Here is a 57,671-nt window from a genome sequence, read left to right as displayed (position 1 = left end):
CCGCTCCAGGTCCTCCATCGTCGCGAACTCCACGACGATCTTGCCCTTCTTCCGGCCGATGTCCACCTTCACGGTGGTGTCGAGCCGGTCCCCCATCCGGGTGGCCCACTCCTCGATCTGCGGAGGGTTGTCGATCCGCCCGGCGGAGGCCCTGCGGGGCTTGTCCTCCTCTGGAATCTCCCGGAGGGCGACGATCTCCTCCAAGGACCGGACGGACAGTCCCTCGTCGTTGACCCGCTTGGCGAGGCGCTCCTGCGCCTCCGGGTCGTCGATCGACAGCAGGGCCCGCGCGTGTCCGGCGCTCAGCACCCCCGCCGCCACCCGAGTCTGCACCCTCCCCGGGAGGTTGAGCAGACGCAGCGTGTTGGCGATGTGCGAACGAGACTTGCCGACCTGCTGGGCCAGCTCCCCCTGGGTGGTGCCGAAGTCGTCCAGCATCTGCTGGTACGCGGCCGCCTCCTCCAACGGGTTGAGCTGCTGCCGGTGCAGGTTCTCCAGGAGCGCCTCCCGGAGCAGTTCGTCGTCGTCCGTCCGGCGCACGATCGCGGGGATGCGTTCGAGCTCCGCGAGCTTGCTCGCCCGGAACCGCCGCTCCCCCATGATCAGCTCGTAGCGGGGTTCGCCCTCGCCCTCGAGCTTGCGAACCACGACGGGCTGGAGCAGGCCGACCTCGATGATCGAGTCCCGCAGCTCGTCCAGGGCCTCGTCGTCGAAGTAGGTCCTGGGCTGCCGCGGGTTGGGGGTGATCGAGGTGAGCTCGACCTCCTCCATGTACGTCCCGTCCGGCATCTCCGTCGGGCCCTGGACCGCAGGGGGTTCAGGGACGGACACCATCGTGTCGCGAACGCTCTCCACCGGTGCGGGGGCCGTCGGCCCCTGCGGGATGAGCGCCCCCAGCCCCTTGCCCAGTCCGCGCCGCTGCTGGCTCACCGGCAACTCCCTCCACACTCCTTGTGAGTTTCCGCCCGTCCGGTCGACCGCGCCGACCGGACGGGGTGTTTCACGTGAAACAACCGCCGCCGTCAGCCGGGGTTGAGCGCCTCGGCCCGGAAGGCGATCTCTCGGGCCGCCTCCAGGTAGGCCACGGCCCCGGTCGACCCGGGGTCGTAGGTCATGACGGACTGCCCATAGCTGGGCGCCTCGGAGACTCGGACGCTCCTCGGCACCAACGACTTCAGGACGAGCTCTCCGAAGTGCGAGCGCACCTCGTCGGCAACCTGCTGGGCGAGCCGGGTCCGACCGTCGTACATCGTCAGCAGGATCGTGCTGACGGACAGTCCCGTGTTCAGATGCGACTTGACCAGATCCACGTTGCGCAGCAGTTGGCCGAGCCCCTCCAGCGCGTAGTACTCGCACTGGATCGGGATCATGACCTCGTCGCACGCCACCATCGCGTTGACCGTCAGCAGGCCGAGCGAGGGCGGGCAGTCGATGAGGATGTAGTCGAGGTCCGAGGTGTCATAGGCCGCGAAGGCCCGCTTGAGCCGGGCCTCCCGCGCCACGAGGGAGACCAGTTCGATCTCCGCGCCCGCGAGGTCGATGGTGGCCGGGGCGCACCACAGGTTGGGGATGTCCGGAACCGGCTGGGCCAGCTTGCGGATCTCCTCGTCCTCGACGAGGCAGTGGTAGATGGACCGGGTCTGGTTGTCGCGTTCCATACCGAGAGCGGTGGACGCGTTCCCCTGGGGGTCGAGGTCGACCACGAGGACGCGCTGACCGTTCATGGCGAGGGCGGCGGCGATGTTCACCGTCGTGGTGGTCTTGCCGACCCCGCCCTTCTGGTTGGCGACGCTGATGATCCGGCAGGACCGGGGGCGAGGCCAGGGGTCCTCGTGTCCACGGCCCGTCATCGCGGCACGGGCCGCTCGGGCGAGAGGTGTGTCGGGGACGCTGTCGGGGGCCGCCTCGCCACTCCATGTTTCACGTGAAACAGGGGGCTGGCCCACCGTGGAGTCCATCGATGTTTCACGTGAAACATCGAGCAGGTCTCCATAGGCGCCCGCCGGTGTTTCACGTGAAACACCGGCGTCGTCGGCTGGGTTCTGGGGCACGAATGAGTTCACCTCTTCCGTCCGCGCTTCTTCTTGCCGTTCCGCGCCTTCTTCTGGGAGCCTCCCGACGCGAGCGGACCACCGTCGGATGTCACCGTGACGCGAACGACCGTGGTAGCGGGATCGACTTTACCCCGACCCACCCTGATCACATCGCTCACACCAGGGCGCAGTTTCGAAACGTCTTCCTTCGCCTCCGCCAGCTCGGCCTCCGCCTGCTCCCCCTTGAGGGCCAACAGGCTTCCGTCCTTGCGCAGCAGGGGAAGTGACCAACCGGCCAGTCGGGCCAGCGGGGCCACCGCGCGAGCGGTGACGAAGTCGGTGTACAGATCGCCGTGCGCCTCCTCGGCTCGCCCTCGGCGCACCTCCACGTTGGTCAGTCCCAGGGTCCTGACCGCCTCATCGAGGAAGACCGTCCTCCGCAGCAGGGGCTCGAGGAGGATCATCCTGATGTCCGGGCGCAGCAGACCCAGCACCAGACCGGGCAGCCCGGCACCGGAACCGATGTCCACCACCTCGGCGCCCTCGGGGATCAGCTCCTCGACGACGGCGCAGTTGATGAGGTGCCGCTCCCAGAGGCGGGGCACCTCGCGCGGGCCGATCAGCCCGCGACGCACCCCGTCGTCGGCGAGAAGCTCGGCGTAGCGGGTCGCCACGGGCAGGGTGTCGCCGAAGACCGTCACGGCCTGCGGGGGCGGGGCGGGGAGCGTAGCGCCGGGCTCCTCAGTGCCCGAGGTCATCGGTCACCACCTGTCGGAACTCGTCCATCGTCACTTCCATGAACCGTTGGGTCGTCATGTCGACCTGTCCACAAGGGGACAGGGACCGAACGACGCGGGAAGCGCGCGGCGGATCGCGGCCGACCGCGCGCACGGGGGTGGTCCCCTCCCCCACACGGATCGTGCGGTTCGCGACTCCACTCGCGGAGCCACCCCGGAGGTCCCGAAGGTGGGACGACTCGTGGTGGGAAGGTCCCCGGAGACGATCCTACGCGGGGGCCGCACCCGTGTTTCACGTGAAACACCCCTTGCGTCCGACTCTCCCATCGGACCTCCGGGACGCCCCGGACCCACCACCGGGGTCGTCCCACTCCCGTGGGCATGACGAAGGGGCGGTGTTTCACGTGAAACACCGCCCCCGGTCTGTCCGTTTGTCGACTAGTCGGCGGGGTGGACCACCACGTAGCGGTTGGGCTCCTCGCCCTCGGACTCGCTGCGCAGCCCGGCCGCGGCGACCGCGTCGTGCACCACCTTGCGCTCGAACGGGGTCATCGGCTCCAGCGGGTGGACCTCACCGGCCTCCTTGACCTTCGTGGCGGCCTCGGCGCCGATCTGGAAGAGCACCTTGCGGCGACCGTCACGGTAACCACCGATGTCCAGCATCAGGCGGCTGCGCTCACCGGTGGCCCGGTGCACCGCCAGGCGGGTCAGCTCCTGGAGCGCCTCCAGGACCTCGCCCTCCTGACCGATCAGCTCGTCCAGGGTCGCCCCGACGACGGAGACCATCGCGCGGTCGCCCTCGACGTCCATGTCGATGTCGCCGTCGAAGTCGGCGATGTCGAGCAGACCCTCGATGTAGTCCGCGGCGATGTCACCCTCGTTCTCCAGGGCCTCGACGTCGATTCCGCCCTCAGGTGCGTCAGCCACCGCCACGCCACCGCTCTCTTCCTCGCTACTTCCCACAGCGATCCCGTCTCCTCAATCCGTCAGTCCCTGGCCGCCGTACGCCTCAGGGGCATTCTCGCCTGCGCACTCGAAAGTCGTGGACGCCGACACGAAGCCGGGAGACCCTACTTGGGCCCGCCGCCGCGCTTGGAACGCGCCTGCTTCTTCGGCTGTTTGCGTTCGATCTTAGGCTGTTCCTGCGGCTCCGGAGCGGTTTCCGGAGCCTTCTTGCGGCCGAGCATGCCCTTGGCCGAACCCTTGGCGGAGGAGCCCTTGGCGGTCTCGGCCTCCGTGCCGGGCGCGGGCTGGTTCCGGTACAGGAAGTGCTGCTGCACCATCGTCCACACGTTGGAGGTGACCCAGTAGACGAGGACACCGATCGGCATCATGAGGCCGAAGAGCCCGAAGGCGGGCGCCATGTACATCATGATCTTCTGGGTCTGCATCATCGGGTTGTCAGGCTGCTGCGCGATGCTGCGCTTGATGCTCTGACGCATGGTGAGGAAGGTCGTGACGCCCATGACCACACACGCGATGGCGATGACGACCTTGGCCATGATGGGGTCGGTCGCGCCCAGGGCCCGCAGCTCGTCCGGCGGGGTGTTGAACTGGGCGGCGATCGGGGCGTGGAAGATCAGCGCCTCACGGGCGCTGTCGGCGAGTTCCTGGGTGAAGCCGAACTGCACCTTGCCCTCAGCGACGCTGCGCAGCACGCTGAACAGGGCGAAGAAGACCGGCATCTGGAGAAGCAGCGGGAGGCAGCCCATGATCGGGTTGGTGCCGCTCTCCTGGTAGAGCTTCATCGACTCCCGCTGGAGCCGCTCCTTGTCGTGCTTGTAGCGCTCCCGAAGCTTCATGATCTTCGGCTGCACTTCCTGCATCTTGCGCTGCGTGTTCATCTGCTTGACGAACAGCGGCACCATCAGCAGACGCATCAGGCAGGTCAGCAGCACGATGGACAGGCCCCACGCCCACCCGCTGTCGGGGTTCAGGCCAACGATGGTCAGACCCGAGTGGATCCAGACCAACACGTGGCCGATGATGTTGTAAAGCCAGTCCAGCACCGGCCAACTCCTCGGTGATTCGGTTCAGCTACTGGTCCCCGGAAGCGGTGCCGGTGTGCCCGGTTCCGCCCGTAGACTCCTCGGACTCCTCGTTCCGGCGCCCCTTGGGCGGCGGAACCGGATCAAGACCCCCCGGGTTGAAGGGGTGGCAGCGGGCGATACGCCTGACCGTCAACCACAACCCGCGAAGTCCCCCGTGGACGCGCAGCGCCTCGACGCCGTACGCACTGCACGAGGGGTAGAAACGACAGACCGGGGGGAAGAGCGGGCTGATGAAGCGCTGATAGCCACGGATGGGCAGGATCAACAACCGCGCGAACGACGTCGGTCTGTGCTCGGTCATTGCTTCGCCCACCGTTCTGCGCCCTGTTCAGGGCGACGGTCACCGTCTGCTTCACTCTTCGCCGACCCGACCGGTTCGGGGCGTTGACCCCCGCGGCCGCGTCGGCGCTTGTCGGCCCCACCGGGACGCTGCGCCGCGGCGATCGCGCTGTCGAGTTGTACCGCCAGGTCCTCCTGCCGCAGGGTCGCGGCCGAGGGCTTGGCCCGCACTACCAGCAGGCTACCGTTTGGCAGAACAGCCAACCGTGAGCGCATCAGGTGGCGCAGACGCCGCTGTACGCGCTTGCGGACGACGGCTCCCCCGACGGCCTTGCTCACGACGAAACCGACGCGCGGCGGTGCCGCTGCGTCGGTCTGGTCGGGGTCGCCGGACGGTTTCCGGGGGGCGAGGTAGATGACGCCCAGGGCGTCACGCGAGGAGCGCCGACCGGAACGCATGACCGTCCCGAACTCGGCGCTGTGGCGCATCCGGTTCTCCGGCGACAACATCGGGGTTCCTCCGGGAGAGGGGTGCGGCACGGCCCCCGGCTACCGGTTCCGTGCCCCACGACAAAGGGACCGACCGGCGAGAAGGCCGGACCGGTCCCAGTGAAGACTTGAGGCTTGACGTGGCCTAGTGGCTCACGGTCAGCGCGGCGCGTCCCTTACGACGTCGCGAGGCGATGATGGCGCGACCGGCGCGCGTACGCATGCGCAGCCGGAAACCGTGGACCTTCGCGCGACGCCGGTTGTTCGGCTGAAACGTACGCTTGCTCACTACTGGCTCCAGGGGCGTGTCAGGAAAGTACTACGACAGACCCCCAGGATATGCGGGGCCTTACAGTGCGTGCGACGAGGCCGCGACTCCGTGGCGTACACGAGCGCAGGCAGGATCGTCGGCATAAGCATATAGAACATACGACCTGGTCGGGTCGTGGTCAAATCAGCCCTGCTGACCGTCCCGCGAGCGACGTCGTGGTCGGGCTCCGGCCCGTGGCGGACGCCACCGGCCACAGTCTACCCGCCTCCCTGTGGACAACCGGTTGTCCACAGCGTGTGAGACTTCCACAGGGACCGGGGTCTGTGGATAACCTCAACCTGTGGATAACTCTCCCCCGGCGCCGTCCACAGCCCCGAAGAAGTTGTGGAAAACCGCTGTACACACCTTTTGAACTGGGGATTGTGGATAACTTCCCGAAACCCACAGGCGACTGTCATCCTGTGGATAAACCTGTGGACAAGGTGTGGACAACCTCCTGAAGCTGTGGATACCCAGAGGTAGTCGAACACCTGACCGCCAACGGCCGCTCCCGTTGTCCACAGGCAGCGAACGACCGGAAAGACCGCCCTCGAACCGGAACCCCGGCCCGGCACCTCCCTCGGGGGAGGACAATGGGAGGCACGGGACCCTCGTGGTGCCCGCTTCCCGGAAACACGCCGACCCGAAGCCCCCCGTCCCCTCACCGCCTCCAACCCGCACCGAACAGATCCGCACCGAAGGGACAGCAACCATGGCAGGTCACCTTGGCTGAAGCACAGGTCAACCTCGCAATGGTCTGGTCGAGCGTGCTGGACGGGATCGACCACGACTCGCTCCCCGCACACCAGCGTGCCTGGCTGCCGCAGACCCGCCCGCTGGGTCTGATCGAGGACACGGCGCTGATCGCGGCGCCCAACGAGTTCACCAAGAAGGTCCTGGAGACACGCCTCTACCCGGCGATCAGCAAGGCCCTCTCCGCCCACCTGGGACGGGAGATCCGGGTCGCGGTGACCGTGGACCCCACCGCCGTTCCCACGCCGCCCCCGACCCCCTCTCCCTACGGTGTGAGCAGGGACACGGGCGGGCACACGTCGCTCTCCGCCCCGCCGGAGCAGCCCCCGTTCCCCGGCCGCGCCGAGCAGCCCTCCGTCCACGAGCCCCGGGGGCAGCACGCCCGGCCGGCCGCACCGCACCCCCACGAGGCCCACCAGCGGTCCGAGCCCCCGCATCCCTCAGAGGCGCTGGGGGCCCACCCCGGGCACGCGCGCGCACAGGAGGCCCAGGCCGACCTGCTCGGCCCCGCGCCCTCCGTCCAGGGCCCCCGGCCCGACGAACGCGGCCAGGCGCCCCGCCAGCACGGCCACGCGTACACCGGTGACCAGGGCTCCCCCGCCTCGCAGCGGCCCGCCCAGGGGCCGCACTCCGCTCCCTCCGCACCGGTTCCGCACGCCACGGAGACCTCCGCGCCCCAGCAGCCGCTGCCCGCCCCCCCTGCGCAGTCCCACACGGGGCAGCAGGGGGCGTTCCATGGCACCGCGTCCGGCTGGGAGCAGCCCGCCCAGCAGCCGCTGTGGCAGCAGCAGAGCTGGGCCGACGCCTCCTGGGACGAGCCCAACCGCTGGGAGAGCCCGGCCGCGCGGGAGCCCCGCCCCGCGCCGAGGTCCGCGCCTGGGCCCGCGCACGCCAACGAGCGGCCCCCGGGCGAGCCCGAGTCCGTCCCGGCCCCCGGGGAGCGGGCAGCGGAACCCGCGCCGGTCCAGGAGACCGAGCCGGAGGCGCCCGCTCCCTCGACGGCGCCCGCGGCCCCGGCCTCTCCCCCGGGCCGGTCGCAGGAGATCCCTCCCGGTGAGCACGCACGGCTGAACCCGAAGTACACCTTCGACACGTTCGTCATCGGGTCCAGCAACCGGTTCGCGCACGCGGCCTCGGTCGCGGCCGCGGAGGCTCCCGCGAAGGCGTACAACCCGCTGTTCATCCACGGCGGCTCCGGGCTGGGCAAGACCCACCTGCTGCACGCCATCGGCCACTACACGCACCGGCTGTACGAGGGATCCCGGGTGCGGTACGTGAGCTCGGAGGAGTTCACCAACGAGTTCATCAACTCGATCCGGGACGGCAAGGCGGACGGGTTCCGGCGCCGCTACCGGGACATCGACGTGCTCCTGGTGGACGACATCCAGTTCCTGGAGAACAAGGAGCAGACGCAGGAGGAGTTCTTCCACACCTTCAACACGCTCCACAACTCCGACAAGCAGATCGTCATCTCCAGCGACCGGCCGCCCAAGCAGCTGACCACGCTGGAGGACCGGATGCGTAGCCGGTTCGAGTGGGGTCTCCTGACGGACGTCCAGCCGCCCGAGCTGGAGACCCGGATCGCCATCCTTCGCAAGAAGGCCGCTCAGGAGGGTCTGGCCGCGCCGCCCGAGGTCCTGGAGTTCATCGCCAGCAAGATCTCCACCAACATCCGGGAGCTGGAGGGCGCGCTCATCCGCGTGACCGCCTTCGCCAGCCTCAACCGGCAGTCGGTGGACCTGGACCTGACCGGCCAGGTTCTGCGGGACCTGGTCCCCAACGCCGAGGTCCCCGAGGTCACGGCCAGCGCGATCATGTCCCAGACCGCGGCCTACTTCGGGCTGAGCCTGGAGGACCTGTGCGGTACCTCCCGTTCCAGGGTGCTGGTGACGGCCCGGCAGATCGCCATGTACCTGTGCCGGGAGCTGACCGACCTCTCCCTGCCCAAGATCGGCCAGCAGTTCGGCCGCGACCACACCACCGTCATGCACGCCGACCGCAAGGTCCGGGCGCTCATGGCGGAGCGCCGCTCCATCTACAACCAGGTGCACGAGCTGACCAGCCGGATCAAGGACCAGCCCTCGCTGACCTGACCGGCCCGGACACGTACGACGACAGGAGGGGGCGGCCCCGCCAGCACGGCGGCCGCCCCCTCCGTCGTGTCCGAGGGGCCCCGGGAGGGCCCGTCTCCGCCTCACGGGGCTCCGCCGCCGACGAGTCCCCCGCTCGCACGCCCGTGTCCGTGTGTCTCCCAGTCGACGTGTCACCGAGTCCACTCGTCGACGTGTCGACTTCTCTCCTTGTCCCCTGCTTCGGACCCGTCACCGGGTCCCCTCACCTCTCTCGCCCCTCCGTGCGACGGTTCCGCACTTGTCCACAGTCGCCGAGGCTCCCCCGGAACCGCCCACACCGAGTTATCCACAGGCTTGTGTGGGTGTTGGCACCCCGGGGAGAGGTAAGTCCGTCTCGTCGCCGAGCCGCACCGTCCGTGCCGGACACGCACCGTTTCCCCTGGTTTCCACGGCATCCGGGGTCTGTTGCCCTGGCCACAACGGAGTTCGCGGGGGGCCTGGCCTGGGCCGCGACGGAGTTCCGGGCAGGTGGTTCGACAAGGGCCTGTGGAAAACCCTGTGCACAGAGTCTTTGTCCAGGTTCGCGCGGTCTGCGTCGGGCTCCGAAAAAAAGTTTTGGGATTTCTCGGCGAAGTTATCCACAGGGAAGGGTCGAATTCTGTGGACAACCCTGTGGATAACCTGTGGACAACAGCTTCGAGCCTGTGGGTAACCCAGGGTCGCCCTGTGGACACCGTCGCCGATGGTCGGACCACCGAACCACAGGGCACTGTGGACAACTTGGGGAAAAGCTGTGGACGAACCTGTGGACGGTCTGTGGACAAGCTGTGGGGCCCTCGACTTGTCCACAGGAGGCCCGAGTTACGCACAGGGTCATCCACAGGGCCTGTGGACAAAAATTCGCGGTCTGACCTGCGAGAACAAGGGTTATCCACATTATCCACAGGCCCTACTACTACTACGCACCTTCAGTAACCAAGATGTGGCGTCAAAACAGCTTCGCGGAAAATCTGTGGACAAACGCCTGAGATCGAGGTGACGGCGGGTCAGTCCGGAGCTGGCAGCGGCAGCGGGTGAATCCGGGTAACGTGTGGTCTCGCCCCTGTCCTCCGCCGCCCGGTCTGAGCGGTGACCCCTACGGAGTCCGAGACCGCTCCGGCGGCACGGTCCGCCCTCGCTGCGGACGCCGTCCACACCCTGGGGAAACAACCCCCCGGCGGACCCACGAGACACCCACGAGCTGCAACGTTGAGGCTGCGACCGGTCCCCGGTCGGGCGGAAAGAGAGTCGGAAAGTGAAGTTCCGGGTCGAACGCGACGTACTGGCCGACGCTGTCGCCTGGACAGCGCGCACACTGCCGACGCGCCCCTCTGTACCGGTCCTCGCCGGAATCCTGCTGGACGCCGGTGAGGTCGACGACCGCCAGCGCGTCCGCCTGTCCGGCTTCGACTACGAGGTCTCGGCGCAGGTCTCGGTGGACGTCGAGATCGAGGAGCCGGGGCAGACCCTGGTCTCCGGCCGTCTCCTCGCCGAGATCACCCGCAACCTTCCTCCACAGACTGTGGAGATCTCCACGGACGGCCCGAAGGTCGTCGTGAGCTGCGGAAGCGCCAAGTTCACCCTGAACACCATGCCGGTCGAGGACTACCCGTCCCTCCCGGAGATGCCCGGCGTGAGCGGGACCATCGGCAGCGACGCGTTCGCCGCCGCCGTCAGCCAGGTCGCCGTTGCGGCCGGCCGTGACGACACGCTCCCGATGCTCACCGGCATCCGCGTCGAGATCGAGGGCGAGACCATCACCCTCGCCTCCACCGACCGCTACCGCCTCGCCGTCCGCGAGCTCAGCTGGAAGCCGGAGAACCCGGACCTGTCCGCCGTCGCGCTGGTCCCGGCCAAGACCCTCCACGACACCGCCAAGTCGCTCACCTCCGGAGCCGAGGTCGCCATCGCCCTGGCGGGCAGCGAGTCCGGCGAGGGCATGATGGGCTTCGAGGGCGGCGGCCGCCGGACCACCACGCGCCTGCTCGACGGCGAGTTCCCCAAGTACCGCGCGCTGCTGCCGGACACCTTCAACACCGTGGCCGAGGTCAGCCGCTCCGAGTTCGTCGAGGCCGTCAAGCGCGTCTCGCTGGTCGCCGAGCGCAACACCCCGCTGCGCCTGGCCTTCTCCCAGGGCGCGCTGGTCCTGGAGGCGGGCACCGGCGAGGACGCGCAGGCCGTGGAGACCCTGGAGGCGGACCTGGACGGCGAGGACATCCAGATCGCCTTCAACTCCGGGTTCCTGCTGGACGGGCTGGGCGCCATCGGCACCGACGTGGCCCGCCTGCACTTCACCACCTCGACCAAGCCCGCGATCCTCACCGGGAAGCCCGCTGAGGAGGGTGCTTCCCCCGAGTACCGCTACCTGATCATGCCGGTCCGCCTCTCCGGCTGACCGGAACGCCCGTTCCACCGACGAGCGTCCGCCGCCCGGCCCGTGCACAGCGCCACGGGCCGGTCGGCTTCCACATGTCCGCAGGTGCCCTAGGGGAGTCCACACATGCAACTCGGAATGATCGGTCTCGGCAAGATGGGCGGCAACATGGCCGCCCGCCTGCGTGAGAAGGGGCACGAGGTCGTCGGCTACGACGTCTCCCCCGGTGAGCGCGACGTCGAGACCCTGTCGGAGCTCGTCGGCCGCCTCGAAGCCCCCCGCGTGGTGTGGGTGATGGTCCCGTCCGGCGACCCGACGGCCACGATCGTCTCCGAGCTCGGCGACCTCCTCTCCGAGGGCGACATCGTCGTCGAGGGCGGCAACACCCACTACGTCGACGACGCGCCACGCGCCGAGGCGCTGGCGGCCCGGGGTGTCGGCTACGTCGACGCGGGTGTCAGCGGCGGTGTGTGGGGCCGCCAGAACGGCTACGGGATCATGGTCGGCGGCCGAGCCGAGGACGTGGAGCGCCTGCGCCCCGTCTTCGACTCCCTGACCCCCGACGACGGCGGCGGCTTCGTGCACGCCGGTGCGGTCGGCGCGGGCCACTTCGTGAAGATGGTCCACAACGGCATCGAGTACGGCATGATGCAGTCCTTCGCCGAGGGCTACGAGTTGATGGTCGCCTCCGGGATCGTCAAGGACGTCCCGGGTACCTTCGAGAGCTGGCGTGAGGGCACCGTCGTGCGCTCCTGGCTGTTGGACCTGCTGGGCCGCGCCCTGGAGGAGGACCCGGACCTGTCCGAGCTGCGCGGGTACGTGCAGGACTCCGGCGAGGGCCGCTGGACGGTCCAGGCCGCCGTGGACCTCGCGGTCCCCGCCCCGGCGATCACCGCGTCCCTCTTCGCGCGGTTCGCGTCCCGTCAGGACGACAGCGAGGCCATGAAGGTCGTGGCCGCCCTGCGCAACCAGTTCGGCGGGCACGCCGTCACCAAGGCCGGGCCCAAGGACTCCGAGCAGGGCTGACCGCGCCCGCTCCGCCACCCGGGGTCGGTCCGGGACACCGGACCGACCCCGGGTGGCGTTTCCACTCGATCCCTCCCCACCGCTTCCCGCTCCCCCGTTCCAGGAGGAAGGCCGGATGTACGTCGCCCACCTGCAACTGGCCGATTTCCGCTCCTACGAGACGGCCCAGTTGCGACTCGAACCCGGCGTGAGCGTGTTCGTCGGGTCCAACGGTCAGGGCAAGACCAACCTCGTCGAGGCGATCGGGTACGTCGCCACCCTCGGCAGCCACCGGGTCTCCTCGGACACCCCCCTGGTCCGCCAGGGTGCTCCGCGCGCCATCGTCAGCGCCAAGGTCGTCCGTGACGGCCGGGACATGCTGGTCGACCTGGAGATCAACCCGGGCCGCGCCAACCGCGCCAGGGTCAACCGTGGGGCTGCCGGGCGCCCCCGCGACGTGCTGGGCATCCTGCGGACGGTGCTCTTCGCCCCCGAGGACCTGGCCCTGGTCAAGGGCGACCCCGGGGAGCGGCGCCGGTTCCTCGACGACCTCCTGGTGGCGCGCGCTCCCCGGATGGCGGGGGTGCGCTCGGACTACGAGCGGGTGCTCAAGCAGCGCAACGCCCTGCTGAAGTCGGCCTCGGCGCGGCTGCGTCAGCGGGCCACCCCGGACCTGAGCACGCTGGAGGTCTGGGACTCCCACCTGGCCGAGACCGGGGCGGAGCTTCTGGCGGCGCGACTGGCGCTGGTGGAGGAGCTGCGTCCGCTGATCGCGCACTCGTACGCGGGGCTGACCGACTCCGGTGGCCCGGCCGTGCCCACCTACCGGAGCTCCTGGATCGAGGAGGGCGGGGAACTCCCGCACGATCGCCCACAGCTCGTGGACCTCCTGCGCGAGGCCATGGAGCGAACGCGTGACCGGGAGCTCCAGCGGGGCGTCAGCCTGGTCGGCCCGCACCGCGACGACCTGCACCTCCAGCTCGGTGACCTGCCCGCCAAGGGGTACGCCAGCCAGGGTGAGTCGTGGTCGTACGCCCTGTCGCTCAAGCTGGCCGCGTTCGAGCTGCTGCGGGCCGACGGTGACGACCCGGTCCTCATCCTGGACGACGTCTTCGCCGAACTGGACTCCGAGCGCCGCCGCAGGCTGACCGAGCGGGTGCGCGACACAGAGCAGGTACTGGTGACGGCGGCGGTCGCCGAGGACATCCCGGTGGAGCTGGACGGTGCGCGGTTCGGCGTGCGTGAGGGGGTGGTCGAGAGTGCGTGAGGGTTCTCCACAGCCTGTGGATCCCGCCTCCGGCCGTGACGTCGCCGGGGCTCCGTCCGGCGCGGTTCGTCCACACCCTGTGGACAACGGTTCGCCGACCGCGCCGCAGGCCCCCCCGGTCCCTGACACTCCCCCGGCCTCCGGCGCCGACCTGGCGCGCCAGGCTCTGGCCCGGGCTCGCGCGGAGGCCCGCGAGCGCGGCGCCGTCCCCCGGGGCATGAACCGGAACCGCAGGCGTGGCCGGTTGCGGTCACGAAACGAGCCGCAGTTGTTCGGCGACGCGGTGCGCACCTGGCTGATCGAACACGGCTGGCAGGAACAGGTCGCCATCGGCGGCGTGTTCGGCCGCTGGGCGGACATCGTTGGTGATTTCAATGCCGAACACCTGCGGCCGGAGAGTTATTCGGAAGGCGAACTCGTTGTCGTCGCCGATTCACCGACGATGGCGGCCCACGCGCGAGCGATGGTTCGGGACCTGATGCGCCGCCTGAACGAGGAACTCGGCGACGGCACGGTCATCGCGATCAAGGTCAAGGGGCCGGGTTTTCGTCGACGGTGACACCGTCCGGATTGCCCCCTGTTGCCCTCGGCACGTCTGTGACCTGGGAGTCCCGCGCGGTACACCGACGTCCGCTCCGACGCGCGCTCCCCGGGTGCGAGACCCCTTCCCTCCAGTGGCGTCGTACCGGGCAGGCGCGGAGGCCTTGCGAAGGCCACTCAACCGCGCCGGGACTTGCGCAAGGGGTCTCCCGCGTGTAGGGACTCGGCTCCCGCCCCGAACGTTCGTTCTGGAGCGGCACAGGGCCGCCAATGCCACTTTGTCGCACCGGGCGGGGTATCATGGAGACGGTTCTTCAGACGCCTGTAGCCGGTATCACGCTCCCATGTAGAGGGTGGGCGGACGGCCCGTGCGGCGAACGGTGATCCCCCAGGTGTCGCGGCAAGTCGGCCCTCCGATCACCCTGTCGTGGGTTGACCGTCGTCCGCTCGACCGCTGCCGACAGGCGTCCCCAGCAGGAGGGTGTTCCCACTTGGCCTACGACGCAGGATCAATCACGGTTCTCGAAGGGCTCGAGGCAGTACGCAAGCGCCCGGGTATGTACATCGGCTCCACCGGCGAGCGGGGTCTGCATCACCTGGTCTACGAGGTGGTCGACAACTCTGTCGACGAGGCCCTGGCGGGCTATGCCGACGCCATCGAGGTGACGCTGCTCGCCGACGGCGGGATCAGGGTGGCCGACAACGGCCGCGGCATCCCGGTCGGCATCCACCCGGTGGAGAAGCGTCCGGCCGTGGAGGTCGTCCTCACCACGCTGCACGCGGGTGGCAAGTTCGACGGAAAGTCCTACGCGGTCTCCGGCGGTCTGCACGGTGTCGGCATCTCCGTCGTCAACGCGCTCTCCACGGCACTGGACGTGGAGATCCGCCAGCAGGGTCACGTCTGGCGCCAGCACTACGAGATGACCGCCCCCACGGGCGACCTCGTCAAGGGCGAGGCGACCGACGACACCGGTACCCAGATCACCTTCTGGGCCGACGCGGACATCTTCGAGACCACCACGTTCTCGTTCGAGACGCTCGCCCGCCGGATGCAGGAGATGGCCTTCCTCAACAAGGGGCTGTCCATCACCATCCGCGACGAGCGGCCCGACCACACGGACGAAGGTCCCGTGGTCAACACCTTCCACTACGAGGAGGGTCTGTCGGACTACGTCCGGCACATCAATGCCAAGAAGGAGCCGGCGCACGCGTCGATCATCTCCTTCGAGGAGGACGGCGAGGGCATCGCGGTCGAGATCGCCATGCAGTGGAACCAGTCCTACACCTCGTCCGTGCACACCTTCGCCAACACCATCAACACGGCGGAGGGCGGCACGCACGAGGAGGGTTTCCGTTCCGCGCTCACCACGCTGGTCAACCGGTACGCCCGGGACCAGAAGCTGTTGCGCGAGAAGGAGGACAACCTCACCGGTGACGACATCCGTGAGGGCCTGACCGCGATCATCTCGGTCAAGCTCGCGGACCCGCAGTTCGAGGGCCAGACCAAGACGAAGCTCGGCAACACCGAGGCCAAGTCCTTCGTCCAGAAGGTCACCAACGAGCACCTGCGCGACTGGTTCGAGCGCAACCCCGGCGAGGCCAAGGACATCGTGTCCAAGGCCAGCCAGGCCGCCCGCGCCCGCGTGGCCGCCCGCCAGGCCCGCGACCTGACCCGCCGCAAGACCCTCCTCGAGACCACCTCCCTCCCGGGCAAGCTGTCGGACTGCCAGTCCACCAAGCCGGAGGAGTGCGAGGTCTACATCGTCGAGGGTGACTCGGCCGGTGGCTCCGCCAAGGGTGGTCGCAACCCGCACAACCAGGCCATCCTGCCTATCCGCGGCAAGATCCTGAACGTCGAGAAGTCGCGGATCGACCGCATCCTCAAGAACAACGAGGTCCAGGCGATCATCACCGCCCTGGGCACCGGAATCCACGAGGAGTTCGACGCCGAGAAGCTGCGGTACCACAAGATCATCCTGATGGCCGACGCCGACGTCGACGGCCAGCACATCAGGACGCTGCTGCTCACCCTGCTGTTCCGCTTCATGAAGCCGCTGGTCGAGGCCGGGAACGTCTACCTGGCCCGCCCGCCGCTCTACAAGATCAAGTGGGACCAGAAGGGCAGCGACGCCAGCTACGCCTTCTCCGACGCCGAGCGCGACCGGGTCATCGAGGCCGGGATCGCCGATGGCAAGAGGGACCCGCGCCCGCGCGACATGGTGCAGCGCTTCAAGGGTCTGGGCGAGATGAACGCCAACGAGCTGTGGGACACCACGATGGACCCGGACCGCCGTGTTCTCGACCAGGTCAACCTGGAGGACGCGGCCCAGGCCGACGAGATGTTCAGCGTGCTCATGGGTGAGGACGTCGAGTCGCGGCGCGCCTTCATCCAGCGCAACGCCAGGGACGTCCGCTTCCTGGACATCTAGGTCCCCCGCTCCCACCCGTGCTCCAGCAAGCTTCGTAGAAGGGATCGACATCCGTGACGGATGCGAACAACCCCGACGCCCCTGAGGGCGGGGACTCCAGTGTCGAGTCCCTGTCGCGCGTGACCGACCGGATCGAACCCGTCGACATCCAGGTCGAGATGCAGCGCAGCTACCTCGACTACGCGATGTCGGTCATCGTCGGCCGGGCCCTCCCCGACGTCCGTGACGGCCTCAAGCCGGTCCACCAGCGCGTGCTGTACGCGATGTACGACGGCGGGTACCGCCCCGACCGCGGTTACTTCAAGTGCGCCCGCGTCGTCGGTGACGTGATGGGTAACTACCACCCGCACGGTGACAGCGCCATCTACGACACCCTGGTCCGCCTGGCCCAGTGGTGGTCGATGCGGATGCCGCTGGTCGACCCGAACGGCAACTTCGGCTCGCCGGGCAACGACCCGGCCGCCGCCATGCGCTACACCGAGTGCAAGCTCGCGCCGCTGGCCATGGAGATGCTCCGGGACATCGACAAGGAGACCGTCGACTTCCGGCCCAACTACGACGGCCGCTCCTCCGAGCCCGTCGTGCTGCCCGCCCGCTTCCCGAACCTGCTGGTCAACGGCTCCTCGGGGATCGCGGTCGGCATGGCAACCAACATCCCGCCGCACAACCTGCGCGAGGTCGCCGACGGCGTCAACTGGTACCTCGACAACCCCGAGGTCGAGGACGAGGAGCTGCTCGACCAGCTCATCGCCCGCGTCAAGGGCCCCGACTTCCCCACGCGCGGACTCATCGTGGGCAAGCGCGGGATCGAGGAGGCCTACCGGACCGGGCGCGGCTCCATCACCATGCGCGCCGTGGTCGAGGTCGAGGAGGACGGCCGGGGCCGCCAGACCCTGGTCATCACCGAGCTGCCCTACCAGGTCAACCCGGACAACCTCGCGCTGAAGATCGCCGACCTCGTCAAGGACGGCAAGATCACCGGCATCGCCGACGTGCGCGACGAGAGCAGCGGCCGCACCGGTCAGCGCCTGGTCATCGTGCTCAAGCGCGACGCCGTCGCCAAGGTCGTGCTGAACAACCTGTACAAGCACACCCAGCTCCAGGAGACCTTCGGCGCGAACATGCTGGCCCTGGTCGACGGGGTGCCGCGCACCCTGCGCCTGGACCAGATGATCCGCCACTGGGTCAAGCACCAGGTCGAGGTCATCGTCCGCCGGACGAAGTACCTGCTGCGCAAGGCCGAGGAGCGGGCGCACATCCTGCGTGCCCTGCTCCGGGCGATGGACCGGATCGACGAGGTCATCGCCCTCATCCGGGGTAGCGCCTCGGCCGACGACGCGCGCACCGGCCTGATGGGCCTGCTGGAGATCGACGACATCCAGGCGCGCGCCATCCTCGACATGCAGCTGCGCAAGCTCGCCGCGCTGGAGCGCAACGCTCTGACCGCCGAGTACGACGAGCTGATGGCGCTCATCACCGACTACAACGACATCCTCTCCTCGGACCCCCGCCAGCGGACCATCATCCGCGATGAGCTGGGCGAGATCGTCGACAAGTACGGCGACGAGCGGCGCACGCACATCATCCCGTTCGAGGGTGACATGCGCATGGAGGACTTCATCGCCGAGGAGGACGTGGTCGTCACGATCTCCCGCGGTGGGTACGCCAAGCGCACCCGCATCGACAACTACCGTGCGCAGAAGCGCGGCGGTAAGGGCGTGCGGGGTGCCCAGCTCAAGCAGGACGACATCGTCCAGCACTTCTTCGTCACCACCACCCACCACTGGATCCTGTGCTTCACGAACCAGGGCCGGGTGTACCGGACTAAGGCCTACGAGCTGCCGGAGGCCGCTCGTGACGCCCGTGGCCAGCACGTCGCCAACCTGCTGCCCTTCCAGCCGGGTGAGGAGATCGCGCAGATCATGGCGCTGCGCGACTACGAGGCGGCGCCGTACCTGGTGCTGGCCACCCGCGAGGGCCTGGTGAAGAAGTCGCGCCTGGAGGACTTCGACTCCGCGCGCGCGGCGGGCATCATCGCGATCAACCTCCGCGAGGAGGACGAGCTGATCGCGGCGCGCCTGGTCTTCCCCGACGACGACCTGCTGCTGATCTCCAGCGACGCCCAGGCGATCCGCTTCCCGGCCTCCGACGAGTCGCTGCGGCCCATGGGCCGCGCCACCAGCGGTGTGATCGGCATGCGGTTCCTGGAGGGCGACTACCTGCTCTCCATGGACGTCATCCGCCCCGACGACGGCTCCACCGACGTGCTGGTCACCACCGAGAACGGCTACGCCAAGCGGACCCCCTCGGAGCAGTACCCGGTGCAGAACCGCGGCGGCAAGGGCGTGCTGACCGCCAAGGTCGTGGAGGCCAGGGGCAAGCTGGTCGGTGCCCTCATGGTGGACCCGGAGGTGGACGAGATCTTCGCGATCACCTCCGCCGGCGGGGTCATCCGCACCGGCGCCGCCGAGGTGAAGCGCTCCGGGCGCACCACCATGGGTGTCCGGCTGATGAACCTGGACAAGGGCAACAAGATCGTGGCCGTCGCCGCGAACGCCGAGGCCGCTGAGGAGGCCGAGGCCGAGGAGGTCGCCGACGCCGTCGAGGCCGCCAACGCCGACACGGGCGAGCGGGTCGCGGGTGAAGGCAACCCCGAGGCCTAGACTGCGCGTTAAGCCCAGTACGTCCCGTGGGGTGCGTTTCGGCGGCCCCGCGGGACACATGGATCGACTCGTCTCAACGAAAGTCCAGCGGTAACGTTTCTATGTCTGAGAACCAGCGGAACACCACCAGCAACGAGTCCGACGCGGCTGCCACCGCCGGTGACGCGGACGTGGAGACGGCGGGAGCGACCGCTGAGGACTCCTCGGAGGCCGTGACCCCGGAGCCGGAGGCAACCGAGTCGCGTGCCGAGCCCGAGGAGGAGTCCACTCCCGCGGGCCCGAGCGCGGTCAAGGCGACCCTGGCGAGCCGCAAGGCCCACCTGACCGTCTCCCGCGTGGAGCCGTGGTCGGTCATGAAGTTCGCCTTCGTGGTCTCCCTCGTCTGTTTCATCATCCTGTTCGTCGCGGTCGCGGTGATCTACGCGACCCTGTCGATGCTGGGTGTGTTCGACGAACTGACCAACATGATCAACGCCCTCCTGGAGGGTGACGGCGGAGAGGACGAGCTGGGTCTCAACCCGGCCGCCTGGTTCTCCCCGGGCCGCGTGCTCGGCTACACGGGTGTGATCGGCGCGCTGAACGTCGTGCTGATCACGGCCCTCTCCACGGTGGGCGCGATGCTCTACAACCTGGTCTCCGACCTGGTCGGTGGCGTCGACGTCACGCTCTCCGAGGCCGAGTAGCCCTCCGTCTCGACCCGGGCCCGGTCCCTCTCCGAGGGGCCGGTCCCGGCCCGTCCAGAGCACTCCCGAAACCCGCTAAAATCGAAGGTGAAGAGGGACGCGGCAGGGCCGCGCACCTCCTCTCCACCCGAGGTTTCCGGTTCGCTCCGCCCCTCGGGATGCGGTAGAGTTCCACACGGAACGCGGGCGTATAGCTCAGTCGGTTAGAGCGCATCCCTGATAAGGATGAGGCCCCAGGTTCAAGTCCTGGTACGCCCACCCAGCGAAAAGACTCCCTTCGGGGGGTCTTTTTTCATGCCCGTGCGGGATCTCCCCTGCGGCCGCGAAACCGGTGCCGGTGACCATGCGGGCTTCCTCGGAGGTGAGGAAACGGACGGCGGTGCGGCGTTGCCCGGTTCGGGCCACGGGACCCCGAGCGGCAGCCTTCTCTGCTGCGCGCCCGCCGCCGTCCGCTCGTCACTCGCGTAGCCCCTGGCCTTCTCCCCAAACCGCCGCCCCCCGGCGGCCAGGGGAACGACCCGCAGGGCTCTCAGTGGCGTTGGCGCCGCGCTGCGGCCAGCGCGAGGGTGCCAGCGCCCATGCACACGCCACCGACGAGCAGCGCTCCCGCACCGGACCAGGAGTTCACGAGGATCGCGCCGATCGCGCCCCCGGCTCCCATGGAGACCACCGCACCGGCGCGGCGCACCCACTTCTCCCCCGTGCCACCGGCCAGCGGACTGTCCAGGGCGAAGTTCACCAGCGTGCTCGTGATGACCACCGTGTTGACGTCGGGGATCGCCGCGCCCCGGGCGGCGACCGCCTGTATGCCCATCGCCGCCGCGAGGAACGCGGTCAGGCCCAGGAGCCATCCGCCCGTGAGACCGCCCAGCAGGAGCCAGGCGAGGCCGATCCCCACGACCGCGACCGAGGTACCGGTGAGCAGCAGCAGGTGGGCGGTCGGTAGTCGCGTCTCGTGCGTCCGGCCGCGCACGAGGCGTCCGGCGGCGATGGCGCCGGCGAGGAACCCGGCGAGGGCGGTCGCGTTGCTCAGCAGGGGAACGCTGTCGGATCCGCCGATCCCGAACCCCACGAAGAGCACGTTCCCGGTCATGTTGCCGGTGAAGACGTAGTCCAGTGCGAGGTAGCTGACCGCGTCCACGATTCCGGTGGCCACGGTCAGCGCGAACAGGCCCACCAGGTAGGGAGCGTCCCGATCCGTCATCAGCCCGCGTTTCGTCAGTCGAACGTTCGTTGGAAGGCGTGGGTGCTCACGGGGCGACCCGTGGTCGCCGGGGGGTGGGAGCGTCACCGCCGCGTCGCCGTGCCCTGCGGGGCGGTTTCGCGGTGCCGACGCGACCCTAGTCCCCCTGGAAGCCAGGGCGCCGTACCGGCTCCGCCCTCGTGTGTCGCCGGATCGACTCGGCTCTTTGTCGACACCCCTCCGAGTCGCCATGTCGACTTGCGCCTACCCGGCGGAGGGACCAGCGAGGGGCATCCTGAGGCTGAAGGCCGTCCCCTCCCCGACCGTGCTGTCCGCCGTCACCGAACCACCGTGCAACTCCACGAGTCCGCGCACGATGGCCAGCCCGAGGCCACTGCCTCCGGTACGCCGGTTGCGGGACCGGTCCGCCCGCCAGAACCGGTCGAAGACGTGCGGCAGGTCCTCCTCGGCGATGCCGACCCCGGTGTCGACCACCCGGATCACCGCGTCCGGGCCCGCCCGGTACGCCTGCACGGTGACGGTCCCGCCCTCCGGGGTGTGCCGTAGCGCGTTGCCGACCAGGTTCCCCAGCACCTGGAGCATCCGGGTGCGGTCGGCGACGAGGGTCACGTCGCGCGACTGGTCGACCAGGCGCACCCCGGCCTCCTCCGCGCGCAGCTCGTGGCCCGCGACCACCCGGCCGACGAGCGGACCGACCTCCACCGGTTCCGGGGCCAGGCGCAGCCGCCCGGAGTCGGCCAGGGCGAGGTCCTGGAGGTCGTCGATGACCGCCTGGAGCAGCAGGGTCTCTCCGAGCAGCATCTCCATGCGGTCCGGGTCGGGATCGACCACTCCGTCCTGGACCGCCTCCAGCCAGCCGCGCAGGTTGCTCAGCGGCGTCCGCAGCTCGTGCGACACGTCGCTCACCATCGCCTTGCGCTGGTCCTCGGCCCGCTCCAGGTGCTCGGACATCTCGTTGAACGCCTCCGCGAGGCGGCCGATCTCCCCGGCGTCGCGGACCTCCACCCGGGCGGTGGGCCCACCACCCTCCCTCATGTGGTTCACGGCGTCAGTGAGCGCCCGCACGGGGCGTAGCAGCCGGGTCGCCAGGGTGGTGCTCACCACCACGGTCAACACCAGGATCAGCAACACCACGCCACCCAGGCGCAGGGCGCCCTCGCGGGACAGTGACAGCCCCGCCTCGGGTCCCTCGGCGGGGTCGTCGATGAACAGCAGCGCGGCGGGAGCCACGTGGGGGTCGAGCTGGGCGCGTCGGGCGGCGTCCAGGCAGGCGGCGGCCTCCGGGCCCAGTTCGACCCTCGACCACGTCAGGCTCTCGGCGCCGACGGGGCCCGGGTCCTCCTCGCCAGGGGACGTCCAGGCCTCCGGAGCCTCCTCTACCGGTCCCGTGTCCGGTTCGACTGGACCCGGTGCGTGCGAGGGAACGGCGGGCTCCTCCTCGTTCGGGTGCGCCGGTCCGGGGACGGGGACCTCCTCTCCCGGATCGGCGGCCTCCGGGGGGTCCTCCGGATCGGGAGCGACAGGCTCCTCGGGCGCGGCCGGTGGGCGGGCGTCGTCCGGGACCGGCGCCGGCACGGGCGGGCTCCCCGTGATCACGAGGCCCCCGGTGCGGCCGTCCATCGCGTAGGTGAGTTTCGCTTCGGGGTCGCCGCAGTCGGAGGCGCGCGCGTTGAGGTCGGCCAGCGCCCCTTCCTCGCCGCCGACCGGCTGATCGAGCGTGTCGAGGCCGCAGTCGGCCCAGATGTGGGCGTCCCCGCGTTCCGACTCGACCGCGGGGCGCCCGGTCGGCCCGGTCACCACCTCGGCGGGGATTGCGTGGATCTCCTCCAGACAGGACGCCCCCTGTTCGGCCTGGGTGCGCAGTGACCCGCGTTCCTCCTCCGTGAGGGCGAAGGGGCCCACCGCGCGCGGATCGATGCGGTCACCGTTCCCGGCGACCAGGGTGACGTCCACCGCCAGAGGGTCCACCACCGACGACGCCCGGGAGGGCAGCGGAGGGGGGTCCCCCGCTCCCTTGGCCGGGGCGGCGGAGTCGGTGACGACCGCCCGACCCTCGGTGGTGAGGACGATCCGCCGCCCGGTCTCCTCGGCCAGGTCCCGGACGGCCCCCGACACTCCCGTCCAGTCCTGGTGTGTGGCCGCGTATCCGAGGAGGGTGTCGTGGATGTGAGTGTCCACCGTCAGGGTCTCCCCTTGCTGGGTGGTGATGGACTCCGAGGTCCGCTGCACCGACAGCCAGGCCGTCGCCGTGATCGAGCAGACCGCCACCAGGACCGAACCCGCCAGCAGACGGAACAGGAGGCCGTGTCGCAGGGAGGCCCATCGTGCTCCCCCGCGCGGCCGGTCAGCGGACACGTTCGGGCACCGCGAGCTTGTAGCCCACGCCGTAGACGGTGACCAGCCGGACCGGTTTCCGGGGGGCGGGCTCGATCTTGCGACGCAGGTTCTTCACATGGACGTCGATGGTGCGTTTGGTGATGTAGCCGCTGATCCCGTGGATGAGCTCCAACAGCTGGGCCCGGCTCAGCACCCGGCCCGGTCGGACCGCCAGGGCCTGGAGCAACTGGAACTCCACGGGGGTGCACTGCACCGGTTCCCCGTCGACCCGCACCATGTGCCGGGCCGGGTCCACGGTGATGGGGCCCGCCTCCAGCACCCGCTCCTCGTCCCGGACCGGGGTGCGGGAGCGGCGCAGCAGCGTGCGTACCCGCGCCATGAGCTCGCGCGGGCTGTAGGGCTTGGTGACGTAGTCGTCCGCTCCCAGGTCCAGCCCGGTGAGCAGGTCCTCCTCGGTGGACCGGGCGGTCAGCAGCAGCACCGCCACGTCGGACTCGGCCCGCAGGACACGGCACGCCTCCAACCCGCTCATCACCGGCATCATCACGTCCATCACGATCAGGTCGGGGCGGTCGCGGTGGTGTTCCTCCAGCACGGACCGGCCGTTGTGGACCACACGGACGGTATGGCCCTCGTGCTCCAGGTAGCGCCGGATGAGTTCGGCCTGGTTCACGTCGTCCTCGGCCACCAGGACATGCGCGCACACGTGAAGGGCCTCCGTTCGCCGACCGGGGACGGGACCCCCGGCACCGACGATCGTACGACCGCCGAGAGCTGGGCCGACGGGGGTGTCGGGGGACGCCGCAGGTCACCACATGGGACGCACACGGCGGCCACACGGGTTCTTCACATTCCTCGGCCAGTCTTCATGGTGTCCGGCGCGGAGAGATCCGCCGGACTCCCTCGACCGGATGGACCCCATGCGCCGATCCCTGATACCCGGTGGACCCGTCGGGAGACTTCCCGTCCTGGCCGCCGTCGCCGTACTGGCCGTCGTGACCGCCTGCTCGTCGTCGGGGCCCTCGGAGGAGGTCCCCGTGGAGTCGGCTGGGACTGAGGTGGCGGCGGAGCCCGAGGGTGCGTACGTCGCTACGGTCCTCGCCGACGAGATCGAGGTCCGCTCCGAGCCGGACGGCGGCGAGGTCGTGCACACTCTCGCCAACCCGAACGACTTCGGCGCGGACCGGGCCTTCCTCGTCCAGCAGGTTCGGGGTGACTGGCTGAAGGTGCTCCTGCCAGTGCGGCCCAACGGGTCCACGGGCTGGATCGAGGCCGACGACGTCGAGATCACCGTCACTGCGTACCGCGTGGTGGTCGACATGTCGGAGTTCTCCCTCACCGTCACCGAGGGCGAGGAGGAGGTTCTGACCGGCCCGATCGGCATCGGTACGGGCGACACTCCGACGCCGCCCGGTGAGTACTACTTCACCGAGTTGCTGCGGCCCTCGGACCCCGACGGCGAGTACGGGGCCTTCGCCTTCGGCCTCAGCGGGCACTCCGACACCCTGGAGAGCTTCGCGGGCGGCCCCGGCCAGCTCGGGCTGCACGGCACCGACGACGAGTCGGGCCTGGGCGGCGAGGTCAGCCACGGCTGCATCCGGGTGTCCAACGACGACGTCACCTGGATGGCCGAACGCCTGCCGATCGGCACTCCGGTCGAGATCAACGAATGACCGCTCACCGAGCGGCCACCCGAACACACGACAAGAGGTCAACCATGCGCGTGAAGTCCCGAGTGCTCATCGTCGCCGCGATGGCGGCCGCCTTCTTCGGCGCCGCCCCGGCGTTCGCGTCGGACGAGTCCCCGGCTCTCCCCGCCCCCGAAGCTCCGGCGGAGGCCCCGGTCACCCCGGAGGACCCCTCCGTCGAGGAGCCCACGCCCGCTCCCGAGGAGCCCACGCCCGCTCCCGAGGAGCCTGCTCCCGCTCCGGCCGAGCCGGAGAGGGTGTCGGAGCCCACTGTGGCCGAGGCCGGCCCGGTCACCCCGATCGAGCAGGACCCCAACTACACCGGCTGATCCCTCGCAGCACGCGGAGGCCCCGTTCCCCCAAGGGGGAGCGGGGCCTCCGTGGTTCCCGGCGTCGGACACCGGGAACCACGGAGGCAACGCGGAGGCCCCGTTCCCCCAAGGGGGAGCGGGGCCTCCGTGGTTCCCGGCGTCGGACACCGGGCGCCCTGCTCGGTCAGGCCTCGTCGCTGGCCCTGATCCCCCGCACGATGAGGTCCAGCGCCTGGTCGAAGAAGGTGTTCTCCACGGCCAGGGCGTCCGGCTCCGACAAGGCCGTCATGACGGCGCCCTCGTGTTCCTCCACGCGGTCCGCCCTGGCCACGCTCATGGCGACGGCCGAGGTGGCCGCGCCGAGGATCTGGTTGGACACCGCGCGGATGGCCACCGCCTGGCGTTCCTCCTCGCCGCCGAGCACTCCGAGCGCCTCGATGATCCGTCTCGACAGGGCGACCGCGTTCGGGCCGATGAGAGGGCGTGAGCCCGCGAACTCGGCGGCCCAGGTGTGCGAGGTCAGCGCCGTGTAGAACCGCTGGGCCGTCTCCTTGAGGGCGGTGTCCCAGGGGGTGTCGGCCGCGGGCAGCCCGGCGGCGGCCTCGGCCAGGACCTCGTCCACGGCCAGGTCGACGAGGTCCTCCCTGCGCTCCACGTACCAGTAGAGGCTGGTCGCGTGCACCCCGAGTTCGGCGGCCACCTTGCGCATGGTCAGCGCGGAGGCGCCCTCGCGGTCGAGCAGCGTGATGGTCGCGGTGACGATCCGTTCCCTGTTGAGCGCGGGTTGTGAACGGCGGCGGCGTTGGGGGCGGTGGAAGACGCTGTCGATCCGCTGGTCGGAGCCTTGTTCATCCATGTCCAACAGCATACAAGCAATCATACGTTGTCGGATTCTATCCAACAGTGTATGTTTCTCTGCATGGCAACCGAGATCTCCTCACCACGTCCGAACACGACCGCTCCCGTCACCGCACCCGACCCCTCGCGGACCACCGCCGTCGACCCGCGAGGCCTCACCGCGTTCCTGGTCCTCGCCTTCGCCTTCTCCTGGACCGCCTGGTGGTTCGGCGCTCGGCTCCTTGACGGCGGCGACCCCACACCCGCCGTCCTCGTCGGCGCCTTCGGCCCGATGGTGGCCGCGATCCTCGTCACCGCCTTCACTCAGGGCCGTTCCGGAGTGGGCGCCCTCTTCCGGCGCCACTCCCTCCGCCGCCGGGGAGGCGTCCGGCCCTACGCCATCACCGCGCTGATCGTCCTCTCCATCGCCGCAGCGGCCGCTCTCCCCGTGTTCCTGGGGACGGCCGCGGTCGAGGAGGAGGCGCTCAGGGCGGCACTCCTGGGGGTGCCGGTCCAGTTCGTACTCATCGCGCTGGTCGGCGGCGGCAACGAGGAGCTGGGCTGGCGCGGGTTCGCTCTGCCCCGCCTCCAGGGGGCGCTCCCCCCGCTGGCCGCCAACGTGGCCCTCGGTGCGATCTGGGCCGTGTGGCACGCCCCCCTCTTCGAAATGGCGGGCACGGTCCAGTCAGAGGTGTACTTCCCCGCCTACGCCCTGCTCTGCGTGGGACTCACAGTCGTCCTGGGCCACATCTTCAACTCCGCGCGCGGCGGCGTGATCGCCGTCGTGATCGCCCACGCCGCCATCAACGTCGTCTCCGGACTCAAGGGCATGCTCGTGGGCGACCCCGCCGGGACGCTCGAGGTCACCGCGGTCCTGGCCGTGGCCGTGTTCCTCGCCCTGTTCACCCGCGGCCGTCTGGGTCTGCGCCGCGCCGACGACGCCCGCGCCACCACCGGGGCCTGACCCTCCACGCGTCTCCGAACCCCCGCGGAACCGGGGGCGGCCCGACCCCGGGTCGCCCCCGTCCGTCGAGGTGACGGGCCCGAGCGGGTACATCTGGGGACATGACAGAGTTCGACGACCGCATCCGGGTGCGCGGCGCCCGCATCCACAACCTGAGGAACGTGGACACGGAGCTGCCCCGTGACGCCCTGGTCGCCTTCACCGGCGTCTCGGGTTCCGGGAAGTCCTCACTGGCCTTCGGGACCCTCTACGCCGAGTCCCAGCACCGGTACCTGGAGTCGGTCGCGCCGTATGCCCGCCGCCTCCTCCAGCAGCTCCCCGCCCCGGAAGTGGACGACATCACCGGCATGCCGCCCGCCGTGGCGCTCGCCCAACCGAGGACCGCGCCGTCCGTGCGCTCCACGGTGGGCACCCTGACCACGGTCTCCAACACTCTGCGCATGCTCCTGTCCCGCGCGGGGACCTATCCGCCCGGCGCGGAGCACCTGGACTCGGACTCCTTCTCCCCCAACACCGTGGTCGGGGCCTGCCCGGTGTGCCACGGCGAGGGGATCGAACACGAGGTCACCGAGGAGTCGCTGGTCCCGGATCCCTCCCTGAGCATCGCCGGCGGGGCCGTCGCCTCCTGGCCCGGGGCCTGGCAGGGCAAGAACCTGCGCGACATCCTCGACACCCTCGGGTACGACATCCACCGCCCCTGGAGGGAACTGCCCCAGAGCGAGCGCGACTGGATCCTCTTCACCGACGAACAGCCCGTGGTGACCGTCCACCCCGTCCGGGAGGCGGGCCGGGTCCACCGCCCCTACCAGGGCAGGTACAGCAGCGCGCGCAGGCTGGTGCTCAAGTCCTACGCCTCCTCGGCCAGCGAGACCAGGCGGCGCAAGGCGGCGGAGTTCATGGTCAACCGCACCTGCCCGGAGTGCGGAGGGCGGCGGCTGCGGCAGGAGGCCCTACGGGTCACCTTCGCCGGACACACCATCACCGAGCTGGCGGCGCTGCCCCTGTCCGAACTCTCCGATCTGCTGCGCCCGTGGCGGGAGGGGGCCGGGGCCGCCGCGACCCTGGCCGGTGAGATCACCGGTCGGGTGGAGGTCCTCGAGGAACTGGGCCTGGGCTACCTCAGCGTGGACCGGCCGGCGCCGACCCTGTCCACCGGCGAGTTCCAGCGGATCAGGCTGGCCACCCAGCTCGGCACGGGCCTGTTCGGCGTGGTCTACGTGCTGGACGAACCCTCGGCGGGGCTGCACCCGGCCGACTGCGAGGCGCTCACCGGCATCCTCCGAAGACTGCGCGACGGCGGCAACACCGTGTGCTTCGTCGAGCACGACCTCGACATCGTGCGCGGAGCGGACTGGATCGTGGACGTCGGCCCGGACGCGGGCGAGCACGGCGGGCGGGTCCTGTACAGCGGGCCGGTGGCCGGGCTGCGCGACGTCCCGGAGTCGGTGACCCGCCGCTACCTGTTCCACCGCGCCCTGCCCGACCTGCGGCGGCTCCCGCTACAACGACGACACCCTGCGCGTGCGGTACCGGGGGCTCACCGTCGCGGACGTGCTCGCCATGTCGGTGGAGGAGGCGGCGGGATTCTTCACCGAGGAACCCTCGGTACGCCGGGCCCTGGACACCCTGGCCGGGGTGGGGTTGGGCTACCTGCGCCTGGGCCAGCCCGCCACCGAGCTGTCCGGCGGCGAGGCGCAGCGGATCAAGCTCGCCACCGAGCTCCAGCGCCGTCGGGTCGCGGACACCGTGTACCTGCTCGACGAACCCACCACCGGCCTGCACCCCCACGACACCGACGTCCTCATGGGCCGCCTGCGGGACCTGGTCGCGGCCGGGGCCACGGTGGTGGCGGCCGAGCACGACATGCGGGTCGTGACCACAGCCGACCACGTCATCGACCTCGGCCCCGGCGGGGGCTCGGAGGGCGGCCGGATCGTCGCCCAGGGCTCCCCGGAGCGGATCGCGTCGGTCCCCGACAGCCGGACCGGTGTCTACCTGAAGGGGCTGCTGTGATGCGTCGCGCCCTCTACCTGCCGCCGTTCGGGGAGCTCGCCGATTCCCGTGTGCTGGCCGATCTCGCGTCCCGGGCCGAGCTGGCCGGGTTCGACGGCGTCTTCCTCTGGGACCACGTCGTGCGTCCGCTCCGGCCCACCCTGCCGGTCTGTGATCCCTGGATCGCCCTGGCAGCCATGGCCGCGGCCACCGAGCGGATCATCCTGGGCACCCGGGTCACGCCGCTGTCCCGGCGCAGGCCGCAGGTGGTGGCCCGGCAGGCCGTCGCCCTGGACCAGCTCAGCGGGGGACGGTTCGTCCTCGGCGTGGGCCTGGGCGGGGACAACGGAGGAGAGCTGGGCAGGCTCGGCGAGACCACCGACCCCCGGACCCGGGCCGGGATGCTCGACGAGGGGCTCGACCTGCTGGAACGGATCTGGAGCGGCGACGTCGTCCACCACGAGGGCGAGCACTACCGGGTGGACGGTCTGCGCTTCCTGCCCACCCCCGAGCGGGCGGAGGGGATTCCCGTGTGGGTCGCCACGCAGTCCACCAGGGGTGCCCCGCTGCGACGCGCGGCCCGCTTCCAGGGGCTGTGCCCGGAGGGCTCTCCGGAGGACCTCGCGGCGATGCTGTCCGTGATCGCCGAGCACCGGGGCGACCTGCGCGGGTTCGAGGTGGCCGTGGGCGGGCCGCCCGGCACGGATCCCGAGCCCTACGCGGAGGTGGGCGCGACCTGGTGGCTCCACCAGTTCCCCGAGGTGACCGCGCGGGCCGAGGCCGAGGAGGTCGTCGCGGGGGGGCCCCGGCGGGCGGGGGGCCCCCCCCCCGACGACGTGTCGACGGGGCGACACGTCTCACCAGGCGGACAGCGTGGAAACTTCTTCGGTTCGTGACCGGGCGGTCGCGTGCTGCCAGGCTCCCTTGTCAGACGGGGTTCCCAACCGACCGTTCGGTAAGGACAGAGGCATCTAGCTGGGAAAAGCAGGACCCACTGTAGAAAGTGCACTGCATCACATGGCATGGTGTGCTGGAGCTCATGGTCTGTCCCGGTATCCGCCGCTTCCGTGTTCGGACAGGGATGTCCGGCGACCAGGGCCCGAAAGAGAACTCGGCCCCCCGGCCGGTAGAGAACCTACGGAGCAGCAATGGCGACTTCCGACGCCACGGTCCCAGGACCCGGTGGAACCCTCGATCCCAAGGAGAAGCGCAAGGTCCTCGCGGGGACCATGGTCGGGACCACCATCGAGTGGTACGACTTCTTCATCTACGCCCAGGCAGCGGGCCTGGTGCTGGCCCCTCTCTTCATGGCGCCGCTGGCCGACGCCAACCCGGCCGTGGCGCAGGTGCTCTCCTTCGCGACCATCGGTATCTCCTTCCTCTTCCGTCCCCTGGGCGCGATCGTCGCCGGGCACCTCGGAGACCGCTTCGGGCGTAAGAAGATCCTGGTGTTCACCCTCGTCATGATGGGTGTCGCGACCTGTGCGATCGGTCTGCTCCCCACCTACGCCCAGATCGGCATGGCAGCGCCGATCCTGCTGATCCTGCTGCGCATCGCGCAGGGCTTCTCCGCCGGAGGCGAATGGGGCGGCGCCGCCCTGATGTCCGTGGAGCACGCGCCGGCCAACAAGCGCGGCTTCTTCGGCGCCTACCCGCAGATCGGCGTTCCCTGCGGCATGATCCTGGCGACCCTGGTCCTGTGGGGCATCACCACGGCCATCGGCCCGGACGCCTTCCTCGAGTGGGGCTGGCGCATCCCGTTCCTGCTGTCCTTCCTGCTGATCATCATCGGCCACCTCATCCGCAAGACCGTGGAGGAGTCCCCGGTCTTCAAGGTGATGCAGACCCGCCGCGCCAAGTCCTCCGCGCCGCTCGGCCAGCTGTTCCGGAAGAACACCAGGGAGGTCGTGCTCTCCGCGCTGATCTTCGTCGCCAACAACGCCGCCGGTTACCTGGTGATCGCCTTCCTGGCCACCTACGCTTCGCGTCCGGTGGAGGAGATGGGCCTGGGCATGGACCGGGGCCCGGTCCTGCTCGCCACCGCGCTGGCTTCCTTCGGCTGGCTGATCTCCACCCTGTACGGCGGTTGGGTCTGTGACCGGATCGGCCGGGTGCGCACCTTCCAGATCGGCTACGTCCTGCTCGCCGTCTGGGCGGTCCCGATGTGGTTCATGGTGGACACCGGCAACATCGTCATGTACTTCCTGGGCGTCTTCATCTTCACGTTGACCTTCGGCCTGAGCTACGGCCCCCAGTCGGCGCTGTACGCGGAGATGTTCCCGGCCGAGGTCCGCTACTCGGGCGTGTCCATCGGCTACGCGCTGGGCGCGATCCTCGGAGGCGCCTTCGCCGCCATGATCGCGGAGATGCTGCTGACCTCCTTCGGGGCCTCGTGGACCATCGGCGTGTACATCATCGGCCTGTCGGTGATCTCCTTCGTCGCGGTCTCCCTGGTTCCGAAGAGCATCCAGGGCGTCGACCTGCACGTCGACGACAGCGACCCGGCCCCCGCCGCCAAGTAGAAGCGGGGGCGCGCACGCGCGGGCGGGGTGGCGGTCGAACCGTCACCCCGCCCTTTCTGACGCCCTGTCCCCTTGTCGACACGGCGACAGAGCGACAGGGCGACACGGCGCCCTCAGCTGGAAGCGGGTCAGCTGACGATGCCGCGCACGTGGTCGATGACCTCGCCGTTCCACATCATCGAGACGTGCTCGACGCAGCCCACCTGGATGTTGTCGGCTCCGGGCAGCGACGTGCTGTCCGTGGGCGAGATGACGATGTCGCAGGGGGAGCGCAGGGTCGTGTACTGGACCGGTCCGGGCGTCGGGTCGCCGTCGTTGAGGCCGTTCAGGAAGTCCGACCCGTGCCGCATCTCCTCGCAGGGCGTGATGGGCGACGGGCAGAGGTTGGCGATGTTGGTCCCGTTGTTGGGGCCGCCGATGGAGATCCACTGGTCGACGGCGTCCGTGCCACCCAGGTTCTTGATGAAGTAGCGCGAGGACAGGCCGCCCATGGAGTGGGTGACCAGGTGCACGCGGTCCGCCCCGTGCTGGGATCGCACGCCCTCGACGTGGTCGGCGAGCTGTCCGGCGATGGTGGTGTTGGACCGTGCCCAGTCGTAGGAGAAGACGTGCAGGCGGTCCTCGGGGTGACCGGCATCGACGAGGGCGGCGCGCATGTCGTCCCACTGCCCGCCCTTGCCCATGAACCCGTGAACGAAGACGACCGGGGTGTGGGTGTTCGCGGTGGCGGGGGCGGCCTGGAGGGCCGTGGTGAGGGCGAGGACGAGCCCGCACAGGAGGGCGGTCAGGCGTCTCATGTGATCTCCGAGGGTGGGGGAAGCGGGGACCCCGATTGTGTGCCTCCGGTCACAGGGTGCGCATCGGCTGAATCGCCGGTCCCTTTACTCGGACTTAACTGGCGAGTAACTTGAGGGGGTGATCAGCGTGAACCCGCTCACACGCCCGACGCCCCTCCGCGGGCGCGACCACGAACTGCTCACCGTCCGGCGCCTGCTCGACACCGCCCGCTCGGGGCGCGGCGGCGGCCTGCTCGTGACGGGTGCCGCCGGTGCGGGCCGGACCGCCTTACTGGAACGCGCCGAAGGGGAAGCGCACGGCTTCACCGTGCTGCGCGCCCGCGCGGCCCCCGGCGAGGGCCGACTCCCCCTGGCCGGTCTGCACCAGCTCCTGCGCCCCGCGCTCCCACTGCTCCCGCGCCTTCCCCGAGCCCAACGAGAAACACTCACGCGCGCCCTGGACACTGGCGACCCGGGTGAGGCCTTCCCCCTGGCAACCGCGGCCCTCGGGCTGATCGCCGAGGTGGCCGCGCGGAACCCGCTCCTGCTCTGCGTGGACGACTTCCACCTGCTCGACCCTCCCTCGCGGGAGACCGTGGCCTTCGCCGCGCGCCGCCTCACCCATGACGGCGCGGCGGTCCTGCTCAGCGCCCGGGACGGCGACCCCGACCGGCTCACCGGGATCCCCGTGCTCCGGCTGCGCCCCCTACCCGAGGAGACGGTGCTGGACCTGCTCTCCGACGCCTGCGGGGACCTGGCAACGGAGGGCCTGACGGTGCCCGTGGCGGTGACACTCGCCGAGGCCGCGGAGGGAAACCCCCGCGCCGCACTGGAACTGCTGGAGGGGACCGACCCGGAACAGCGCTCCGGGGCCGTCGCCCTGGACCAACCGCCGCGTTCCCGGGGCGAACTCACCGACGCCTTCGCCACGGAGCTGGCCCGACTCCCCCGGGCCACCCGGATCGCCCTCGTGCGGGCCGCCGCCGATCCCCGCGCCCCGGACCCCGACGGTTCCGATGCCGATCCGTTCGAGCCCGCCCGCCGCGCCGGACTGGTCGCTGACGCCGGGGCACGGACGGGCCTCACTCACCCGCTGGCCCGCTCCGCCGCCTACCACCACGCCTCCCCCGTCCAGCGGCGCTCTGCCCACCTGGACCTGGCCCGCGCCCATGAGGCGGCCGGGGACACCGGCCGGGCGGTCCGGCACCGGGCCCTGGCCGGTGGCGCGCCCGACGAACGCGTCGCCGCAGCCCTCCACGAGGAGGCCCGCCGCACCGTCGACCAGGGCGGGCACGGGCCCGCCTCCCTCCTCCACGAACACGCCGCCCGGCTGACCCCCGACCCCGCCCTCCGGGGGCTGCGCCTCACCGACGCCGCCCGCTCCGCGTGGCTCTCGGGTGACCCTGACCGGGCCAAACGGGTCCTCGCCCGCGTGAGTCCGGACCAGAGCACCACGGGCCCCGGCCGCGCCGATGGCGAGCACACCGTCCAGGCCCGCGCCGACCTGCTCCGCGCCGAGATGGACCTGCGCTCGGGCGTGGCCATCGACGCCTTCCAGCGCCTCGGGTCCACCGCGGACCGCCTGGCGCTCAGCGACCCCGGCGCGGCGCTGCGGGTCCTGCTCCAGGCGGGTGAGGCCAGCTGCCTGACCGGTGACCACGAGCGCTTCTTCGCCACCGCCCGCCGGGCCCGTGACCTCATGGAGGAGACGGCTCCCGGGGCAGCCGTCGGGCCGGAGGGCGCCGACCAGCCCTGGGACAGGTTGGTCCTCGACTACATGAGCGGCAAGGCCGCCATGTTCCAGGGGCGCCACCGTGAGGGCGTCGCGCTCCTGGAGAGGGCCGTGGAGACCGCCGACCGGATCGGGGACCCCCAGGCACTCGTCCTGGGCGCGATCGCGGGGCTGCTCCGCGGCGACCACGTGCGCACGCGGGCCCTGGCCGGTCGGGCGGCGTCGGTGGCCCGCCGCACCGGTGCGCTCACGCTGGTCCCCCAGGCTCTGGAGTTCCTGACCTACGCGGAGATGTGGTTCGGCCGTCTCTCCCTTGCGGAGGGGAGCGCCGCCGAGGGGCTGCGGGCCTCACTCGGGTCCGGGCAGGACAACTGCGCGAGCCACCACCGGGGCGGGCTCGCCTTCGTCGCCGCGATCCGAGGGGACGAGGACGCGTGCCGGGAGCACGCGGGGACCGCCCTGGCCCTGGCCGGGGAACACGACGTGGGTCTGCCCGCCGGGCTGGCGGCCTGGGCGCTGGCCCTGCTCGACCTCGGCTCCGGGCGCACCTCGGAGGCGGCGATGCGGCTGCGCGCCCTGGCCCGGTCCGGCCCCGGCAGCGGCCACGCGGCGGTGCGGCTGCTGATCACGCCGCACCTGGTGGAGGCGTCGGTGCGCGGTGGGGTCGCGGTGCGTGTGAGCGAGGCGGTGGAGACCTTCGGCAGCTGGGCGGAGGCCACCGGTCAGGACACCGCGCGGGCCCAGGTGATGCGCTGCCGTGGACTGCTGGGGGAGGGTGAGGAGGCGAACGGGTACTTCGAGAGCGCCCTGGACCTGCACTCCTCCGGGTACTGCGACTTCGAGGAGGCCCGGACGCGGCTGCTGTACGGCGGGCACCTGCGCCGCTCCCGTCACCCGGGACGGGCCCGCGAGCACCTGCACACGGCGATGGAGGTCTTCGACCGGTTGGGCGCCCGGCCGTGGGCGCGGCAGGCCCGGGAGGAACTCCGCGCCGCGCGGGGCAGCACGGCGGCGCGCGAGGTCGGCGGGGTGGACCTGCTCAGTCCGCAGCAGTTGCGGATCGCTCGGCACGTGGCGGACGGGGCCACCAACCGCGAGGTCGCGGCGCGGCTCTTCCTGAGCACCCGCACAGTGGACCACCACCTGCGCAACATCTACAGCAAGCTCGGCATCCGCTCCCGGGTGGAGCTCTCCCGCCTGGTCGACCGCTAGATCGTTGCGGTTCCTCCCCGCCCACCCGTCGCCCGCCACCACCCTCAACGGACGCCTACGGCGCGGTGCTCGCCCTCTTCGTCGCCCGCCACCACCCTCAACGGACGCCTGCGGCGCGGTGCCTGCCCTCTTCGTCGCCCGCCACCACCCTCAACGGACGTCTGCGGCGCGGTGCTTGCCCTCTTCGTCGCCCGCCACCACCCTCAACGGCTGCCGCTGCCGCTGCCGCCACTGACCCCCGCCGCCCTACCGGGGCCCGAGGCGGTCAGCCCCTGCGGCTGGACTTCCCCGTCGCGGGCTGCGGCCCGCTCATGTCGACACGTCAACTTGGCGTCAGGCCGACAGGTCGCCCTGTCCTTTCGGCGACGCCTGTTTCACGTGAAACAGCGGCCCGGGCCCGAGTCGCCTCTCGGTCCCCGCTGCTCGACGGGCTCCGTGGACGACGAGCACCCCGCGCGAGGCCGTCCGGGAGGTGGGTTTCGCACGGGGTGGGCCGCCGTCGACCTGGACGCGGACCGCGAGCGGGGCTCAGGCGTCGCGGACCTGGTTCTCCCGCCGCACCACGGGCGGCTCCACCGACCACGGGAAGTTGATCCAGCGGTCGGTGTGCTTCCACACGTACTCGCACTTGACCAGGGACTGCGGCTTCTCGTAGATGACCGCGCTGCGCACCTCGGCGGTGTGCTCGGCGCAGAAGTCGTGCACCAGCTTGAGCGTTCTGCCGGTGTCGGCCACGTCGTCGGCGACCAGGACCTTCTTCTTGCTCAGGTCGACCACGTTGGGCACCGGCGGCAGCATGACGGGCATGTCCAGCGTGGTGCCCACCCCCGTGTAGAACTCCACGTTCATGACGTGCAGGTTCTTGACGTCGAGGGCGTACCCGAGCCCTCCGGCGACGAAAAGGCCGCCCCGGGCGATGGACAGGATGATGTCCGGCTCGTACCCGTCTTCGGCGATCGTCTGGGCCATCTCACGCATCGCGGTGCCGAAGAGCTCGTAGCTCAGGTTCTCGCGCTCGTCGCTCACGGTCTGGTTCCCCCTGGAGTTCCCTCTGGTGTTGTGTGCGCCCGGCGCATCGCAGGTCAGGGCGATCGCGGCACCGCTACATGCTAACGACGCCCGGGCGTCGCGGCGATGGCCCGGGGCGCCCACGCGGTGAGGGTCACCAGGCCCTGAGGCGTGGGCCACATGTCCACGGGGGTGGTGTCCTGAGTCACATTCCTGGACGGAGTGACACGAAGTTTGGGAACTTTCGCGACATTTTCTCGATTCCTCCCGGTTTGTAGCGAACAGATGGCCGTGAACAGCACCATGTTCCTGTACAGATCTTCCGCGAGTCTTCCGCGAACCAGGAGGTTGCAGCATGGCTGGACACCAGGGCCTACTCCCCTCCGAGCAGCCGATCCAACTGCTCGACGAGTCCGGAGTCCCGGTCGACGGCGCCGACCTGCGGATGCCCGACACCAAGCGCCTCCTGGAGGCCTACACCTCCCTGGTGATCGGCCGCCGCGTCAACGACCAGGCCAGTGCCCTCGTCCGCCAGGGCCGCCTCGCCGTCTACCCCTCCTCCCACGGTCAGGAGGCCTGCCAGACCGGCGCCGCGCTCGCGCTGGCCGACGGCGACTGGCTCTTCCCGACCTACCGCGACACCGCCGCCGTCATCGCGCGCGGCGTGGACCCCGTCGAGGTCCTCACCCTCCTCAAGGGCGATTGGCACGCGGGCTACGACCCCTACGCCCACCGCGTCGCACCCCAGGCCACACCGCTCGCCACCCAGCTCCTGCACGCCGTCGGTGTCGCCCACGCGGCCCGCCTGCGCGGCGAGGACACCGTGGTCATGGCGCTGTGCGGCGACGGCGCCACCAGCGAGGGCGACTTCCACGAGGCGCTGAACTTCGCCGCTGTCTTCAAGGCGCCGGTCGTGTTCTTCGTGCAGAACAACGAGTACGCGATCTCCGTGCCCCTGGCCCGCCAGAGCGCCGCACCCTCCCTCGCCCACAAGGGCGTCGGCTACGGCGTCAACGGCGAACGCGTGGACGGCAACGACGCCGCAGCCGTACTCGCCGTCCTGGAGCGCGCAGTCGGGACCGCCCGCTCCGGCGGCGGTCCGCAGCTGGTCGAGGCACACACCTACCGGATGCAGGCGCACACGAACGCCGACGACGCCAGCCGCTACCGCAGCGACGACGAGGTCGACCCCTGGGTGGCGCGCGACCCGCTGCTGCGCATGGAGGCCTACCTCAGGAAGAAGAGGGTGCTCACCAAGGCCCGGAAGGCGGAGATCGCCGAGAGCGCCGAGCGGGTCGCCAGCCACATGCGGGAGGGCGTCAACCAGGACGTGGAACCCGACCCCACCGACCTGTTCGCGCACGTCTTCGCCGACCCCACCCCGCAGCTGACCGAGCAGGCCGCCTTCCTGGCCGACGAACTGAGCAGAGAGGGCCACTGAGCATGGCGACCGAGAAGCTCTCCATGGCGCAGGCGCTCAACCGGGCGCTGCGCGACTCCCTCGCGGAGGACCCCTCCGTGTACGTCTTCGGTGAGGACGTCGGCCCCCTCGGCGGCGTCTTCCGCATCACCGACGGCCTGACCGCGGAGTTCGGCGAGGACCGCTGCTTCGACACCCCGCTCGCGGAGTCCGGGATCGTCGGCATGGCCGTGGGCATGGCGATGAACGGCATGCGCCCGGTGGTCGAGATGCAGTTCGACGCCTTCGCCTACCCGGCCTTCGAGCAGATCGCCAGCCACGTTGCCAAGACCCGCAACCGCACCCGGGGCCGGGTCGGCCTGCCCATGGTCATCCGCGTCCCCTACGCGGGCGGCATCGGCGGCGTGGAGCACCACTGCGACTCCTCCGAGGCGTACTACGCGCACACCCCGGGCCTGAAGGTCGTCACCCCGGCCACCCCCGAGGACGCCTACTACCTGCTGCGCGAGGCCATCTCCTCCCCCGACCCCGTGGTCTTCATGGAGCCCAAGAAGCTCTACTGGGCCAAGGAGGAGATCGACTTCGACCGGCCCGCACCCGGGATCGGGCAGGCGGTCGTCCGCCGCGAGGGCACCGACGCCACCCTGATCGCCTACGGCCCCTCAGTGTCCACCGCGTTGGAGGCGGCCGACGCCGCCGCCCAAGAGGGCCGCAGCCTCCAGGTCGTGGACGTGCGCTCGGTCGTCCCCTTCGACGACGAGACCGTGTGCGCGGCGGTGCGCTCCACCGGCCGTGCCGTGGTGGTCGCCGAGGCCAGCGGGTACGCCAGCGTCGCCTCGGAGATCGTCGCCCGCGTCACCGAGCGCTGCTTCCACTCACTTGCCGCCCCGGTCCGCCGGGTGACCGGCTTCGACATCCCCTTCCCCCCGCCCAAGCTGGAGCGCTTCCAGCTGCCCGGCGTGGACCGGATCCTGGACGCCGTCGACGACCTTCAGTGGGAGGACCAGTGACGACCCGCACGTTCGACCTCCCCGACCTCGGGGAGGGTCTCACCGAGGCCGAGGTGGTGAAGTGGCTGGTCGCCGTGGGCGACACCGTCACCCTCGACCAGCCCGTCGCCGAGGTGGAGACCGCCAAGTCCCTCGTCGAGGTGCCCTCGCCCTTCGCCGGGACGGTCTCCGTCCTGCACGGGCAGGAGGGTGAGGTCATGGCGGTCGGTAAGCCGCTGATCAGCGTGCGGACCGAGACGGCCCCCGCCACGGGGACGCCGGAAGCCGGGGCTCCGGCCGCGGAGTCCGTGACCGCCGACGCCGACGGTGAGCGCTACCGCGAGGAGGAGCGCGCGGGTTCGGGCAACGTCCTGATCGGCTACGGCACCCCGGAGTCCACCGGCACCGGTCGCCGCCGCCGTCCGCGCCACCGGCCCCCGTCGCGTGGCGCCCAGTCGCCCGCCCCGGTGGCCTCGGTGACCCCCATCCAGGCGGCCCCGGCGCGCCGGGCTCCGCTGGTGACCTCGCCCCTGGTCCGGCAGCTGGCCCGCGAGGCCGGGCTGCGCGTGGCCGACATCCAGGGCAGCGGCCCGGGTGGCCTGATCACCCGCCGCGACGTACGCTCCGCGATCGAGGCGGCCGGTGCCAACACCGCTCCGGCCCCGTCCGCCCCGGTCGCGGTCCCCTCCCAGACCGATCCGGTCACCGCCCCGGCGCCGGTCGCCCCGGGAGCCGTCGACACCCGCACCGGCCTCACCGAGTCCCAGCGGGTCCCCATGGGCACCTTCCGCAGGGCGGTGGCGGCCTCGCTCTCCCGCAGCCGCGCCGAGATCCCCGAGGCCACCGTGTGGGTCGACGTGGACGCCACCGAACTGGTGCGTCTGCGTCAGTCCGATCCCGAAGGCCCCGGCCTGCTCGCCTACGTGGCGAGGTTCGTCCTCGCGGGCCTGCGCGCGTACCCGGAGCTCAACGGCCTCGTGGACACCGAGCGCGAGGAGCTCGTCCAGTACGACGGCGTCAACCTCGGACTGGCCGTCCAGACCGACAGGGGCCTGGTCGCTCCGGCGGTGATGGGCGCCCACAGGCTCACCACCGGCGAGCTGGACACCGAGATCAGGGAGCTCACCAGGCTGGCACGCGAGGGTCGTGCGACCCCCGTGCAGCTCACCGGCGGCACGTTCACGCTGAACAACTACGGCGCGCTCCGGGTGGACGGCAGCGCGGCGATCATCAACCACCCGCAGGTGGCGATCCTCGGTCTCGGCCGGATCATCGACCGGCCCTGGGTGGTGGACGGGGAACTGACGGTCCGCAGCGTCACCCAGCTGTCGTTCGCCTTCGACCACCGGGTCTGCGACGGCGGCGCGGCCGCCGGGTTCATGCGCGTCGTCGCCGACGCCATGGAGAGCCCGGCCAGGGCGATCGCCCGCCTGTAGGGCGAAGGACCAGCGCCCCGGCGGAGTCGGCACCTCCGGGGCGCTTCCATGTCCCGTCGTCCGCACCCCCGGGGGGTTGGTTCGGCCTCCGTGTCAACGGGCCGAATCCCCGCCCGGGCCGCCCGGTTCCCCTGGGCCATCCACTCGTTCCTCAGGCGCCAGGCGCTCCGCGCGCCCCGTGCCCCTCCAGGGCGGAGTGCATGCGGCGCAGCCTCGGCCCGAAGGCCCCGCGGATGCCGATCGCGACCGCCAGGTCACCGGCCGGACCGAGACCGGTGCTGAACTCCACCAGATCGGTGTGGCGTGTGCCCTCGCCGTACGGCTCCACCGTGTGGGTGTGCCGCCAGTACCGCAGCGGACCGTGCACCTGGAGGTCGCTGAAGGAGCGGCCCTCCTCGTAGGCGTCGATGACGGCGACCCAGCGCACGGGGTGGATCCCGGCCGCACCCCAGCGCAGGTCCAGGACCTCACCCTCGCCGAACCGCTCGGGCCAGCTCAGCACCTCCACGCCCGGGGGCATGGCGTCCACGAACCCCTCCTCGCTGAGGATCAGCTCGAACACCCGCTCCGGCGGCGCGGCGAAGTCCTCGGTCACCCGCAGCCTGGTGGTGCGTCGTGGGCGGACGCTCCGGTCACGTTCCCTCACGTCAGGTGCCCAGGAACCGCAGCAGCACCTCGTTGACCTCCTCAGCATGGGTCCACAGTAGGCCGTGCGGTGCTCCCTCGAACTCGACGTACTCCGCCGAGGGCAGCAGCTCGGCGAACCTGCGCCCCGTCGCGTCCACCGGCAGGACGCGGTCGCCTGTACCGTGCACGATCAGCGTGGGCACGTCGATCCTCGGCACGTCCTCGCGGAAGTCGGTGATCCAGGTCATCGGGCAGGCGGCGGAGGCCACCGGACCGGAGTTCGCGGCGCTGTTCCAGCTGTTGCGCACGGCCTCGTCGCTGATGCGGTCGCCCAGCGTCTCGTCCAGGTTGAAGAAGTCCGCCAGGAACCCGGTGAAGTAGGCGTAGCGGTCGGCCCTGACCTGGGCGACGATGTCCTCGAAGAACTCGCGCGGGGCGGCGCCGCCCGGATTGCCGTCGGTCTGGAGCAGGAAGGGCTGAAGCGATCCGAGGAAGACCGCCTTGCTGACCCGGTCGGAGCCGTAGGAGCCCAGGTAGCGGGCGACCTCTCCGGTGCCCATGGAGAACCCGACGAGCACCGCGTCCCTGAGGTCGAGTGTCTCCAGCACGGTCCTGAGGTCGGCGGCGAAGGTGTCGTAGTCGTACCCGTCCGCGGGGTGCGACGACTGCCCGAACCCCCGTCGGTCGTAGGAGATCACCCGGTATCCGGAGTCCAGGAGGACCGCGGTCTGCCGTTCCCAGGACCGACCGTCGAGCGGGTACCCGTGGATGAGGACGACCGGCTGGCCGCTCCCCTGGTCCTCGTAGTACAGCTCGACCGGATCGCTGTTCTCGGCGTCGACGGTGATGCGTCCCATGCTGCCCCCACCCGTGTCGGGAAACTCGGCGTCCACACCCCACTCACCCTAGGAAGACACGTCCTTCGGGAACACAAACACGGGTTATGCCTTGGGTCCGGACTCGGTGGGGCGGGCTCCGGGGAACCGGCTCCCCTCAGTGAGCAGGAGCAGGAGCAGGAGCAGGAGCAGTGCGAGCAGTCGGCGGACATCGATCCGTCGCCCTGTCGGTTTGTCGACAGGACGACGGATCGACACGCGAACCGCAGGGCTGCCCGGGCTACTCCTCGCCCTTGGCCACCAGGGTGAGGACGTCGTAGGTCGCCACGGGCTCGCCGTCCTGGTCGGTGACGAGCGCGTCCCAGCGGACCTCGCCGTACTCCGCGTTGGTGCGCGGGGTGATCTGCTTCGCGGTCAGCGTCACCCGGATCACCGCGTCCTCCTTCACCGGAGTGAGGAAACGCAGGTTGTCCACGCCGAAGTTGGCGAGCACCGGCCCCGGGGCCGGGTCCACGAACAGCCCGGCGGCCAGCGACACCACGAGGTAGCCGTGCGCCACGATCCCGCCGAACAACGGATTGGCCGCGGCCGCCTCCTCGTCGGTGTGCGCGTAGAAGGTGTCACCGGTGAACTCGGCGAAGTGGTCGATGTCCGCGCGGGTCACCCTGCGTTCGGCCGACTCGATGGTGTCGCCGATCCGCAGTTCGCCGAGGTCCTTGCGGAACGGGTGCACCTCGCCGACGGCCCTGCGCGAACCGGTGGTCCAGTGGCCGGTGATCGCGGTGAGCATGTCCGGGGAGCCCTGTACGGCGGTGCGCTGCATGTGGTGCTTGACGCCGCGCACACCGCCCATCTCCTCGCCGCCGCCGGCGCGGCCGGGGCCGCCGTGCACCAGGACCGGCATCGGCGAACCGTGGCCGGTGGATTCCTTGGCGTCGTCCCGGTCTAGCACCAGGAGGCGGCCGTGCCAGGGTGCGACGCCCAGGACGACCTCCCGGGCCACGTCCTCGTCGTGGGTGACCAGCGAACCCACCAGGCTGCCCTGGCCGCGGGCGGCCAGCTCCACGGCCTCGGCCACGGAGTCGTAGGTGATGATCGTGCTGACCGGGCCGAAGGCCTCAACGTCGTGGGGCTCCTTGGCCCCGGGGGCGGCACGGAGCAGGACCGGCGACATGAACGCGCCCGTGCCGTCGTCGGCGCCGGTCACCTCGACCCGGTCGGGGTCGCCGAACACCAGTTCACTGGAGGTGCGCAGGGACCGGACGGCCTTGCGGACCTCCTCGCGCTGGTCCAGGGAGACCAGGGCGCCCATACGGGCGTCGGGGTGGTCGGCGGCGCCCACCACGACCTTCGACAGGCGGTCCGTCAGGGCCTCGGTGACCGCCTCGGCCATCGCCGTGGGCACGATCACCCGGCGGATGGCGGTGCACTTCTGGCCCGCCTTGACGGTCATCTCCGCCACGACCTGCTTGACGTACAGATCGAACTCGGGGTCGGCCACGCTCACGTCGGGGCCGAGGATCGAGCAGTTCAGCGAGTCGGCCTCGACGTTCAGCTGCACACCGCCACGGACCACGTTCGGGTGCTCCCGGAGCAGGGCCCCGGTGGCGGCGGAACCGGTGAAGCCCACGATGTCCTGTGGCCCCAGGTTGTCGAGCAGGCCCCGGTGGCTGCCGACCAGCAACTGGAGGGATCCCTCGGGCAGCAGGCCGGACTCCACCATGCGCCTGACGACCGCGACGGTCAGGTACGAGGTCTGCCCCGCGGGCTTGACGATGCTCGGAAGGCCCGCCAGGAAGGCCGGGGCGAGCTTCTCCAACATGCCCCATACCGGGAAGTTGAAGGCGTTGATCTGCACGGCCACGCCCGGGCGCGAGGTGTACACGTGCTGGGCCACGAACGTGCCGCCCCTGCCCAGCGGTTCGAGGGGACCGTCCAGGATGACGGTCGAGTTGGGGAGTTCGCGGCGGCCCTTGCTGGAGAAGCTGAAGAGCGTGCCGAAGCCGCCGTCGACGTCGACCACGGTGTCGCGCTTGGTGGCGCCGGTGCGGTGCGAGAGGGCGTAGAACTCGTCCTTGTACCCCATCAGGTGCTTGGCGATCTCCTTGAGGATGTTCGCCCGCTGGTGGAAGGTGAGCTGGCGCAGCGCCGGGCCGCCGACCTCACGTGCGTACTCGACCATCGCGGCGACGTCGGGGCCCTGCTTCGAGATCCGCGCGACGGTCTCGCCGGTGTTCGCGTCGGCCAGGGGGGCACCCTCGTCCGCGGGGGTGAACCACGATCCCTGTGCGTAGCTCTCCAGTACTTCGGACACGTGACGGTCCTCTCCTCGGTGTGGGTCTGAGCGAACAGTATTACAGACCGATCGGTCAGTAAATAGGCGCCGAACAGCCGGGCAATGTCCCATCAGGGCTTTCCCCGGTGGCTCCGAGGTACCTGGCCACCCCCGACATCGGGGCTTACCGTGGAGCCATGACCAACTACGCGCGGATGTACCGTCTCGGCGTCACCCCGTGGGAGCGCTACGGACCCGTGGCCATGGTTCGGTTCCTCTCCTTCCTCGACCGCGAGGCCGAGGAGAGGGGCGGGCCCGGCCGCGCGTTGGACATCGGATGCGGCCGGGGGCGGTTCACCCCGGAGCTGGCCGAGAAGGGCTGGGACGTGACCGGTGTCGACCTGGTCCCCGCCGCCGTCGAGGCGGCTCGCCTCCAGGGGCCCGCCGAGGTGAGCTACCTGGTCGGGGACGCCACCGACCTCTCCCCCGACCTGGGGAGCTTCGACCTGTTCATCGACATCGGCTGCTTCCAGGGATTCGACGCCGAACAGCGAGCGGCCCAGGGGCGCAGCGTGACGGCGCTCGCCGCGCCGGGAGCGACCCTGATCATGCTGGAGTTCGGGCCGTCGATCTTCCGGAAGATGGTCGGAGGGGTGTCCCAGGCCGAGGTCCAGGAGGCGTTCCCCGGGTGGGACCTCCTCGACGTGGAGGACGCTCCCCGAAGGGGGCTCGGATTCCCCATGAACCGCACCTCACCCAAGTGGTACCGCCTGCGCCACCCCGCCTCGTAGGAAGCGCTTGCCCGGTCGCAGGGGGTCCTCGGCCAGGGCGCTGCCTCCGGGACCCGGGGCGTCGGGACGCAGTCCGGCCACCGCACGGGCCCGGGGCCGACACCACACTTCCGGTCAGGCCCTCGGTGGGAACCGGTATGTCCCAAGCTCAGGCACTTAGTGCTGGTGTCGTCCCCGTTCCGAAACCCGCCTTAACCACTCGTGGATTTGTCGACAAATTGACTCGCGGTGGTCCCAGTGCGGGCGAAAACCCGCTCCCTAGCGCGTCAGCGACAGCACCTCGGCACCCGGCAGCTCGGCCAGCAGCGGACCGGGAACACGCAGCTTCGAGCGTCGCAGCCCACTGCCCACCACCACCCACGGGGTGTCGTGCACCCGCTTGTCCACCAGGACCGGCCACCCCTCCGGCAACCCGAACGGGGTGATGCCCCCGTACTCCATGCCGGTCAACCCGGTCGCCTCGTCCATCGGCGCGAACGACGCCTTGCGTGCACCCAGGTGTCTGCGCAGCACCCCGTTGACGTCGGCCCGATCCGTGGCCAGCACCATGCACGCCGCGTACGTCACCTCGCCGCCGCGCTTGGCGGACAGCACCACGCAGTTCGCGCTGGTCTCCGGCGTCAGCCCGTAGGCCTCGCAGAACTCGGCGGTGTCCGCCAGCTCGGGGTCGATCGCTGCGGCACGCACCGAACCGTCGAAGGGCGCGATGGCCGCCCGCACCGAGTCAGCCGTCAGCTCCGGGTGATCGTGCGCAGGCACCCAGTCGATTCGCTCCGCCATGGCGTTCCCCGTTCCCGTACAGCGTTCCCGCTTCCGTGCGCCACCATGATGCCCCACGTCCGCTCCCTGGCAGCAAACGGACGCCCGTCGTGATCGCGGTGTCGGATTCCCCAGTGGATGCGGACCCGCTCACCCCCGAACGGAGCCCCAGGGTCAGCCCCCGTGCCGTCGCACGATCTCACCGGCCAGCCTCGCCAGCCCGTCCGACTGGTAGCCCGGCCATCCGTGCACCACTGCCAGGTACTCCTCCGGTACGGCCGAGCGTCCCCACCGCGCTCCCACCAGCGCACCGGCGATCGCCGCGACGGTGTCGGTGTCGTCGCCCGCGCGCACCGCCGCCCACACCGGCGCCGCGTACCGGTTCCGGTCCCCGGCCTCCACGGGGGTGTGCACGATCGCCGACCAGGCCGCCTGGAGCGCGCGCACCACGAACCCGTTGGGCGCGAACGCCCGAGGCGGGGAGTCCTCGGCCTCGGCCAGGTATCCGGCCCAGGTGTCGCGGTCATGCGACTCCAGCAGGTCGAGTCCCGAGCGCGGTCCCTCATCGGACCCGTCCACCACGGCCTGCCGGATCGCCTCACACCACAGCACGCACGCCTGGGCGGCGAGCGGGTCGCCGTGGGTGAGCAGGCTGTACACGCGCACGGTCTCGGCCAGTTGGTGGCGGTCGTCCAGGTGCGCCAGGGCGAGCGGGGCGGTACGCATCAGCGACCCGTTGCCCGCGCTCCGCTCCCCCGCGCCGAACATCCGCGCGGACAGCCGGATCATCGCCTCCGCGGCGCCCGTCTCCCCCGCACCGTCGTCGGCCAAGGCCCGCTCGGTGTCGCCCAGGACCCGGTCGGTCTGCGCGCCGATGTCCGTCGCCCCGTCACGGCGCCAGGCCAGGAACGCCCGGGCGGTCTGTTCCAGAGCGGGGCCGGAGCGGGGGTCGTCGTGGTCCCGGAGCGACTCCGCGATGCACACCGCCATCTGGGTGTCGTCCGAGTACTCCCCGGGGGCGTAGGGGCCCAGTCCGCCGCCGACCATCGCGGGGACCTCATCCTCGGACAGCCGGGCGGCGAACTCGTAGGGGACCCCGAGCGCGTCGCCGCACGCGGCCCCGAGCAGGACACCGGCGGCCCGATCGTCCCGGTCGTGGTTGCTGCCAAGGGCGTTCATGGGGCCTCACAGGGGGCGAAGGAATTTTCCGGCCGACTCTACTCCCGTCTGTCGCGCGCGGTCTCGCCCCGTGGCCAGGGGGTGTTCGGGCAGAGGGAACCGTGTGTCCGTATTCGATCACCCCTGTCCGTATCCGGCCCGTTCGGTAAGGCCTCGTGTGGTTTCGGCGCCGTACAATCCGACTCATGGAGTCCCCCACCCCCTCCCCTGCCTCCGGTGTCACGCTGCACGGACGCGTCCTCGTGGGCGACCGCGTCGGCGGCGACGGCTCGGTGTCCGTTCACGAAGGGCACGACACGGTGGCGGACCAGCCCGTCACGGTCACGCTCCTCGATCCCCACCTGGTGGCCGATCCCGCCGCAGTCCACGCCTTCCTGGGCCGGGCGCAGACCCTGGCGGGGCTCCACGTACCCGGCCTGGTGCGGGTTCTCGGCGACGGCCGGGACGGCGACCACGTGTACCTGGTCACCGAGCCCGTCCCCGGGGAGACCTTCAGCGAGGTGCTCACCGGCGGTGACCAGGGGCTTCGCTACAACCCGCACATGGCCCTGAGCATCGTGGCCGAGGTCCTGGAGGCGCTCCGGGTGACACACGACCAGGGGCTGGTGCACGGTGGCCCGACCCCGGGCGACGTGGTGCTGGGCGGCGACGGCCGGGTCACGGTCACCGGTTTCCGGCTGGTGGGCGCCGAGGACCTGACCCCGCGCGCGGACGTACGCGCCGTGGGGGCACTCCTGCACGCGCTGCTGACCGGTGAGCTCCGGGCCGGGGAGGGGGAGCCGCTACGCCCCTCGGCCACCGTCCCCGGACTACCGCCGGACCTGGACATGCTGGTCTCCAACGCCACCGAACCCAACCCCCGTTACCGGCCGCGCGACGCCGGACAGTACCTCAACCTGGTCGATCAGGTGCTGAGGTCGCTGCCCCAGCCCCGGGACGAGGGCGGCGACGCCACCCAGCCGATCCCGATCGTGGTCGCCGACCCCCTCCACGCGGAGCCGGCCCCGGGCGAAACCGTGGGGGACAAGGACGCCACTCCCCCGTGGCGGCGTCTGCCCGTCCTGGTCGGAGCCGGGGTCGTGGTGCTGGCGCTGTGCGTCGCGGGATGGGCCCTGGTCCCGGGCGAGGACACCCAACTCCCCGACCTCGCCGGGTTCTCCCCCGAGATGGCGGAGGCGGAGCTGGTCGCCCTGGAACTGGACCTCATCTTCGCCTACGAGGACGCCTACAGCGAGGACGCCGACCCCGGAGAGGTGGCCGCGACAGAGCCCGCGGCGGGCACGGAGCTGGAGGGCGGCGAGTCGATCCTGTTGTCGCTGTCGGTCGGCCCCCGGCACGCGGAGGTCCCGGACGTCGTGGGCGGCACCGAGAACGACGCCCGCGCCCTGCTGCGCGAGGCGGGGTTCACGGAGGTCGAGGTGGTGCAGGAGCACTCCGCCGAGGAGGACCCGGGCACGGTTCTCTCCTCGGTTCCCGAGGTCGGAGAGGACGGCGACCGGGAGGAGTCGGTGACCCTGCACGTCAGCGAGGGCGTCATCGTCCCCACGCTGCTCGGTATGGGGCGGACGGAGGCGGCCGAGGCACTGACCGGACTCGGTCTGACCGTGTCCGTGGTGGCGGCCCCGAGCGAGACCGTCGAAGAGGGAGCGGTCAGCGGCCAGGACCCCGAACCGGGCACGATCCTGCCCGAGGACGGTGCCGTCACCCTCACCGTCTCCACCGGCCCCGAGGTGGTGGAGGAGACCACGGAGTCCCCTGAGGACGAGACCGCCGACAGTGGTTCCGGGGATGGCGGCTCCGGTGACGGCAACGGCGGAGGGCAGGAGAGTCCGGTGTCCTGCTCGGGAACGGCCTGGGACGGCGGCACGATCTACGAGGAGGGCGACAGGGTCCACTACGAGGGGCGGACCTACGAGGCCCGCTGGTGGATCCAGGGCTTCCCGCCGGGCATGGGCGGCGAATGGGGTGCCTGGTCGGACCAGGGCCCCTGCTGACCTCGATCCGGGGCACAGGGTCCGGGACCGGGGAACGAACCCGACCCGGAACCGGATCCGGACCCGCCCGATCCCACGCCCTTCTCCTGTTCGGGGATCGGACGGGTCACCTCGACACCCTGACCGCCCGGCGCCCCGCCTGGTCTCAGCCCCCGGTGAACTCCGTGACGTGGTCGCGGCCCCACTCCCGCAGGCGCGGGGCGGTCGGCCGAGCACCGTGGCCCATGACCCGGCCTCACTGGTCGCCGACCAGGTCCACACCCTGGTCGAGCAGACCGTGCAGGTGGAGGGCGAGCTGTAGTTCCAGCGCGCGGTCGGGGACCTGCCAGTCGGTCCCGATCAGCTGCCCGATCCGCTCCAGGCGCTGAGCCACGGTGTTCACGTGGATGTGCAGGTCGTCCTTGGCACGGGACAGGTTGCCCCCGGCCGCGAAGTAGGCGCGCAGGGTCTCCACCAGCAGGGTGCCCCGTTTGGCGTCGTACTCCAAGAGCGGGCCCAGCGCCGCGGCCACGAAACCGGGGACGTCCCTGTCCTGGCTCAGCAGGAGCCCGGAGAACCCGAGGTCGTCAGCGGTGGCGGCGTCCCCGATCCGACCCAGGGCCCGCAGGGTCTGGAGGCACCGCACCGCCTCCGTGAACGCGTCCCGAAAGGTCTCCGGGCCCCGGGTGGGCCCGGCCAGCCCGGCCGTCACCGGGCCGTTGGCTGCGGCCGACAGCTCCGCCGACACCCGGCTTCCCACCTCCGAGGGGTCGGAGCCGGGCAGGGCCAACACCAGCCGTCCGCCCCGTGCGGCCGCCAGCCCGCCGACCGTCTCGGCGGCGAAGTCCGCCGCCGAACGCAACCGCTGCGGGTCTCCCCCCAGTGCCTCCGCCACGACCAACACGTGGGGGGTGTCCAGGTCCGCGTGGAGCAGCGCCGCCCGCTGACGCAGGGACACCGGGTCACGCTCGGGCACCTCCAGGAGTTCGTTGAGCAGGTCGCCGCGGACCCGGTGCTCCGTCTCGCTCACCGAACGGCGGATGAGCAGGAGCAGCGCCGTCACCATCGCCGCCCGTTCAAGGACGCGTTGGTCGGTGCTGTCCAGCTCCACCCCGCGCAGCACGAGTGTGCCCAGGGGTTCCGTGCCCGCCGCCGCTGCCGCCACCCACGCGTCCCCGACGCAGACGGCCCGGCCGCTGGCCAGGGAGGAGCGGGCGGCCTCGGCGATCCCCGCGTCCCCATCGGAGAGGGGGTCCCCGCTTCCCTCGGGCACACGGCGAACACCGGCCATCTCGCGGACACGGGCCGCACCGGTCGACCCAGGAGAAGCGGTCGCACCTGTCACACCGGCCGCACCGGTCGCATCGGCCATCCCGCGCACATGGGTCGCACTGGCCACACCCTCGGGGCAAGCGGTCACCGACTCGTCGGAGGTCCGGTCATGGATGCGCACCGTTGCGCCCAGGACCTCAGCGACCGCCGCGGCGACCTCCCGCACCCCTCCCCCGTCCAGCACGAGGTCCGTGAACCGGTCGTGCGCGGCAGCCGACCTCTCCACCGACGCGGTGTGTCGCTGCAGGCGCTCGTTCACCGTGTGCAGCTCGTCCAGGGCCCGACGTGTGTCGTCGATGAGGTTGGCGTTGTCGATCGCGATCGCGGCGTGCGTGGCCAGCGACGACAGCAGCGCCACCTCCGAGTGCGCGAACGGCCGCTCCCTCCGGTTGGCCGCGAACAGCACCCCGACCCGGCGTCCGTTCATGCGCAGCGGCACGCCGAGGATCGCGACCAGCCCCTCCTCCCGGACACCGTCGTCGATGTTCTCGGCGTGCTCGAAGCGGGGGTCCGCGAAGTAGTTGGCGGTCACGTACGGCAGCGACGTACTGGCCACCAGACCACCCAGTCCCTTGCCAGGGGCCAGCCGCAGCCGCTGGAAGGTCGCCGATACCGACCCCGACGTCACCCGCATGTAGGTATCGCCCGCCTCCGCGTCGCTCAGGGTCAGATAGGCGACGTCCGTCCCGAGCAGGTGTCGGGCGCGTTCCACGATCGCCCGGAGAACCTGGTCGAGGCTGCGCATCCCGGCGAGGTCGTTGGCGGTCTCGAACAGCGCGCTCAACTCCGACTCGCGCCGCTGCCGGTCCCGCAGCACCGAGCGCACGCGCAGCGCCGCGAACTTGGCGTTCTCCAACGCGGCCACCGTCTCCGCGTCCGAACCGTCCGAGCGCGCACGGAGTACCGGCCGTTCGTACTCAACGGCCGGCGCGTCACGCAGCAGCAGCTCCAGGAAGAGTGCCTGCCGCTCGGCCCCCGACCTCTCGGGGGGAGTGTCCTGAGGGTCAGGGGTGGTGTTCAGCTCGAACTCCAGGCTCCGTCGATGGGCAGGGACGCCCCGTTGACGAAGGACGCGTCATCGGAGCACAGGTAGGCGACCATCTCGGCCACCTCGGACGGTTCGATCAACCGCTTCACCGGGGTGCGGGCCAGCAGGATCTCCGAGATCACCCGGTCCTCCGGGACGCCGTGTGCCTCGGCCTGGTCCGCGATCTGCTTCTCCACCAGGGCGGTCCGCACGTAGCCCGGGTTCACACAGTTGGAGGTGACACCGTGTGGGGCACCCTCCAGGGCCACCACCTTCGAGAACCCCTCCAGCCCGTGCTTGGCCGCCACGTACGCGGACTTGAACGCGGAGGCGCGCAGCCCGTGTACGGAGGAGATGTTGACGATCCGGCCCCATCCGTGCTCGTACATGTGCGGAAGGGCCCCGCGCACCACGCGGAAGGGCGACTCGACCATGAGTCGAAGGATGAGGGAGAAACGCTCCGGAGGGAAGTCCTGGACGGCGGCGACCGTCTGCACCCCGGCGTTGTTCACCACGATGTCAGCGCCACGGGCGGCCTCCTCGGCCGCGTCGAGGTCGGTCAGGTCCAGCTCCACCGGCTCGCCCACACCCTGGTCGGCCAGCTCGGCGAGGGTGGCGCCGTCGATGTCGACCAGCCGGACCGTGGCACCGGCGGCGGCGAGGCGCAGCGCGCAGGCGCGGCCGATACCGCTGGCGGCGCCCGTCACCAGTGCGGTCCTTCCCGTGAGGTCGACGCGGGTGGTGTGGGGGGATGGCGGGGCCGAGGGGGCGGGGGGAGAGGAGGTGGAGTTCGAGGCAGGAGTGGTACCGGAGGCTGGTGAAGAACGGGGAAGGGGGTGAGCGGAGGGTTCGGTTGGCGAACCGGGGGTCTGTCGCGCGGCGTCCGACAGGAACTCGTGCGTCGTCATGCCAGAAAACTAGGCGCGTCCCGCACGCCGGGGGATAGGGGGCGCGGACACACCCCGGGGTGTGTCCGTGTGGTGTCACCCCATGCACGAGCGGGAGGCTGTGGACTTCCCACCTGCCGGGGTCATGGATCGGAGCCGCATCGACATGTTGCCCGGGTCACTCGAATCCTGGGCCTGGGTGCACCGGTTCGGCCGAACCACCCCCGACCACCGTTCATCCCCCGGAGCCGTGCCATGTACTCCCCCGCCCAACGCTCCCCCTCCCCTCGCGGTCTGCTCCACCGGGTCCACCGCACAGTTTGGGGGTGTCGCGGGGGCCGGGGACGGTGAGCCCACCGATCCGCCGGGTGAGGGGCCCACAGAGGGGCCCACCCAAGGCCCGACCGAAGGGCCCACGGAGGGACCCTTCGGTGAGTGCGTGACCGCGAGCAACCACGCCCACGTCACCCGGGGCCGGGCCGAACGCCGCCTCGGCCACGCCTGCGCGTTGGGCTCCGCGGACCCGCTCGGACTCTGGAACACGGCCGTGCGGACCTCACTGACCGCGACCTCCTCGGACCACTGGGAACTCACCCAGGGCGGCTGCTGATGGCGAGAGTGGGGCCGAGGGGACGACCGGTGGGCCGGATGATCGGACGTCGGGGCGCGCGAACCCGGTGCGGAGGTGCGGCAGGTGCGGTGGATCGTCCGGGCGGTCAGAACCCCGACCCCTCGGAGTCCCGGGCCAGGTGGCCGAAGTGCGCGGTCACCGCGCCCAGGGCGAAATGTGCGGCCTGGTGCTCGGTCATCGGGACGATCCCCGCGGGTACCTGGATTCTGAACGGGAACTCGTCTTCGGGGCTGATTCTGAAGTCGTCGATCACCCCCTGCGAGAGCAGGAGGGTCAGAGCCTCTCGGACGTGGCCGTTGCGGTTGTCTGAAGCCCAGATCGACATGCTGCAACGGTAACCCGGAAGCCCCCGAAAAGCTGGTGCGGACGGGCATTCGAGCCCGTCCGCACCGTTTCTCCCACTCGGACCGCAGGGCGGGCACGACCCCCGTGGTGCCCGTCCTCGCGACCGTCCCTCAAGGAGGACGGCTAGGGATTCTCGACGCGGGCCTCACCCGCGAGAACGTGGGAGGTCAGCTTGCGCAGCGCGAGCCTGGTCGACTCGAACTCCTCGGCGGGCAGGTCGATGACCCGCCCGATGGCCTCAGGCACGCCCCGGGCGCGGGCCCGCAGCGCGGCGCCCTCCTCCGTGGCGGTGACCAGCACCGAGCGTTCGTCGGCCGGGTCGCGTTCCCGGCGTAGGAGGCGATTGGTCTCCAGGCGCTTGAGCAGCGGAGTGAGAGTGCCGTAGTCGAGTTGCAGCACCGCGCCGATCTCCTTGACCGCGCACTCTCCGCGTTCCCAGAGGAGCATCATCACGAGGTACTGGGGATAGGTCAGGCCGAGCGGATCCAGCAGAGGGCGGTAGAGGTTCGTGACCGCACGCGAGGCCGCGTACAGCGCGAAGCACATCTGCTCGTCGACTGCTGGGAGTTCGAAGTCGCCCCTGGGGGCGGGGGATCGGTCGGGCATCGTTCCACATCGTAGTAACCACGCACCCGATGTCAAAGCCCACAATTGCCTTGTGTGCAAGGCAAAAAAGGACATGGGGACACAGGGATGCGCATCGGGTATCAAGTCGTCCGCGATGGCGTCGGGACCTGGTCACGTCGGCGCCATCGCGGAGCTGTCGAGGAGTGGGACGGGTGCTGGGCGAATGTGACGGGGGTCGAGCAGGAGACCGGGGAAGGGGTGAGGATCGTGAGCGTCCGAGGACGGTAGCGCCGGAGCCGGGAACCCGGGAACCCAGGAACACAGGAAGCCGGGAACTCAGGAACACAGGAAGCCGGGAACTCAGGAAGTCAGGTACCCGGGAAGCCGGGAAGCCGGGGAGTTCGAGGGCTCGTGAGTTCGCGGGACCGTGGTGGCGGGGCTCAGAAGCCCGCGAAGGAACGGGACGCGTTTCGTTGGCCCGAGCGCGGGGCGTTATCCCTGCCTGCGCGATCCATCCGGTTCGTCCGAGGGCTGCCAGTCGTGGGGCTGCGGCGGGGCACTGCTCGGCAACCGCCGTTTGACCACCTTCCCGGTCGCGTTGCGCGGCAACTCCTCCAGGACCACCACGTCACGCGGCACCGAGAACCGGCCCAGGGCCTCGCGGACGTGCATCCGGAGTTCGTTCGGATCCACGGAACGGCCCTCGTACGGCACCACGTAGGCCGCGAAACGTTGGCCGAACTCCTCGTCCGGGACCCCGGTCACCACCACCTCACGCACCGACGGCATCGTCACGATCGCGTCCTCCACCGGACGCGGGAAGACGTTCTCACCGCCCGACACGATCATGTCGTCGTTCCGCCCGGCCACGTGCAGCAGCCCGTGGACGTCCACGTAACCGCGGTCGCCCGTCTCCATCAGCCCGTCGGCGATTCGTTTGGTGTTTCCGTTGGTGTACCCGTCGAAGAGCATTTCGTTGCCGACGTGGATCGCGCCCTCGCTCCCCTGGGGGACCTCGCGGCCCTGCTCGTCCAGGACCGCAATCCGGGTTCCGAGCGGAGGCCGGCCGGCGGTGGTCGGAGCCAGTCGCAGGTCCTCCGGGGTGGCGATCGTCGCCCACGACACCTCGGTCGACCCGTACAGGTTGTAGACCACGTCCCCGAACACGTCCATGAAGTCACTGATCAGTTGCGGGCTCATCGCCGAACCACTGCACGCCACGATCCGCAGGGAGGACGTGTCGTACCGTTCGCGGGTCGAACGAGGCAGATCCATGATCCTCCGCAGCATCACCGGTACCGCGAACAACACCGTGCACCGCTGTTCCTGGATCGTCCTGAGCGCGTCCTCCGGTTCGAAGAGTCGACGCATCACCAGCGTCGCCCGCATCGACATGCCCAGCTGGACCCCGGCCAGCCCCCAGGTGTGGAAGACCGGCGCCGACACCAGGATGCGGTCCCCGGAGTCCAACGGGATGCGCGACAGCACCGAGGCGGCGTCCTGCGGTCCCTTCGGGGTGGGGCGGCGGGCTCCCTTCGGCGTGCCCGTCGTTCCCGAGGTGAGCACGATCAGCCTGCCGGGGCGCTCGGGTGGTGGCGGGTCGGCCGCCAGGACCTTCGGGTGGTTGCCCGGCGGGTGCTCTCCGGGATTCGGCTGGAGCTCCTGGGCGGCCTCGTTCGGCAGGGTGGACGGGGGCGACTGCGAACGCGATCCGCCCGGCGCCCGGGTCCTGGTTGGTATCCGGGGTCCCGGCACACGCGGTTCACCCCAGGCCGTCACCCGGGGGATCTCCGGAGCCAGCTCCTGGTACAGGTCCTCGAACTCGGTGTCCGCGACGAGTAGCGAGACCCCGTTGCGCTCCACCACGTCGAGCAGGGGGCCCGCGGCCAAGCCTGTGTTCAGGAGAACGGCGTCCGCACCCAGGCGGCCGCAGGCGATGGCCGCCTGCACCAGCCCACTGTGGTTGCGACACAGGATGCCCACTCTGGTGCCCTGGCCGACACCGAGGTCGTGGAGGTCCCGGGCCAGTGCGCGCCCGAGCTGGTTCATCTCGCCGAAGGTCGTGCTGCCCGATTCGTCGATCACCGACACCTGATCGGGAACGCGCTCACCGGCTGCGGCGTAGCCGCCAGCGATCGTGGCCCCCCAGGTGTTCAACGCACGGAGCTGGCGAACGATCCTGTCCGGACGGCCGGGGGAGAGGACCCCGGCCCTCACCAGGACCCGGGCGACCTTCAGCGTGTGGCGGAGCCTGGCCGCGGCCGAGGGTGGTGGGGATGGTGACGGTGCCGCAGGGGCCGAAGCAGCGGAAGGGTCAGTAGGACGGGAGCCCGAGGGGGTCGACCCGGTCGACGAGGAGGGTCGTTCCGGTGGGGTGGGCGGGTTGCCGGCTTGGTACGCCATGGGGTCTCCGAGGTGATGCCGGGGACGGGCGAAGCGGTCCGCGCCCTCCGAGGAGCCTTCGCCTCGTGACTCCACGGAGTACTGCGACCGTAGGCGAGGAGGCCACGGACTTTCTTCGTGGTCAGGTGAGTGACTACTCGTGCGTAGTTGTCACTGGTGCGAGTGTGTTCGGCCCGCGCGCGGAGCAGGGAGGGCCCGGGCGCGGGGAGGGGACGGGCTGGCCTGGGTCCTTCGGAAGGCGGGGGTACGGGCCTCGGGGTGATCGAGGTGTCGCCTGCCCGCGGACCGTGGTGTCTCCGGGCGGCCTTCGCGGAGTCGTCGAATCGAGAGGTCGAGAAGTCGACAAACGGCCTGGTGGAGCGTGACGAGAGGGTGGGCCGAGCCACCTCGAGGCAGGGTGGCTCGGCCCCTTCGTTGGTTGGTCACGGGCGGAGTGGGAGGAGGGGAGGGCCGGGCCAGGCTCGGCCCGGAGGAGGGGGGTCAGAACGGGGGCGCGCGGAACGGCCCGGACGGATCAGCCGCTCACCGTGATGGGGCTCGCGGGGTCGTCCGCGTTGGTCAACGCGTAGGTCGCGGCGAGCCCGGCCTCGTCGACGTTGGGGCAGCCGAAGCTCCCCTCCACCACGACGTCGGTCGTGGTGTCGAAGGCCAACGTCGAAGCCGGGTCGCCGTTGGACCACTCACCCTCGATCGGCGCGTCCGCGTTGGGACTGACTTTGGGGCGGGGGCACCGGCAGAGGTGTCGGGGGATGAGGAGTCCATGAAGGTCCTTCCGAGGGTGCATGGCCGCGTTGCGCCCGCCGTTCCCCCGAACTTCCGGCACGCGGCCTGGTCGAGGTTCTCCTGTGGGAGGGCGGACCGGGTACCAGAGAATGAGTTCCTGTGACGCTGCACATCATGTGTCGGGTCCGGCTGTGGTGCAAGAGTGCTTCGAGAAGTTTTCGTGCCTTTCTCGATTGATACGAGAATGATCTTGACTGGGATGTGTGAAGCGCCTCTGACGTGCGAGAACAGGGACACCTCGGCGTCTGGAGGAGTTGTGTCGAAAAAAGAAGGGGTTGGAGTAGGAGGTCATCCTGAACAGGGCTTCATTTGGTCAACTGGATGAGGATTTCCGGTGCCTTGTTTCGTCATTTGGGTGAGTGGCCGAGCTCCTCGTGGGGTGCCGGAGGTCGGGAGTGAGGGATGGGAGCGGCGCCGGGGTGTGGGGGGCGCGGGAGGAGGGAGGCCGCTGGGTGCGCGGACCCAAGGATCCTCAGAGGGACGGGGGTGGCACAGCTCAGAGGGACGGGGTGGCATAGAAGGAACGCGCGCGCGGGCTCGCGCACGTGCGCATGCGGGGGATCGCGAGAACCCGGCGGCGGGGGGTTGGCGGGGGGTTAGGGAGCGCGGACGGAGGCAGTCGCCCCCACTTGGAGTGCCGGTGACCGGTGACACAGGAGCCCGGTTTGCCTGGGGTGTGGGCTACGGGTAATGTTCACCAGGTCGCCGCGAGACGGTGAGCGGCCCGCGAGGGCCGACTCGAAGCCGGGTCGCGATCTCAGACATCCTCTTCGAAGCAAAGTGGTTCGAGCACTGCTCCGGCCATGTAAACTCGGAGAGTCGCTTCAAGGAAACGAACAAAGGCCGCAAGGTCGGAACTCGGAACCTAACGAAGCAAAACGGGCTTTACCCCGATCTCGTGTTTAGCGGAAACGCTGCCACAAACCGCCGATTTGGCGGGGCGCGGAACACCTGATAAAGTAAAGACACAACGAAGCGGAAACGCAAAAAGCCTTCTCCGGAAGAGCAGACGGAACTTCGGTTCTGGCGCTTGTACGGGAAGAGTGATTGTTTCTTGAGAACTCAACAGCGCGTGTTTGATTTTCTTTAAGCCATGTTTGTTTT

The 57,671-nt window shown here is 70.5% G+C and carries 45 protein-coding genes, 1 tRNA gene and 2 pseudogenes (1 of these 48 running past the window's edge); 22 read left to right on the top strand and 26 right to left on the bottom strand.

Annotated elements, in window-relative coordinates; all coding sequences use genetic code 11:
- From KBX21_RS11270 to rpmH, 8 genes are all read right to left on the bottom strand, one after another.
- A protein-coding gene (locus tag KBX21_RS11270; RefSeq protein ID WP_049568241.1) for a ParB/RepB/Spo0J family partition protein crosses the window boundary here: on the bottom strand, positions 1-930 show its 5' portion. It extends 30 nt beyond the left edge of the window; 930 of the gene's 960 nt are visible here — the first part of the coding sequence; its start codon is at positions 928-930; the stop codon falls past the left edge of the window.
- A 92-nt stretch (positions 931-1,022) separates the two neighbouring features.
- Positions 1,023-1,850 carry a ParA family protein gene (locus tag KBX21_RS11265; RefSeq protein ID WP_199776472.1) on the bottom strand — a complete coding sequence of 276 codons (828 nt, stop codon included), beginning with the start codon at positions 1,848-1,850 and terminating at the stop codon, positions 1,023-1,025.
- Positions 1,851-2,059: 209 nt separating this feature from the next.
- Positions 2,060-2,791, bottom strand: coding sequence for a 16S rRNA (guanine(527)-N(7))-methyltransferase RsmG (gene rsmG / locus KBX21_RS11260; protein WP_049568105.1), 732 nt, complete (start codon positions 2,789-2,791; stop codon positions 2,060-2,062).
- Between the two features lie 417 nt (positions 2,792-3,208).
- Entirely contained in the window at positions 3,209-3,697 is a 489-nt protein-coding gene (locus tag KBX21_RS11255; RefSeq protein ID WP_210841928.1) for a R3H domain-containing nucleic acid-binding protein, read from the bottom strand.
- 143 nt (positions 3,698-3,840) lie between these two features.
- The gene (yidC, locus tag KBX21_RS11250; RefSeq protein WP_049568100.1) at positions 3,841-4,779 is read right to left on the bottom strand and encodes a membrane protein insertase YidC; all 939 of its coding nucleotides are present in this window, start codon (positions 4,777-4,779) and stop codon (positions 3,841-3,843) included.
- 28 nt (positions 4,780-4,807) lie between these two features.
- Positions 4,808-5,122, bottom strand: a complete 315-nt coding sequence (gene yidD / locus KBX21_RS11245) for a membrane protein insertion efficiency factor YidD (protein WP_017545702.1) — start codon at positions 5,120-5,122, stop codon at positions 4,808-4,810.
- Positions 5,119-5,610, bottom strand: coding sequence for a ribonuclease P protein component (rnpA, locus tag KBX21_RS11240; protein ID WP_210841856.1), 492 nt, complete (start codon positions 5,608-5,610; stop codon positions 5,119-5,121). The genes yidD and rnpA overlap by 4 nt, the downstream gene beginning before the upstream one ends.
- Positions 5,611-5,734: 124 nt before the next feature.
- On the bottom strand, positions 5,735-5,878 hold the full coding sequence (gene rpmH / locus KBX21_RS11235; protein WP_014909187.1) for a 50S ribosomal protein L34: 144 nt from the start codon (positions 5,876-5,878) through the stop codon (positions 5,735-5,737).
- Between the two features lie 614 nt (positions 5,879-6,492).
- Here rpmH and dnaA point away from each other — a divergent pair.
- From dnaA to KBX21_RS11190, 9 genes are all read left to right on the top strand, one after another.
- The gene (dnaA, locus tag KBX21_RS11230) at positions 6,493-8,745 is read left to right on the top strand and encodes a chromosomal replication initiator protein DnaA (RefSeq protein WP_374225716.1); all 2,253 of its coding nucleotides are present in this window, start codon (positions 6,493-6,495) and stop codon (positions 8,743-8,745) included.
- Between the two features lie 1,273 nt (positions 8,746-10,018).
- Positions 10,019-11,158: a DNA polymerase III subunit beta gene (gene dnaN / locus KBX21_RS11225; protein ID WP_210841854.1), complete on the top strand. Its 1,140-nt coding sequence runs from the start codon at positions 10,019-10,021 to the stop codon at positions 11,156-11,158.
- 105 nt (positions 11,159-11,263) lie between these two features.
- On the top strand, positions 11,264-12,163 hold the full coding sequence (gene gnd, locus KBX21_RS11220; RefSeq protein WP_049568090.1) for a phosphogluconate dehydrogenase (NAD(+)-dependent, decarboxylating): 900 nt from the start codon (positions 11,264-11,266) through the stop codon (positions 12,161-12,163).
- A gap of 115 nt (positions 12,164-12,278) precedes the next feature.
- Positions 12,279-13,409, top strand: coding sequence for a DNA replication/repair protein RecF (gene recF, locus KBX21_RS11215; protein WP_049568087.1), 1,131 nt, complete (start codon positions 12,279-12,281; stop codon positions 13,407-13,409).
- A gap of 79 nt (positions 13,410-13,488) precedes the next feature.
- The gene (locus KBX21_RS11210) at positions 13,489-13,968 is read left to right on the top strand and encodes a DUF721 domain-containing protein (RefSeq protein ID WP_017545697.1); all 480 of its coding nucleotides are present in this window, start codon (positions 13,489-13,491) and stop codon (positions 13,966-13,968) included.
- Positions 13,969-14,440: 472 nt separating this feature from the next.
- The gene (gyrB, locus tag KBX21_RS11205; protein WP_082206293.1) at positions 14,441-16,378 is read left to right on the top strand and encodes a DNA topoisomerase (ATP-hydrolyzing) subunit B; all 1,938 of its coding nucleotides are present in this window, start codon (positions 14,441-14,443) and stop codon (positions 16,376-16,378) included.
- 53 nt (positions 16,379-16,431) lie between these two features.
- Positions 16,432-19,041 carry a DNA gyrase subunit A gene (gene gyrA / locus KBX21_RS11200; RefSeq protein WP_049568079.1) on the top strand — a complete coding sequence of 870 codons (2,610 nt, stop codon included), beginning with the start codon at positions 16,432-16,434 and terminating at the stop codon, positions 19,039-19,041.
- Positions 19,042-19,142: 101 nt separating this feature from the next.
- Complete coding sequence (locus KBX21_RS11195) at positions 19,143-19,724, top strand: DUF3566 domain-containing protein (RefSeq protein ID WP_049568076.1); 582 nt, start codon at positions 19,143-19,145, stop codon at positions 19,722-19,724.
- Positions 19,725-19,908: 184 nt separating this feature from the next.
- Positions 19,909-19,982 (top strand) — tRNA-Ile (locus KBX21_RS11190).
- A 271-nt stretch (positions 19,983-20,253) separates the two neighbouring features.
- Here the strand turns inward: KBX21_RS11190 and KBX21_RS11185 are convergent.
- The 3 genes from KBX21_RS11185 to KBX21_RS11175 form a co-directional block, all read right to left on the bottom strand.
- Positions 20,254-20,928 carry a YoaK family protein gene (locus KBX21_RS11185; RefSeq protein WP_210841853.1) on the bottom strand — a complete coding sequence of 225 codons (675 nt, stop codon included), beginning with the start codon at positions 20,926-20,928 and terminating at the stop codon, positions 20,254-20,256.
- Positions 20,929-21,171: 243 nt separating this feature from the next.
- Entirely contained in the window at positions 21,172-23,283 is a 2,112-nt protein-coding gene (locus KBX21_RS11180; protein ID WP_210841852.1) for an ATP-binding protein, read from the bottom strand.
- Positions 23,273-23,971 carry a response regulator transcription factor gene (locus KBX21_RS11175; RefSeq protein ID WP_049568060.1) on the bottom strand — a complete coding sequence of 233 codons (699 nt, stop codon included), beginning with the start codon at positions 23,969-23,971 and terminating at the stop codon, positions 23,273-23,275. The genes KBX21_RS11180 and KBX21_RS11175 overlap by 11 nt, the downstream gene beginning before the upstream one ends.
- Before the next feature lie 205 nt (positions 23,972-24,176).
- On the opposite strand from KBX21_RS11175, the gene KBX21_RS11170 reads away from it, so the two are divergent.
- Both KBX21_RS11170 and KBX21_RS11165 read left to right on the top strand, forming a co-directional pair.
- Positions 24,177-24,938 carry a L,D-transpeptidase family protein gene (locus KBX21_RS11170; RefSeq protein WP_049568057.1) on the top strand — a complete coding sequence of 254 codons (762 nt, stop codon included), beginning with the start codon at positions 24,177-24,179 and terminating at the stop codon, positions 24,936-24,938.
- Positions 24,939-24,982: 44 nt separating this feature from the next.
- Positions 24,983-25,282, top strand: a complete 300-nt coding sequence (locus tag KBX21_RS11165; RefSeq protein WP_210841851.1) for a hypothetical protein — start codon at positions 24,983-24,985, stop codon at positions 25,280-25,282.
- A gap of 166 nt (positions 25,283-25,448) precedes the next feature.
- Here KBX21_RS11165 and KBX21_RS11160 read toward each other — a convergent pair whose 3' ends face one another.
- Positions 25,449-26,132: a TetR/AcrR family transcriptional regulator C-terminal domain-containing protein gene (locus KBX21_RS11160; protein WP_210841850.1), complete on the bottom strand. Its 684-nt coding sequence runs from the start codon at positions 26,130-26,132 to the stop codon at positions 25,449-25,451.
- 39 nt (positions 26,133-26,171) lie between these two features.
- On the opposite strand from KBX21_RS11160, the gene KBX21_RS11155 reads away from it, so the two are divergent.
- From KBX21_RS11155 to KBX21_RS11140, 4 genes and pseudogenes are all read left to right on the top strand, one after another.
- The gene (locus tag KBX21_RS11155; protein WP_210841849.1) at positions 26,172-27,065 is read left to right on the top strand and encodes a CPBP family intramembrane glutamic endopeptidase; all 894 of its coding nucleotides are present in this window, start codon (positions 26,172-26,174) and stop codon (positions 27,063-27,065) included.
- A 101-nt stretch (positions 27,066-27,166) separates the two neighbouring features.
- A pseudogene (locus KBX21_RS11150) lies at positions 27,167-29,078 on the top strand (hypothetical protein).
- The gene (locus tag KBX21_RS11145; RefSeq protein ID WP_247665581.1) at positions 29,078-29,953 is read left to right on the top strand and encodes an LLM class flavin-dependent oxidoreductase; all 876 of its coding nucleotides are present in this window, start codon (positions 29,078-29,080) and stop codon (positions 29,951-29,953) included. The pseudogene KBX21_RS11150 and the gene KBX21_RS11145 overlap by 1 nt, the downstream one beginning before the upstream one ends.
- A 252-nt stretch (positions 29,954-30,205) precedes the next feature.
- The gene (locus KBX21_RS11140) at positions 30,206-31,579 is read left to right on the top strand and encodes an MFS transporter (protein WP_049568038.1); all 1,374 of its coding nucleotides are present in this window, start codon (positions 30,206-30,208) and stop codon (positions 31,577-31,579) included.
- Positions 31,580-31,707: 128 nt separating this feature from the next.
- Here KBX21_RS11140 and KBX21_RS11135 read toward each other — a convergent pair whose 3' ends face one another.
- Positions 31,708-32,376 (bottom strand): triacylglycerol lipase, encoded by a 669-nt coding sequence (locus KBX21_RS11135; RefSeq protein WP_210841848.1) that lies wholly within the window; start codon positions 32,374-32,376, stop codon positions 31,708-31,710.
- A gap of 118 nt (positions 32,377-32,494) precedes the next feature.
- On the opposite strand from KBX21_RS11135, the gene KBX21_RS11130 reads away from it, so the two are divergent.
- Positions 32,495-35,299, top strand: coding sequence for a LuxR family transcriptional regulator (locus KBX21_RS11130; protein ID WP_210841847.1), 2,805 nt, complete (start codon positions 32,495-32,497; stop codon positions 35,297-35,299).
- A gap of 528 nt (positions 35,300-35,827) precedes the next feature.
- Here the strand turns inward: KBX21_RS11130 and KBX21_RS11125 are convergent.
- Entirely contained in the window at positions 35,828-36,325 is a 498-nt protein-coding gene (locus tag KBX21_RS11125; protein ID WP_210841846.1) for a phosphoribosyltransferase, read from the bottom strand.
- A 337-nt stretch (positions 36,326-36,662) separates the two neighbouring features.
- Here KBX21_RS11125 and pdhA point away from each other — a divergent pair, with 337 nt between their 5' ends.
- Genes pdhA through KBX21_RS11110 form a run of 3 tightly spaced genes read left to right on the top strand, consistent with a single transcriptional unit; the run spans position 36,663 to position 40,152 of the window.
- The gene (gene pdhA / locus KBX21_RS11120) at positions 36,663-37,748 is read left to right on the top strand and encodes a pyruvate dehydrogenase (acetyl-transferring) E1 component subunit alpha (RefSeq protein WP_210841845.1); all 1,086 of its coding nucleotides are present in this window, start codon (positions 36,663-36,665) and stop codon (positions 37,746-37,748) included.
- A 2-nt stretch (positions 37,749-37,750) separates the two neighbouring features.
- Positions 37,751-38,737, top strand: coding sequence for an alpha-ketoacid dehydrogenase subunit beta (locus tag KBX21_RS11115; RefSeq protein ID WP_049579105.1), 987 nt, complete (start codon positions 37,751-37,753; stop codon positions 38,735-38,737).
- The gene (locus KBX21_RS11110; protein ID WP_210841844.1) at positions 38,734-40,152 is read left to right on the top strand and encodes a dihydrolipoamide acetyltransferase family protein; all 1,419 of its coding nucleotides are present in this window, start codon (positions 38,734-38,736) and stop codon (positions 40,150-40,152) included. Before KBX21_RS11115 ends, KBX21_RS11110 begins: the two co-directional genes overlap by 4 nt.
- Before the next feature lie 151 nt (positions 40,153-40,303).
- Here the strand turns inward: KBX21_RS11110 and KBX21_RS11105 are convergent, their stop codons facing one another.
- The 3 genes from KBX21_RS11105 to paaZ form a co-directional block, all read right to left on the bottom strand.
- Positions 40,304-40,798: an SRPBCC family protein gene (locus KBX21_RS11105; protein WP_210841843.1), complete on the bottom strand. Its 495-nt coding sequence runs from the start codon at positions 40,796-40,798 to the stop codon at positions 40,304-40,306.
- 1 nt (position 40,799) lies between these two features.
- Entirely contained in the window at positions 40,800-41,636 is an 837-nt protein-coding gene (locus KBX21_RS11100; protein ID WP_049579124.1) for an alpha/beta fold hydrolase, read from the bottom strand.
- Between the two features lie 259 nt (positions 41,637-41,895).
- Positions 41,896-43,929, bottom strand: a complete 2,034-nt coding sequence (gene paaZ, locus KBX21_RS11095; protein WP_049579112.1) for a phenylacetic acid degradation bifunctional protein PaaZ — start codon at positions 43,927-43,929, stop codon at positions 41,896-41,898.
- A 158-nt stretch (positions 43,930-44,087) separates the two neighbouring features.
- Between paaZ and KBX21_RS11090 the strand changes: the two genes are divergently transcribed.
- Positions 44,088-44,681: a bifunctional 2-polyprenyl-6-hydroxyphenol methylase/3-demethylubiquinol 3-O-methyltransferase UbiG gene (locus KBX21_RS11090; RefSeq protein ID WP_082206730.1), complete on the top strand. Its 594-nt coding sequence runs from the start codon at positions 44,088-44,090 to the stop codon at positions 44,679-44,681.
- Between the two features lie 258 nt (positions 44,682-44,939).
- Here KBX21_RS11090 and KBX21_RS11085 read toward each other — a convergent pair whose 3' ends face one another.
- On the bottom strand, positions 44,940-45,461 hold the full coding sequence (locus KBX21_RS11085) for a YbaK/EbsC family protein (protein WP_049579114.1): 522 nt from the start codon (positions 45,459-45,461) through the stop codon (positions 44,940-44,942).
- A gap of 153 nt (positions 45,462-45,614) precedes the next feature.
- Positions 45,615-46,619: an ADP-ribosylglycohydrolase family protein gene (locus tag KBX21_RS11080; RefSeq protein ID WP_210841842.1), complete on the bottom strand. Its 1,005-nt coding sequence runs from the start codon at positions 46,617-46,619 to the stop codon at positions 45,615-45,617.
- Positions 46,620-46,804: 185 nt separating this feature from the next.
- Here KBX21_RS11080 and KBX21_RS11075 point away from each other — a divergent pair, with 185 nt between their 5' ends.
- On the top strand, positions 46,805-48,613 hold the full coding sequence (locus KBX21_RS11075; protein WP_210841841.1) for a PASTA domain-containing protein: 1,809 nt from the start codon (positions 46,805-46,807) through the stop codon (positions 48,611-48,613).
- A 235-nt stretch (positions 48,614-48,848) separates the two neighbouring features.
- On the opposite strand, the gene KBX21_RS11070 is transcribed toward KBX21_RS11075, so the two are convergent.
- The gene (locus KBX21_RS11070) at positions 48,849-50,957 is read right to left on the bottom strand and encodes a GAF domain-containing protein (protein WP_210841927.1); all 2,109 of its coding nucleotides are present in this window, start codon (positions 50,955-50,957) and stop codon (positions 48,849-48,851) included.
- Entirely contained in the window at positions 50,942-51,859 is a 918-nt protein-coding gene (locus KBX21_RS11065; RefSeq protein WP_210841840.1) for a 3-hydroxybutyrate dehydrogenase, read from the bottom strand. Before KBX21_RS11065 ends, KBX21_RS11070 begins: the two co-directional genes overlap by 16 nt.
- 418 nt (positions 51,860-52,277) lie before the next feature.
- Between KBX21_RS11065 and KBX21_RS26610 the strand changes: the two genes are divergently transcribed.
- Positions 52,278-52,448: a hypothetical protein gene (locus KBX21_RS26610; RefSeq protein WP_247665580.1), complete on the top strand. Its 171-nt coding sequence runs from the start codon at positions 52,278-52,280 to the stop codon at positions 52,446-52,448.
- 106 nt (positions 52,449-52,554) lie between these two features.
- On the opposite strand, the gene KBX21_RS11055 is transcribed toward KBX21_RS26610, so the two are convergent.
- The 5 genes and pseudogenes from KBX21_RS11055 to KBX21_RS11035 all read right to left on the bottom strand — a co-directional run.
- Positions 52,555-52,794 carry a hypothetical protein gene (locus KBX21_RS11055; protein ID WP_049579817.1) on the bottom strand — a complete coding sequence of 80 codons (240 nt, stop codon included), beginning with the start codon at positions 52,792-52,794 and terminating at the stop codon, positions 52,555-52,557.
- A gap of 143 nt (positions 52,795-52,937) precedes the next feature.
- Positions 52,938-53,420 (bottom strand): MarR family winged helix-turn-helix transcriptional regulator, encoded by a 483-nt coding sequence (locus KBX21_RS11050; protein WP_049579816.1) that lies wholly within the window; start codon positions 53,418-53,420, stop codon positions 52,938-52,940.
- 453 nt (positions 53,421-53,873) lie between these two features.
- The gene (locus KBX21_RS11045; RefSeq protein ID WP_374225717.1) at positions 53,874-55,619 is read right to left on the bottom strand and encodes an AMP-binding protein; all 1,746 of its coding nucleotides are present in this window, start codon (positions 55,617-55,619) and stop codon (positions 53,874-53,876) included.
- Positions 55,620-56,298: 679 nt separating this feature from the next.
- Positions 56,299-56,499, bottom strand: a pseudogene (locus tag KBX21_RS11040) (hypothetical protein); the annotation flags it as partial.
- 933 nt (positions 56,500-57,432) lie between these two features.
- Positions 57,433-57,671 (bottom strand): hypothetical protein (locus KBX21_RS11035; RefSeq protein WP_210841838.1); only part of this gene is annotated, 239 nt, incomplete at its 5' end.

It is taken from the genome of Nocardiopsis sp. B62 (genome assembly GCF_018070675.1).
Taxonomy (GTDB): Bacteria; Actinomycetota; Actinomycetes; order Streptosporangiales; family Streptosporangiaceae; genus Nocardiopsis; species Nocardiopsis prasina.
Note: the sequence above shows the minus strand (reverse complement) of the source record. Positions and strands in the feature narration are given on the sequence as shown.

Coding starts and splice junctions, on each gene's coding strand:
- KBX21_RS11265 (WP_199776472.1), bottom strand. CDS start 1,850: ATGACGGGCCGTGGACACGAGGACCCCTGGCCTCGCCCCCGGTCCTGC.
- rsmG (WP_049568105.1), bottom strand. CDS start 2,791: ATGACCTCGGGCACTGAGGAGCCCGGCGCTACGCTCCCCGCCCCGCCC.
- yidD (WP_017545702.1), bottom strand. CDS start 5,122: ATGACCGAGCACAGACCGACGTCGTTCGCGCGGTTGTTGATCCTGCCC.
- rnpA (WP_210841856.1), bottom strand. CDS start 5,610: ATGTTGTCGCCGGAGAACCGGATGCGCCACAGCGCCGAGTTCGGGACG.
- dnaA (WP_374225716.1), top strand. CDS start 6,493: ATGGGAGGCACGGGACCCTCGTGGTGCCCGCTTCCCGGAAACACGCCG.
- gnd (WP_049568090.1), top strand. CDS start 11,264: ATGCAACTCGGAATGATCGGTCTCGGCAAGATGGGCGGCAACATGGCC.
- recF (WP_049568087.1), top strand. CDS start 12,279: ATGTACGTCGCCCACCTGCAACTGGCCGATTTCCGCTCCTACGAGACG.
- KBX21_RS11195 (WP_049568076.1), top strand. CDS start 19,143: ATGTCTGAGAACCAGCGGAACACCACCAGCAACGAGTCCGACGCGGCT.
- KBX21_RS11185 (WP_210841853.1), bottom strand. CDS start 20,928: ATGACGGATCGGGACGCTCCCTACCTGGTGGGCCTGTTCGCGCTGACC.
- KBX21_RS11170 (WP_049568057.1), top strand. CDS start 24,177: ATGGACCCCATGCGCCGATCCCTGATACCCGGTGGACCCGTCGGGAGA.
- KBX21_RS11165 (WP_210841851.1), top strand. CDS start 24,983: ATGCGCGTGAAGTCCCGAGTGCTCATCGTCGCCGCGATGGCGGCCGCC.
- KBX21_RS11160 (WP_210841850.1), bottom strand. CDS start 26,132: ATGCTGTTGGACATGGATGAACAAGGCTCCGACCAGCGGATCGACAGC.
- KBX21_RS11155 (WP_210841849.1), top strand. CDS start 26,172: ATGTTTCTCTGCATGGCAACCGAGATCTCCTCACCACGTCCGAACACG.
- KBX21_RS11145 (WP_247665581.1), top strand. CDS start 29,078: ATGCGTCGCGCCCTCTACCTGCCGCCGTTCGGGGAGCTCGCCGATTCC.
- KBX21_RS11140 (WP_049568038.1), top strand. CDS start 30,206: ATGGCGACTTCCGACGCCACGGTCCCAGGACCCGGTGGAACCCTCGAT.
- KBX21_RS11135 (WP_210841848.1), bottom strand. CDS start 32,376: ATGAGACGCCTGACCGCCCTCCTGTGCGGGCTCGTCCTCGCCCTCACC.
- pdhA (WP_210841845.1), top strand. CDS start 36,663: ATGGCTGGACACCAGGGCCTACTCCCCTCCGAGCAGCCGATCCAACTG.
- KBX21_RS11115 (WP_049579105.1), top strand. CDS start 37,751: ATGGCGACCGAGAAGCTCTCCATGGCGCAGGCGCTCAACCGGGCGCTG.
- KBX21_RS11100 (WP_049579124.1), bottom strand. CDS start 41,636: ATGGGACGCATCACCGTCGACGCCGAGAACAGCGATCCGGTCGAGCTG.
- KBX21_RS11090 (WP_082206730.1), top strand. CDS start 44,088: ATGACCAACTACGCGCGGATGTACCGTCTCGGCGTCACCCCGTGGGAG.
- KBX21_RS11085 (WP_049579114.1), bottom strand. CDS start 45,461: ATGGCGGAGCGAATCGACTGGGTGCCTGCGCACGATCACCCGGAGCTG.
- KBX21_RS11080 (WP_210841842.1), bottom strand. CDS start 46,619: ATGAACGCCCTTGGCAGCAACCACGACCGGGACGATCGGGCCGCCGGT.
- KBX21_RS11075 (WP_210841841.1), top strand. CDS start 46,805: ATGGAGTCCCCCACCCCCTCCCCTGCCTCCGGTGTCACGCTGCACGGA.
- KBX21_RS11065 (WP_210841840.1), bottom strand. CDS start 51,859: ATGACGACGCACGAGTTCCTGTCGGACGCCGCGCGACAGACCCCCGGT.
- KBX21_RS11055 (WP_049579817.1), bottom strand. CDS start 52,794: ATGTCGATCTGGGCTTCAGACAACCGCAACGGCCACGTCCGAGAGGCT.
- KBX21_RS11050 (WP_049579816.1), bottom strand. CDS start 53,420: ATGCCCGACCGATCCCCCGCCCCCAGGGGCGACTTCGAACTCCCAGCA.